Here is a 57,671-nt window from a genome sequence, read left to right on the forward strand (position 1 = left end):
GAGGCGCCCGGAACTGAGGCGCTCCGTACCGGGGCGTCCCTGGCCGATGCGCTCCGTACCGGGGCGTCCCTGGCCGATGCGCCCCGCACCGAGGCGTCTCTGACCGAGGCATCCCGCACCGGAGCGTCTTCGAGCGAGGCATCCCTGTTCGAGGCGCCCGGAACTGAGGCACCCGGAGCCGAGGCACCCGGCGCTGAGGCACCCGGAGCCGCGACGTCCCCGCCCGAGGCGCCCCCGACCAGCCCGCCGCCCGCCGGAATCTCGCTGCCCGGTCAGCGCGTCGGCGAGCGCCCCGCGCACGCGTGGCTGCGGGCGACCGTCGTCCGTGCCGCACTCCGCCCGCCGCGCCGCCTCGCGACCCCGCTCCGGCTGCCCCTCGTCCTCGGCCTGCGGCTCTTCCCCCGGGCCGGGGGCACCGACGAACTCGCCCTCGACCGGACCCTGGCCGAAGCCACCCCCGAGACGCGGGCCGCGCTCGCCCTGCGGACCCTCGAAGGCCTCCCCGCCGACGCGACCGCCCGGCTCCTCGCCTCGGCGGGCGTCGCGGACACCGCCGCCGCCCTCCGCGCCGCCGAACGGATCGGTGCGGCGTCCGGCACCGATGTCGGCGCGCTCCTCCGCAGCGCCGAGTTCGATCCGTGCACCGTTCACACCCGCCCCACCGACCTCCTGCGCCGCCGTCGGCACACCCGGCTCGCCGGCCTCGCCGCCGCGGTGCTGCTCGTCACGGCGGGCGTCGCCGTCGCCGCCGGGGTCCGTTCCGGGACGGAACCGGAACCGGTCGCCTCCCCGTCCGCCCCCGCCCCGGCGTTCGATCCCGCCGCGCTCCCGCGCACGCCCCCCGACCGCTGGGCCGACACCTCGCGCGTCGACCTCACCGCCTGGCCTGCGCGCGGCGCCGGGACCGGGGACACGGCCCTGCTCCGGCGGGCCCTGGACACCTGGGCCCGGGGCGCCGCGGACGGCGTCCGGCCGACCACCACCCCGGGCACGTCCGCCGCACCGCCCGCCGAACCGCCCCGGCTCCTCTACGCCGGCACGGTCGACGGCACGGACGTGGTGCTCCTGCACGACGGGCGCAGGATCGCCCGGTACGCCGAACCCCGCGACGGACACGGGCCCGCGGCCCTCGACCTCGCGCGGGTCGACGACGCCGACGTCACCACCGGCGCCGCCGTGGTCCTCACCCGTACCGCCGGACGGGCCCGGTACCTCCTGGCGCCCTGGATCGCCGAGGCGGCGGTACGGGACCTCGGTGCGCCCGGCACCCCCGCCCGCCCCCTGGTCGTCGCCCCGGACGGCGTGACCGGCCCCGTCCCGTACGACGTTCCGGGCGACCCGGGGCGTGCGCCCGGCGCGTGCGCGGGCGCGATCGCGCTCCAGCTCCGCTCCTCGACCCGGATCGTCGAGGACCACGCCTTCCTCCTCGCGGACCTGGGGGAGTCCGTCCCCGCGCACCTCACGTGGACGCCCCCGCCGGGCGCGGACGTCCCGGCCCGCGCGCCGCGCGAGGCGACCGGCGCGCGCGGGCTCGCGGCCTGGGCGCGTTCGGCCTGCTCCCTGGCGGCGCTGCACGGCGCCGGGATCCGGTCGGTCAACCGCTGGGAGTACGCCGAACAGCCCCTGCCCGAGCGGGCGGGCCGGGCCCGGTGGGTCTGCTCCCGCGCGGACACCTGGGAGGGGAGCGGCCGGGTGACCGTCTCCTTCGAGGCGCCCGGCGGCTCCGCGCCCCGGACCGTGGCGGGGCTCCGGGACACGGCGGCGTGCGGCCGCTTCGGCCAGGACGTCCTCGCGGGCACGTACTGGACGGCCCGGTCGGGCACGCGGTACCTGCTCGCGGCGGGCAGCCGCCGGCTGACCGGCGTCACCGCCGGGGGAGCCGTGACCGCCACCGCGCGCGGCCCGTTCCTGGCGGCCCGGGCCACGGCGGAGGGGCCGGTGCGGCTCACGGGCCGGCTCCTCGACGGCTCGGCGCTCCCGGGGCTCAACACATCCCCGGGGCTCACCAGGTCTCCGGGACTCGCTGGATCCCCGGGGCTCACCGGCTCTCCGGGGCCCACCGCATCCCCGGGGCTCACCGGATCCCCGTAAGCCCCCCGGTCGCCGGCCGCGTCAGGGTTCCAGGACCTCCACGTGGTCGGCGACCGCCACCACCAGGACGCGCGCGCCGGATCCGACGGTCCGCCAGCGGTGGCGCACCCCGCCGGACATCAGCAGGGTGTCCCCGCGTCCGAGCCGGTGGACCCGGCCCTCCGCCTCGACCTCCACCGCGCCGTCCGCGACGTACAGCAACTCGTCGTTGCGGTGCAGGAACTCGCGGTCCGCGTCGTGCTCGCCGGTGAACTCCAGGGCGTGCACCTGGTGGCGGCCCCGGACCACCGGCCGCACCCGCGCGCCGTCCCGCAGACCGCTGTCGTCGCCGGCGCGGACGACGTCCACCGTGCGGGTCTCGTCCGACGCGGCGAACAGCTGGACGGCGGTCGTGTCGAGCGCGTCGGCGATCCGCTGGAGCGACCGCATGCTGGGGCGGGCCCGGTCGTTCTCGATCTGGCTGAGGAAGGGCGAGGAGAGCCCGCTGCGCTCCGCCACCTCGGCCAGGGTGAGGTCGAGGGACCGCCGCCGACGGCGCACGGCCGCCCCCACCCGGGGTGCGCGCCCCTCGTCACCGTCCTGCTTCCCCGCGCCGCCGCGCGGCGCCCTCGCCTCCATCGTCGTCGTCCCCGTCCCTCTCCGCCCGCCCGGCCCCGTGCCCGCCGCGATCTTCGCCGCTCCCGGCACCCTACGCGGCCGTCGTGACGGGATCCGGGCACGGTTTCGCACTCCCGACACACGCCTGTCACACGACGCCTCTAGTTTCAAAGGCAGTTGCTCCAGTCAAAGAAAGTTTGACGACGGAGCCCCGCAGCCGACCCGGAACGCAGGAGCGCCGCCATGCCCACGATCGACCAGAACTCCCGCCGCCGACGACCGACCGGTCTCCTCGCCCTGGACGAGGCCGCCGCCTACGACGGCCACACCCTCTACGCCCCGCTCACCGGCACCGGCGAGGTGTACCTCGTCGACCTGCGCGGCGAGACCGTCCACCGGTGGGACCTGCCGTACCGCCCCGGCCGCCACGCCCGCCTCCTCGCCGACGGCACCCTCGCCTACAACGGCGTCCTGCCCGGCGAGGACGCCCTGTTCCCGATGTGGCACAAGTACCGGGGCGGCGTCATGCTCCACGCCGCCCCCGACGGCACGGTGCTGCGCGAGCACCGCGACCCCCTCCAGCACCACGACGCCCACCACCTCGACGACGGCCGGATCCTCTACACCGCCCTCGAACCCCTCCGGGGCGCCGACGCCGAGGCCGTACGCGGCGGAGTGCCCGGCTCCGAGGCCGACGGCGACACCGTCTGGGCCGACACCGTCCGCGAGGTCGGACCCGACGGCGAACTCCTCTGGTCCTGGCGCGCCTCCGAACACCTCGACCGCGACGCGTACCCGCTGCACGAGGCGTACGCCCGCGAGCACTGGCCCCTGATCAACAGCGTCACCCCGCTCCGCGACGGCAACGTCCTGGCCAGCCTGCGCAGCGTCTCCGCCGTCGTCGTCATCAGCCGCGAGACCGGCGAGATCCTGTGGCGCAGCGCCCCCGGTACCACCAGCCAGCAGCACGCCCCGACCGAACTCGACGACGGCCGGTTCCTCGTCTTCGACAACGGCGTCTTCCGGCCGCACCACGACGTCCCGCACTCCCGCGTCGTCGAGATCGACCGGGAGAGCGGCGAGATCGCCTGGGAGTACCACGACCCGGCCCGCGAGTTCTTCTTCGCCCCGTTCATGGGCTCCGCACAGCGGCTCCCCAACGGCAACACCCTCGTCACCGACTCCCCGTCCGGCCGGCTCTTCGAGGTGACGAAGGACGGCTACCTGTGCTGGGAGTACGTCGTCCCGCACTTCGCCGGATACCGGGAGGACGAGGTCCGCGGCCTCTTCCCGTCCGAGTCCAACGCCGTCTTCCGCGCCTACCGCTACGCGGCCGCCGACATCCCTTGGCTGGGGGCGGGCTCGTGACCCCGACCGCCGCTCCCGCGCGGCCCGACGCGTCCGGCACCGCTCCGGTCGACGCCCGCGTCCCCGCGCGCCGCCTCCTGCCGCTCGCCGCGCAGCACGTCCTCGCGATGATCGCCGCGCCCGTCTCCACCGTCTTCCTCACCGCCGGCACCCTGCGCCTCGCACCCGGCACGACGGCCTCGCTGCTCAGCGCCGTCCTGGTCCTGTGCGGCGTGGGCGCCCTGCTCCAGTCCCTCGGCGTGTGGCGGATCGGCGCCAGGCTGCCGTTCGTCATGCTGCCAGGCGGCGCCGCCACCGCCCTCTTCCTCCAGATCGCGCAGGACCACGGCACGCCCACCGCCGCCGGCTCCGTCCTCCTCGCGGCGGCACTGCTCATCGCCGTCCTCCCGCTCTACGCGCGCGTGGTCCGGCTCTTCCCGCCGCTCGTCATGGGCGTCACCGTCCTGCTCATCGGCATCGCGATGATCCGGGTCGCCGCCCGGCTCGTCACCGGACCCGACGGCGCGGGCGAACCCCGCGCCGTGCTCCTCGCGGGCCTCACCGTCGCCGCCACCGTCGGCGCGTACGTCCTGCTGCGCGGGGTCTGGCGGCAGACCGCGATCCTCACCGGCATGGCGGCCGGCGTCCTGCTCGCCGTCCTCACCGGCCTCGGCACCTTCACGCCCGCGCCCGGCAGCGGCTTCTCGCTGCCCGCCCTCCTGCCGTACGGCACACCGCGGTTCGACGTCCTGGCCGCCCTCCCGCTGCTCGTCTTCAGCCTCACCACCCTGGCCGAGATCACCGGCCAGACCGTGCTGAACAGCGAGACCGTCGGCCGCGTCCCCGACCCCGGCAGGGACGTCCCCCGCGTCGCCCGCGCCGACGCCCTCGTCTCCCTCGTGGGCGGCCTCTTCGGCACGTCCCTGATGGTGACCAGCGCCGAGAACATCGGCATCGGCCGGCTCACCGGGGTCCGCAGCCGCTTCGTCACCGCCGCGGCCGGAGCGCTCCTGATCGTCATCGGCCTGGCGACCCCCGTCTCCCGCGCCCTCGCGGGCATCCCGGAGGCGGTCGTGGGCGGCTCCTCGCTCGTCGTCTACGCGGTGATCGCCGTGATGGGCGTCGAGATGCTCCGCCGCGCCGACCTCTCCGGCGCCGGTACGAGCTCCCTGGCCGCCGCCCTGGCCCTCGCGGCCGGTCTGCTGCCGCTCCTGACCCCGGGCCTGTACGACGGCTTCCCCGGCTGGGCCCGCACGATCCTGGGCAGCGGCGTCGTCGCCGGCACCCTGACGGCCGTCCTCCTGACCGCCCTCCTCGGCCGGTTCGAGGGCCGGTTCGAGGGCCGGTTCGAGCGGCGGGACGGGCCGTCGGGACCGGTTCTCGACAAGACGGGGGGCCCGGAACCCCGTGCCCCCGAATGACGGAACCCGTCCCGGACACGCGCGTGTCGTGCTGCAATCATGGCAAGAAATATGTAACTTCCTGACTCTCTTTGCGCTAGAGTTGCGTTCGTGACGCGACGACTTGCTCTGGTGGCGAAAAAGGTGGGAGTCAGCGAGGCCACGGTCAGCCGAGTTCTCAACGGCAAGCCGGGAGTCTCGGAGGCCACCCGTCAGTCCGTGCTCAGCGCGCTGGACGTCCTCGGCTACGAGCGCCCCACGCAGCTCCGCGGCGAGCGGGCCCGGCTGGTGGGCCTGGTCCTGCCGGAGCTGCAGAACCCCATCTTCCCGGCCTTCGCCGAGGTCATCGGGGGCTCCCTGGCGCAGCAGGGCCTCACGCCGGTGCTCTGCACGCAGACCAAGGGCGGCGTCTCGGAGGCCGATTACGTCGACCTCCTCCTCCAGCAGCAGGTCTCCGGAGTGATCTTCGCCGGAGGGCTCTTCGCGCAGGCCGACGCGCCGCACGAGCACTACCGGCAGCTGGCGGAGCGCAACATCCCCGTCGTCCTCGTCAACGCCCCCATCGAGGAACTCGACTTCCCGTGCGTCTCCTGCGACGACATCGCGGCGGTGGAGCAGGCGTGGCGCCACCTCTCCTCGCTGGGGCACGAGCGCATCGGCCTGGTCCTCGGTCCCGAGGACCACATCCCCTCGCGCCGGAAGCTGACCGCTGCGCGGGCGGCCGCGGCGGCGTCGGGAACGGAGCTGGCCGAGGAGTTCGTGGAGCGCTCGATGTTCTCGCTCGAAGGGGGACAGGCGGCGGCGAGCCGGCTGTGGGACCGGGGGGTGACCGGGGTCATCTGCGCGAGCGACCCGCTGGCCCTGGGCGCCATCAGGGCCGCCCGCAGGCGCGGACTCACCGTCCCCACCGACGTGTCCGTGCTCGGATTCGACGACTCCGCCTTCATGAACTGCACCGAGCCGCCGCTGTCCACGGTGCGGCAGCCGATCGAGGCGATGGGGCGGGCGGCCGTCGACCTGCTGTGCGCCCAGATCCAGGGGACGCAGGCGCACCCCGGCGAGCTGCTCTTCGAGCCGGAGCTCGTGGTGCGGGGCTCGACCGCCCCGCCGTCCGCCACCTGATCCACCCCCCCGCCCGAGGGCCAGACCTGATGGTCTGGCCCTTTTTCGTGCGCCCGGACGCGGAGGGGCCCCGCCGCCCCCCGTCCGCTCCCGTCGTCACCGACTCCTCCCACGGGCCAGTTGTGTCGGCGCCGTTGACAAAGTGGTGACCTGACGGAAACCTGTCACCCGGTCATCGCAAAAGATTGACTGAGCAGCTCAAAAAGCCTTGCCCACACTCGAATGTTCCCTCGTCGGGGATGGAAGGTGCTGTGCGAGGTCCCTGTCGACGTACGCCCGGTGTATACGCCTCCGGCCCGTCGTCCCTCCCCGGTGCTGTTCGGGCCGTCGGCGGGGCGCGTCGCGGCCGGTCGCCCGGGCGAGGAATCAAGAGGACTTCATGCGACTGAGAAACCACGGGCGGCGAGTGATCGTCGGCTCGGTGATGGCGGGGCTGATAGGCGTGGGGACGCTCCCCACCCCCGCCCACGCCGCCGAGGGCCCCAACCTCGCCCTGGGCAGGCCCGCGACCGCGGGCGGCACGAACGGAAGCTACGTCGCCGGCAACGTGACCGACGGAAGCCAGGCCTCCTACTGGGAGGGGCCCACCGGGTCGTTCCCCCAGTGGGTGCAGGTCGACCTGGGGGCCAGTACCGAGGTCGACCGGGTCGCGCTCAAACTGCCGGCCTCCTGGGGCTCCCGCGTCCAGACCCTGAGCGTGCTCGGCAGCACGAACGGCACCTCCTTCACCGCGCTCTCCGGGTCGGGGGCGCGCACCTTCGACCCGGCCGCCGCCAACACGGTCAGCATCCCCGTCACCGCGACCACGGCCCGCTACGTCCGCGTCCAGGTGGCCGCCAACACCGGCTGGAACGCGGCCCAGTTGTCCGAGCTGGAGGTCTTCGGCGAGGACGGCGGCGGCCCGGTCGACCCGCCGCCGACCGGCACCAACCTGGCCCGCAACAAGCCGATCGAGGCCTCGTCGGTCACCCAGTCGTACGTGGCCGCCCACGCCAACGACGGGAACACCGGCACCTACTGGGAGTCGGCCGGCTTCCCCGCGACCCTGACCGCCAGGCTCGGCGCCAACGCCGACCTCGAAGCCGTCCGGATCAAGCTCAACCCCGACCAGGCGTGGGGTCCGCGCACCCAGGCCGTCGAGGTGCTCGGGCGCGAGCAGTCCGCGTCCGGCTTCACGACCCTCAAGGCCCGCGCCGACTACCAGTTCAATCCGTCCTCGGGCGCCAACACGATCACCGTCCCGGTGACCGGCCGGTACGCCGACGTGCAGCTCAGGTTCTTCGCCAACAGCGGCGCCCCCGGTGCCCAGGTCGCCGAGTTCGAGGTGGTGGGCGCCGCCGCCCCGAACCCGGACCTCACCGTCACCGACCTCGCGTGGTCCCCCTCCTCCCCCTCGGAGACGGACCCCGTCGAGGTCGCCGCGACCGTCCGCAACGCCGGGAGCGCCGCCTCGCCGGCCACCTCCGTCGACGTGAGCCTCGAAGGCGCCGTGGCGGGCAGCGCGCAGGTCGGCGCGCTCGCGGCGGGCGCCTCCACGACCGTCAGGATCCCCGTCGGCAGGAAGGCGATGGGCAGCTACACCGTGTCCGCGGTCGTCGACCCGGCCAACGCCGTCGTGGAGCAGGACGACACCAACAACAGCCGGACCGGCTCCTCCAAGCTGGTCGTCGGCCAGGCGCCCGGCCCCGACCTCACGGTCACCGCGATCACCCCGAACCCGTCCTCCCCGGCGGTCGGCGCCCAGGTCTCCTTCACGGCCACGGTGCAGAACCGGGGCACCACCGGCGTCGCCGCCGGCACCGTCACCCGCCTCGCCGCCGGCACCACCACCCTGAACGGGACCACCCCGGCGGTCGCCGCCGGACAGTCGGTCACCGTGCCGCTCTCCGGCACCTGGACCGCCACGAGCGGCGGGGTCACCCTCACCGCCACGGCCGACGCCACCGCGACCGTGGCCGAGACCAACGAGAACAACAACGTCTTCAGCCGCTCCCTGGTCGTCGGCCGCGGCGCCGCCGTGCCCTACACGGAGTACGAGGCGGAGGACGCCCGCTACCAGGGCACCCTGCTCACCGCCGACGCCAAGCGGACCTTCGGCCACACCAACTTCGCCACCGAGTCCTCCGGACGCAAGTCGGTCCGGCTCAACTCCACCGGTGAGTACGTGGAGTTCACCTCGGCCAACGCGGCCAACTCCCTCGTCGTGCGCAACTCGATCCCGGACGCCGCCGCGGGCGGCGGACGGGAGGCCACGCTGAGCCTGTACGCCGACGGGCAGTTCGTGCGGAAGCTGACGCTCTCCTCCAAGCACAGCTGGCTCTACGGCACCACCGACGACCCGGAGGGGCTCAGCAACACCCCGGGGACCGACGCCCGCCGCCTGTTCGACGAGTCCAACGCCCTGCTGTCCCAGTCCTACCCGGCCGGCACCAAGTTCCGGCTCCAGCGGGACGCGGGCGACACCGCCTCCTTCTACGTCATCGACCTGATCGACCTGGAGCAGGTCGCGCCCCCGGCCGCCCAGCCGGCCGGCTGCGTCTCGATCACCAACTACGGCGCGGTGCCCAACGACGGCCTCGACGACACCGACGCGATCCAGCGGGCGGTGACCGCCGACCAGAACGGCCAGATCTCCTGCGTGTGGATCCCGGCGGGCCAGTGGCGCCAGGAGCAGAAGATCCTGACCGACGACCCGCTGAACCGCGGGATCTACAACACCGTCGGCATCCGCGACGTGACCATCCGCGGCGCCGGCATGTGGCACTCGCAGCTCTACACCCTCACCCCGCCGCACCAGGCGGGCGGCATCAACCACCCGCACGAGGGCAACTTCGGCTTCGACATCGACCACAACACGCAGATCTCCGACATCGCGATCTTCGGCTCCGGCACCATCCGCGGCAACAACGCCAACGAGGAGGGCGGCGTCGGCCTCAACGGCCGCTTCGGCAAGAACACCAAGATCACCAACGTCTGGATCGAGCACGCCAACGTCGGCGTCTGGGCCGGCCGCGACTACACCAACATCCCCGAGCTGTGGGGGCCGGGCGACGGCGTCGAGTTCTCGGGCATGCGGATCCGCAACACCTACGCCGACGGCATCAACTTCGCCAACGGCACCCGCAACTCCACCGTCTTCAACTCGTCCTTCCGCAACAACGGCGACGACGCGCTGGCCGTCTGGGCCAGCAAGTACGTCAAGGACACCTCGGTGGACATCGGCTCCAACAACCACTTCCGCAACAACACGATCCAGCTGCCCTGGCGGGCCAACGGCATCGCGGTCTACGGCGGATTCGGCAACACCATCGAGAACAACATCGTCGCCGACACCATGAACTACCCCGGCATCATGCTGGCGACCGACCACGACCCGCTGCCCTTCTCCGGGCAGACCCTCATCTCCAACAACGCCCTGTACCGCACGGGCGGCGCGTTCTGGAACGAGGACCAGGAGTTCGGCGCCATCACCCTGTTCGCGCAGGGCCAGCCCATCCCGGGCGTCACCATCAAGGACACGGACATCGTCGACTCCACGTACGACGGCATCCAGTTCAAGACCGGCGGCGGCGAGATGCCGAACGTGAAGATCAGCAACGTCCGCATCGACAAGTCGAACAACGGCTCCGGCATCCTCGCGATGAGCGGCGCCCGCGGCAGCGCCACCCTGTCGAACGTGACGATCACCAACTCGGCCGAGGGCAACATCCTGGTCGAGCCCGGCTCCCAGTTCGTCATCACCAACCCGTAACGCCGTCGGCGGCGCCCGGGGCGCCGTGACGAGGGGGTCCGGCCACGGCGGTGGCCGGACCCCACCGGACCCCGCCGATCCCCACCGGACCTTCGCCGGTCCGGCAACCCCGTCACCTCCGGTGAGCGGGGTCTTCGGCGTGCCCGCGCCCGGCCTGACCGACTTTCTGCAATCGGTTCGCTTCACGGCGTAGACGAGGTGCCGATTCTCTGCAACTCTTCCACCGCTCGCAGCAAATAGCCGACAAGTGCGAGCCGTACGGGATTCCGACGAGCCGCGCCGCGCAGCCCACGGGCACGGGGCCGAGATCGAGGACACATGAGATTGCAGAACCGGCGGACACGGGGCATGAGCGCCGTGATCGCGACGAGCCTCCTTGCACTGGGCGGTCCCCTCGTGACCGCCCAGGCCGCCGGGGGACCCAACATCGCGCTGGGCGATCCCGCGGCGGCCGGCAGCGCGCTGCCGGAGTACGGCGCCGCGAACGTCACCGACGGCAACCAGGGCACGTACTGGCAGAGCTCCGGATCGAGCCTGCCGCAGTGGGTGCAGACCGACCTCGGCGCGAGCACCCGCGTCGACGAGGTCGTCCTGAAGCTCCCGGCGGGCTGGGAGAGCCGCAACCAGACGCTGTCCGTCCAGGGCAGCGCCGACGGCACCAGCTTCTCCACCCTGAAGAGCTCGGCCACCTACACCTTCAGCCCGGGCGCCGGGAACACCGTCACGGTGACCTTCCCGGCCGCCCAGACCCGCTTCGTACGCGTCGACATCACCGCCAACACCGGCTGGTCGGCCGCCCAGTTGTCCGAGCTGGAGGTGCACGCCGCCGACGGCACCTCCGCCAACCTCGCCGCGGGCAGGACCCTGACCGCGAGCAGCCACACCGAGGTGTACGCGGCGGGCAACGCCAACGACGGCAACAAGGCCACCTACTGGGAGAGCCGCAACAACGAGCTGCCCCAGTGGCTGCGGGCCGACCTCGGGTCCTCGGTGCGCGTCGACCGCGTCGTGCTGCGGCTGCCCGACAACTGGGGCGCGCGCAGCCAGACCCTGAAGGTCCAGGGCAGCGCGAACGGCACGGACTTCACCGACCTCACGGCGTCGAAGGCGTACGAGTTCGCCCCCTCCGGCCAGAACTCCGTGACGATCCCGTTCGGCGAGACGACGGCGCGGTACGTCCGGGTCCTGGTCACGGCGAACAGCGTGCAGCCGGCCGCGCAGATATCGGAGCTGGAGGTCTACGGTCCGAGCACCGGCGACACCCAGGCACCCACGGCCCCGGCGAACCTGGCGTTCACCGAGCCCGCGTCCGGCCAGGTGAGGCTGACCTGGAGCGCCTCCTCGGACAACACCGCGGTGACCGGCTACGACGTCTACGCCAACGGCACCCTGCTCAGCAGCGTCGCCGGGAACGTCACCACCTTCACCGACAACCGTCCGGCCGGCCAGACGGTGACGTACCACGTCCGGGCCAAGGACGCGGCCGGCAACCAGTCCGCGAACAGCAACACCGTCACCCGGCAGGGCGACACCGGCGACACGCAGGCGCCCACGGCCCCGGCGAACCTGGCGTTCACGGAGGCGACCTCCGGCCAGGTGAAGCTGACCTGGGGCGCCTCCTCGGACAACACGGGCGTCACCGGGTACGACGTCTACGCCAACAACGCGCTCCTGACGAGCGTGGCGGGCAACGTCACCACGTACACGGACAGCCGTCCGGCCAACCAGACGGTGACATACCACGTCCGGGCCAAGGACGCGGCCGGCAACCAGTCCGCGAACAGCAACGCCGTCACCCGCAACGGCAGCGGCCCCACGGGCTCCAACCTGGCCGTCGGCAAGGCGATCAGCGCCTCCTCCACGGTCCACGGCTTCGTCGCGGCGAACGCCAACGACAACAACACGAGCACCTACTGGGAGGGCGCGGGCGGCAGCTACCCGAACACCCTCACCGTCAAGCTCGGCTCCAACGCCGACCTCGACCGGCTGGTCCTGAAGCTCGACCCGGCCACCGCCTGGGCCACCCGCAACCAGACCGTCGAGGTCCTCGGACGCGAGCAGAGCGCCTCGGGCTTCACGAGCCTGGTCGCCGCGAAGAGCTACACCTTCGACCCGGCAGGCGGGAACACCGTCACCGTCCCGGTCACCGCCCGCGTCGCCGACGTCCAGCTCAAGTTCACCGCCAACACCGGTTCCTCGGCGGGTCAGCTCGCCGAGTTCCAGGTGATCGGCGTCCCGGCGCCCAACCCCGACCTGGAGGTGACCGGCCTGACCACCACGCCGGCCGCACCCGTCGAGTCGGACCAGATCACGGTCGCCGCCACCGTCCGCAACAGCGGCCCGGCCGCCGCCCCGGCCAGCGCCGTCGCGCTGCGCCTCGGCGGCACCAAGGTCGCCACCGCCCAGGTCGGCGCCCTCGCGGCCGGAGCGCAGACCACCGTCAGCGCCTCGATCGGGGCGCGCGAGGCGGGCTCGTACGAGCTGAGCGCGGTCGCCGACGAGGCGAACGCGGTCATCGAGCAGAACGAGTCCAACAACACCCACACCAGCCCCACCCCGCTCGTGGTCAAGGCGGTCACCAGCCCCGACGTGGTCACCGCCTCGGTGACGACCACCCCGTCCAGCCCGTCCGCCGGTGACGCCGTCTCCTTCCGGGCGACGGTGCGCAACCAGGGCAACCAGGCCACCTCGGCGGGCAGCCACGGCGTCACCCTGAACCTGCTCGACCAGCAGGGCGCCACGATCAAGACCCTCACCGGGTCCTACAGCGGCAGTCTCGCCGCCGGGGCCTCGACCGTGGTGACCCTCGGCCCGTGGACGGCGGCCAACGGCTCGTACACGGTGCGGACGGTCCTCGCCGACGACGCCGGTGAACTCCCGGTCAAGCGCGCCAACAACACCGCCACCCAGCCGCTCTTCGTCGGACGCGGCGCCAACATGCCGTACACCACCTACGAGGCGGAGGACGGCACCACGGGCGGCGGCGCCACCGTCGTCGGACCCAACCGCACCGTCGGCGACATCGCGGGCGAGGCCTCCGGCCGCAGGGCCGTCGACCTGGACGCGACGGGGGAGTACGTCGAGTTCACCACCCGCGCCGCCACCAACACCCTGGTCACCCGCTTCTCCATCCCGGACGCCCCGGGCGGCGGCGGCATCGACTCCACGATCAACGTCTACGTCGACGGCGTCTTCAAGAAGGCGCTCCCGCTGACCTCGAAGTACGCCTGGCTGTACGGCTCCGAGACCGCGCCCGGCAACTCCCCGGGCTCCGGGGGACCGCGGCACATCTACGACGAGGCGCACCTGCTCCTCGGCGAGACGGTCCCGGCGGGCAGCAGGATCCGGCTCCAGAAGGACGCGGCCAACACCGCCGCCCACTACGCGATCGACTTCGTCGACCTGGAGCAGGTCGCCCCGGTCGCGAACCCGGACCCGGCCGCGTACACCGTCCCGGCCGGATTCACCCACCAGGACGTCCAGAACGCCCTCGACAAGGTCCGCATGGACACCACCGGCACCCTCGTCGGCGTGTACCTGCCGCCGGGCGACTACCAGACGTCCAGCAAGTTCCAGGTGTACGGCAAGGCCGTCAAGGTGGTCGGCGCCGGGCCCTGGTACACGAAGTTCCACGCGCCGGCGACCCAGGACAACACCGACGTCGGCTTCCGCGCCGAGGCGGCGGCCAAGGGCTCGCTGTTCAAGGGCTTCGCCTACTTCGGCAACTACACCTCGCGGATCGACGGCCCCGGCAAGGTCTTCGACTTCGCGAACGTCACCGACATCGTGATCGACGACATCTGGAACGAGCACATGGTGTGCCTGTACTGGGGCGCCAACGCGGACCGGATCACGATCAGGAACTCCCGGATCCGCAACCTGTTCGCCGACGGCATCAACATGACCAACGGCTCCACGGACAACCACGTCGTCAACAACGACGCCCGGGCCACCGGTGACGACAGCTTCGCCCTGTTCTCCGCGATCGACGCCGGCGGCGCCGACATGAAGAACAACGTCTACGAGAACCTCACCAGCACGCTCACCTGGCGCGCCGCGGGCCTCGCCGTCTACGGCGGCTACGCCAACACCTTCCGCAACATCCACATCGCCGACACCCTGGTCTACTCCGGCGTGACCATCTCCTCGCTGGACTTCGGCTACCCGATGAACGGCTTCGGGACCGAGCCGACGACCTTCGAGAACATCTCGATCGTCCGGGCGGGCGGCCACTTCTGGGGCAACCAGACCTTCCCCGGCATGTGGCTCTTCTCCGCCTCCAAGGTCTTCCAGGGCATCCGGGTCAACCACGTCGACATCGTCGATCCCACCTACAGCGGGATCATGTTCCAGACGAACTACGTGGGCGGACAGCCGCAGTTCCCGATCAAGGACACCGTCCTCACGGACGTCTCGATCACCGGGGCCCGCAAGAGCGGCGACGCCTGGGACGCCAAGTCCGGCTTCGGCGTCTGGGCCAACGAGATGCCGGAGTCGGGGCAGGGCCCCGCCGTCGGCGAAGTGACCTTCAACGGCCTGCGGACGAGCGGCAACGCCGTCGACGTCCGCAACACCACCTCCACCTTCAAGATCAACCTCAACCCGTGATCCCCCCGCCTCCCGCCGCCTCCCGGAGGTGACGGAGGCCGGCCCGGGTCCCGAACGGGGCCCGGGCCGGCCGCGGTGCCCCGGGACGCCTCGGCGCGCCCTCGTCCGCCCGCGTCTCCTGTCGGCCAGGTGCGTGTCGGTCACGTTTCGATTACGCCTCACTGTCGCGCAATTGCGAAATCAGCGCGAGATATTGCGTTCACTTGTTGGTGGTGGTTGAGTGTGCCGCACCCCGCCAAGCCGTCGGCGGCGGGGCGACCTCCACATCCACGCACCGCTCCTCCTCGTCATGCCCGAAGGGGTCCACTCATGAGAAGTGCCCGGTTCCGCCGCAGCCGTCGTGCCGTCGCGATCACCCTCGTCTCCGCCCTGTCGCTGACCGCGCTCGCCGCCTGCGGCACGAGCAGCAGCGGTGACGACAACGGCGGGTCCCAGCAGAACGGCTCGTCCGACCCGACGACGCCGCTGGACCCGAAGACCAAGGTGACGCTCACGATCGACTGCATGCCGCCCACGGCGAAGGCGGCCGAGCTGAAGGAGTGGAAGGAGGACGTCGCCGCCTTCAACAAGACGTACCCGAACGTCACCATCGAGGGCCGCTCCACCCCCGGCCAGTGCCTGGAGCCCCCGCGCTTCACCGCGATGCTCAAGGCCAAGTCGCAGCCGGACGTGTTCTACACGTACTTCACCGACCTGCCGCAGGTCCTCGACAACGACGGCGCCGCCGACATCACCGCGTACGTCAACGACAAGACCGTCCCGGCCCTGAAGGACATCGACCCGAACGTCCTCGGCTCGCTCAAGCAGGACGGCAAGCTCTACGGCCTGCCCACCAGCAACTACACCATGGGCCTGCTGATCAACCGCAAGCTCTTCAAGGACGCCGGCCTGAACCCCGACGCCCCGCCGCGCACCTGGGACGAGGTCCGCGCCGCCGCCAAGAAGATCGCCGCCCTCGGCAACGGCGTCGCCGGCTTCGGCGAGTACAGCGCGGGCAACACCGGCGGCTGGCACTTCACCGCCCAGATGTACAGCCTCGGCGGCGACGTCGTCGACGCGAGCGGCAAGAAGGCCGCCTTCAACACCGACCTCGGCAAGCAGGTCGCGAAGAACCTCCACGCCATGCGCTGGGAGGACGACTCCATGGGCAAGACCCAACTGCTCAAGTGGGGCGACCTCCAGAAGCAGATCGCCACCGACAAGCTCGGCATGTTCCTCGCCGCGCCCGACGACATCGCCTACATGGTCCAGCAACTCGGCGCCACATACGAGAACTTCGGCATGGGCCCGATCCCCGGGGGCAGGAACACGCTCGCCGGCGGCAACAACTACATGATCAAGAAGGGCATATCCGGCGACAAGATCAAGGCCGCGATCGCCTGGCTCACCTTCAAGAACCTCACCGTCGGCAAGGGCCAGTTCGACTGGGCCCGCACCAAGGCCGACGGCCTCCCGGTCGGCATCCCGCAGCCCAACTTCTGGCTGAACGACTCCAAGGCCAAGGACGACGCCGCCCGCGTGCAGCACGCCACCATGCCGGTCGAGAACTTCAAGACCTTCATGGACAACCCGGTCGCGGGCAAGAACGAGCCGCCGAAGGCCCAGGAGGTCTACAAGGTCCTCGACAACGTCATGTCCGGCATCCTCACCAACAAGGACGCCGACGTCGACAAGCTCCTCTCCACCGCCGAGGCGCAGGTCAACCAGGTCCTCGCCCACCAGTGAGCGGGTCCGGGCGGGGCGGGCGGGCGCCCGCCCCGCCCACGGGCCGGCCCCCGCCGGCCGGCCCGCCCGTACGCCCGACGCCGTCGGGCCCCGAAACCGGCAGACAGCACCGAGGAGAGACGATGTCGGCCCCCAGTCTGACCCCGAGCAAGGCGGGCACCTCCCGCCCCTCCCCGCCACGAGAGGCGGCCCCCGCACCGGCCGGCGCCCGGTTCACCCGAGGCCTCCGGCGCAACCTGACCGCCCACGGCTTCCTCATCGGCGCGGTGCTGTGCTTCGGCGTCTTCTCCTGGTACCCGATGGTCCGGGAGTTCTTCCTCGCCTTCCAGAAGACCGAGGACGGCCGCACGACCTGGGTCGGCCTCGACAACCTGACCACGGTCGTCAACGACCCGGCCTTCTGGCAGGCATGGGGCAACACCGCCCTGTTCACCGTGCTCGCGCTGGTCCTCGGCTTCGCCGTGCCCTTCCTCGTCGCGGTGGTCATCAACGAGCTCCAGCACGGCCGGGGCTACCTCCGGCTCCTCGTCTACCTGCCCGTCATGCTGCCGCCGGTCGCCTCGGTCCTCCTCTTCAAGTACCTCTACGACCCCGGCTACGGGCTCCTCAACGAACTGTTCACCTCGGTCGGACTGCCCGAGCAGCAGTGGCTCCAGGACCCGGACATCTCGATGCTCGCCGTCGTCATCGCCTCCACCTGGATGAACATGGGCGGCGCGACCCTCATCTACCTCGCCTCGCTCCAGTCCATCCCCGGCGAGCTGTACGAGGCCGCCGAACTCGACGGCGCCGGACTGCTGCGCAAGATCTGGCACGTCACCATCCCGCAGACCCGCCTCATCCTGTCGCTGATGGCCCTCATGCAGGTCATCGCCACGATGCAGGTCTTCGTGGAGCCCTTCCTGCTCACCGGCGGCGCGGGCCCCGAGGGATCGACCACGACCGTCGTCTACCTCATCTACCAGTACGCCTTCAACTTCAACGACTACGGTGCCGCGGCGGCGCTCGGCCTGCTCCTGCTCGTCCTGCTCGCCGGCTTCTCGGCGGTGTACGTCAGGCTCAGCCGCGCCGAGGACGAATAGGACCGGAGACCCGCCATGTCCACACGCACGCTCATCTCGCCCGCCGTCCTCGCCCGGCCCCGCGGCAAGGTCCTCTACCGGATCGTCCTCGTCGCCGTCCTCCTCCTGTTCACCCTGGTCTTCCTCGGCCCCCTCTACTGGCTCGTGTCCAGCGGCTTCAAGGACGCCCAGGAGGTCATCCAGACCCCGCCCACCCTGGTCCCGGGCACCTTCGAGCCCGGGAACTACACACGGGCCTGGGAGGTCATGGACCTCGCCACGCTCCTCCTCAACACCCTCTACTACGCCTTCGGCGCCCTCGCCTTCCAGCTCGTCCTGGACGTCGCCGCCGCCTACTCCCTCTCCAAGCTGCGGCCCCTGTTCGGCAAGGCGATCCTCGGCATGATGCTCGCCACGCTGATGATCCCGGCGACCGTCCTCGTCGTCCCCCAGTACCTGACCGTGCTCGACGTACCGCTCGTCGAGCGCAACCTGCTCAACACGCCGTGGGCGATCTGGCTGCCGGCCGTCACCAACGCCTTCAACATCTTCCTGCTGAAGCGGTTCTTCGACTCCATCCCCAAGGAACTGCTCGACGCCGCCTCGATGGACGGGGCCTCGCCCCTGCGGATCCTGTGGTCGATCGTGCTGCCGATCTCCCGCCCCATCCTCGGCGTCGTGTCGATCTTCGCGGTCGTGGGGGTGTGGAAGGACTTCCTCTGGCCCATGCTCACCCTGCCCGACCCGTCCAAGCAGACCCTCAACGTCGGCATCTACTCGCTCTCCAACGGCGTCCCGGTGAACGTGCTGATCGCCGCGCTCACCATCGCCTCCCTTCCCACGCTGCTGATCTTCCTGGTCTTCCAGCGGAACATCATGAGCGGCCTCACCGCCGGCGGCCTCAAGGGCTGAACAGGCCCGAGCCCCGCCCCGTCACGAGCCCGCACCCCATAAGCCTTCGCCGCCGGCCCCCTTGCCGCCCCGCTGTCAGGGCCGGCGGCGAAGAACCACCCTGCCCGAAAGGACCGCCCCGTGGCAGCCCCTCATCCGCCCCGCACCGACGACTGGTGGCGCGACGCCGTCATCTACCAGGTCTACCCGCGCAGCTTCGCCGACGGCGACGGCGACGGCACCGGAGACCTCGCGGGCGTCCGGGCGAGACTGCCCCACCTCGCCGAACTCGGCGTCGACGCCCTCTGGTTCACCCCCTGGTACGCCTCCCCGATGGTGGACGGCGGCTACGACGTCGCCGACTACCGGGCCATCGACCCGGCCTTCGGCACCCTCGACGAGGCCGAGAAGCTCATCGCCGAAGCGGCCGAACTGGGCCTGCGCGTCATCGTCGACATCGTCCCCAACCACGTCTCCGACCAGCACGTCTGGTTCCGGGAGGCCCTCGCCGCCGGCCCCGGCAGTCCCGAGCGGGAACGCTTCCACTTCCGCCCCGGCCGCGGCGAGCACGGCGAACTCCCGCCCAACGACTGGCCCTCGCAGTTCTCCGGGAACACCTGGACCCGGGTCCCTGACGGCGAGTGGTACCTCCACCTCTTCACCCCGGAACAGCCCGACCTCAACTGGGCCCACCCCGACGTCCGCCGCGAACACGAGGACATCCTGCGCTTCTGGTTCGCGCGCGGCGTCGCCGGCGTCCGCATCGACTCCGCAGCCCTCCTCACCAAGGACCCCGACCTCCGCGACTTCACCGAGGGCGTCGACCCGCACCCGTACATCGACCTCGACGAGATCCACGACGTCTACCGCTCCTGGCGCGCCGTCGCCGACGAGTACGGCGGCGTCTTCGTCGGCGAGGTCTGGCTGCCCGACGCCGAGCGCTTCGCCCGCTACCTGCGCCCCGACGAACTGCACACCGCCTTCAACTTCAACTTCCTCGCCTGCCCCTGGGACCCGGACCGGCTGCGCCGCACCATCGACGACACCCTCGCCGAGCACGCCCCCGTCAACGCCCCCGCCACCTGGGTGCTCTGCAACCACGACGTGACGCGCACCGCGACCCGCTACGGCCGCGAGGACACCGGGTTCGACTTCGCCGAGAAGCGCTTCGGCACCCCCACCGACCTGGAGCTGGGCACCCGCCGGGCCCGCGCCGCCGCCCTGCTCACCCTGGCCCTGCCCGGCTCCGTCTACCTCTACCAGGGCGAGGAACTCGGACTGCCCGAGGCCGACGTCCCGCTGGACCGCATCCAGGACCCCATGCACTTCCGCTCCGGCGGCACCGACCCCGGCCGCGACGGCTGCCGCGTCCCCCTCCCGTGGGAGGCCGAGGCCCCCGCGTACGGCTTCGGCACGCACGCCGGTACGGAGCCGTGGCTGCCGCAGCCGGCCGACTGGGGCCGCCACGCCGTCGACCGGCAGGCCGCCGACCCGGGCTCGATGCTCGCCCTCTACCGCACGGCACTGGGAGTGCGCAGGGCCGAGACCGCGCTCGGGGACGGCCCCATGCGCTGGCTGCCGTCGCCCGAGGGGGTCCTGGCCTTCGCCCGCGCGGAGGACCTCCAGTGCGTGGTGAACCTCTCCGGCGCCCCCGTGGACCTCCCGCCGCACGCCGAGGTCCTGCTGTCCAGCGAGCCGCTGCCGGCGGACGGCTCCCTCTCCACGGACACCGCCGTCTGGCTGCGCACCTGACCGCGCCGCCCACGGCGGGACGCCCGGTGCGCGCCCCCGGCCACGGGGCCGCGCACCGGGCCCGCCGCCCCCACGGCCCGGGCCCCGCGTCCGGGCGACGCCCGCACCACCTCCGACGGAAGTGAGCCCGACATGAGTCCGAGCCGATCCGGACGCGGCGCACGAGGCGGCCGGAGAGCCGCCCTGGCGACCGCCGCCCTCGCCCTGGGCGCGAGCCTGCTCCTCGACGGCGTGGCCACGGCGGGGACCGGGGGCCGGGCCCCGGCCGCCCGGGGCCCCGTGGTCACCCGGGCCGCCCTCGCCCCCGACCTCGTCGCCGGCCGCGGCGCCACCGTGGCCTTCGACGAGCAGGAGGCGGAGAACGCCGCCACCGACGGCACGGTCATCGGGCCGGACCGCACCCCGTACACGCTTCCCTCCGAGGCGTCGGGGCGCTCCGCCGTGCGGCTGACCGCCGGGCAGCACGTCGAGTTCGTCCTGCCGCGGAACGCCAACGCCCTCACCGTCCGCTACAGCATCCCCGACGCGCCCGGGGGCGGCGGCATCACCGCCCCGCTCGACGTCACCGTCGACGGACGCCACCGCACGACGATGACGCTGACCTCCCAGTACTCCTGGCTCTACAACCAGTACCCCTTCAGCAACGACCCGCGCGCCGGCCTCCTCCACCCCGACTGGTGGATCACCGAGTGCGCCTGCGTCCCGGCCGCCACCACACCGGCCCCGGAGATCACCAAGCCCTTCCGGCCCACCCACTTCTACGACGAGCAGCGCCTCCTCCTCGGCCGTACGTACCGGGCCGGCGACCGGGTCCGCCTCACCGTCCCGGCCGGCAGCCCCGCCGCCTGGACCGTGATCGACCTCCTCGACACCGAACTGGTCGCCCCGCCCCACGTGGAACGCGGCGGCGTGAACGTCCTGGCCTTCGGCGCCGACCCCACCGGCCGCCGCGACGCGGCCCCCGCCGTCGAGCGCGCCATCGCCTTCGCCCGGCGCGTCGACCGGCCCGTGTACCTCCCGCCGGGCACCTTCCGGGTCGACCGGCACGTCGTCGTCGACGACGTCACGATCGTCGGCGCCGGCAACTGGCACACGATCCTCAAGGGCCGCCGGGTCACCCTCGCCGAGCCCGCGCCCGACGGCTCCCGCCACACCGGCGTCGGCCTCTACGGCAGGAGCGCCGCCGAGGGCGGCAGCCGCGACGTGCACCTGCGCGGCTTCGCGATCGAGGGCGACGTCCGCGAGCGGATCGACACCGACCAGGTCAACGCGATCGGCGGCGCCATGAGCGACTCCACGATCGACGGCCTCCACCTGCACCACACCAAGGTCGGCCTGTGGTTCGACGGCCCGATGGCGAACGTGAAGGTCACGAACAACGTGATCACCGACCAGATCGCCGACGCCCTCAACCTCCACACCGGCGTCACCGACTCGCTCGTCCACAACAACTTCGTCCGCAACACCGGCGACGACGGCCTGGCCATGTGGTCGGACACGACCGCCGACGCCCGCAACACCTTCTCCCGCAACACCGTCCAGTCCCCGACCCTCGCCAACGGCATCGCGATCTACGGCGGCGAGGACAACACCGTCAGCGGCAACCTCGTGGCCGACCCCGTACGGGAGGGCAGCGGCCTGCACGCCGGTTCCCGCTTCGGCGCCGAACCCTTCACCGGCACCCTCCGCTTCACCGGCAACACCACGGTCCGCGCCGGCACCCTCGACCTCAACTGGAAGATCGGCCTCGGCGCCATCTGGTTCTACGCCCTGGACCGCAGCATCGACGCCGACGTCCGCGTCACCGGCGACCACTACCTCGACTCCACCCACAACGCGATCATGCTGGTCGGCGAGTACGGGGTGAAGGACCGGGTCGACGTCCCGGCCGTCCACTTCAAGGACGTCCGCGTCGACGGCACCGGCAACTCCGTGGTCAGCGCCCGGGTGAAGGGCTCCGCCACCTTCGAGAACGTCGACGCCCGCAACGTCGGGGCCGTCGGCGTCAACAACTGCGGCTCCTTCGACTTCCCCGCCACCGGATCGGAGTTCGCCCTGACCGACCTCGGCGGCAACGACGGCGGCTGGCTCGCCCCGTGGATGCTGCCGAACACCCTCACCTGCGACGACCGCCCTCCGGTCGTCGCGCCGCCGGCGCCGTCCCGCTGGTGACACGACCGCGGCGGGCGCGGCAGCCGCGCGGCCGGGAACCCGGAACGCGGAGCGGGCCCCGGAGTCCGGCACCGCACGGGGCCGCGAGGAAGCCGCGTCCTCCACGCGGCCCTGACCGGCGACGACCGTCCCCGTGGCGACTCCTGCCCGGTCGCGGTGCTTGAATGGACCGTCGGTCCCGGTCTTGCAAGGAGAAACGCTGTGCCCCTGGTGTCTGTCGTGATGCCCGTGTACAACTCGGCGGCCACCCTCGGCGCAGCCGTCCGATCGGTGCTCACGCAGACCCACACCGATGTGGAGCTGCTGATCACCGACGACCGGTCCTCCGACGACTCCATGGACCTGCTCCGTGCGCTCGCCGAGCGGGACGAGCGCGTCCTGCCGGAGTCGGCGCCCGAGCGGGGCGGCGCGGGCCGGGCCCGCAACCTCGCGATCGAGCGGGCCCGCGGGGACTACGTCGCCTTTCTCGACAGCGACGACATGTGGCTCCCGGAGAAGCTCGAGAAGCAGCTCGCCTTCGCCGCGGAGGGCACGGCGCCCCTGACGTTCACCTCGTACTTCAAGATGGACGCCGACCACGCCGGCGAGAGCACCGAATGGGTCCCGAACGGCCGGGTGGTCCGTGCGCGGGAGCACGTGGACTACCGCGCGATGCTGGTCCGGGACCACATCGGTGCGCTCACCGCCATGTACGACCGCAAGGTCCTGGGCACGAGGCTGATGCCGGAGATGCTCAAGCGCCAGGACTACGCCCTCTGGCTGTCGATCATGCGGGACGGCGCCGACGCCCGGGGCCTGGCGGAGCCGCTCGCGGTCTACAGGGCCCATCAGGCGGGATCGCTCTCCTCCAACAAGCTGTCGCTGGTGCAGTACAACTGGGCCTTGTACCGCGAGCACGAACACCTGTCGGTACCGCGGGCGACGCGGGCGCTGGCCGGCGCCGTGTGGCAGTCGCTGCGCAACGCGCGCATCTAGACCCGGGAAGCCCGGTGCGCGACCGTTCCTCGCTGCGTGCCGGAGGCCGGCGGCAGGGGCGCGGTGCCGTCGGTCGGCGATCTTCCCTGCCGCGCCGCCACGAGGGTTTCCATGAAGTGCACGGTCGAAGAGATGGGTGGCCTGGGAAAGTGTTGGAAGAGGTCGTAGCGACCCGCTATGTCACGCCCCTGCGTGAAGGCGGCTCGCTCCCCGGGATCGTCGAGGCCGACGACCTCGGCACGTACGTCATGAAGTTGTCTAGACGGTGGCGCTGACCTGCGTTGATGCGGGCGAAGTCACCCCTGACCTGCGCGGATGATTCTTTCAGCTTCTTTCGGGGTCGGTCCGCGTTAGGCGGTTGGTTCTCCCCACACGCTCCCCAGGGCCCTCGGTACTCCCCAGATTCTCCCCAGGAAGTGCCGCTGGGCGGGCCGCGGTGGCACGGCGTCAGCTTGCCTGAGGCGCGCCGTCAAGGGCATGCTGAGTGACCGTCTGTACGGCAGCGCAGAAGCTTGGCGCCGAGAGGAAGAGCGCAAGGCGTCCAGAGCGTGTCTCTTTGATCAGTGGGTCAGTTGATCGGATGTGTCCGTCCGGTTGGTGATCACTGATGCGATGTTGGGCCGGATCGAGCCGCTGATGCCGGCCGATCCGGTCCGCTGTCGGGAGTGGGCCGATCACCGCTGAACCCTGGAGGCCATCAGGTGGCAGGGGCGATAGCCCGGCGGGGGTGTCCTTCGGGAAATATTCTCGGCCCTCCGTGACGTTCTCGCTTGGCAATAGCTGAGTGGGGGGGGCTGGTCCTGAAACTGTTCGACACGGCAAACGGCGTGACCGAGGTCACGCCGCATCTGGCCGAGGCCGAAGCTGATGTGCAGGTGCTCGTCGAGAGCGCGATGGAGCCCATGCTCGGCGTCCGCTTCCTGGCCACCGAGTACAGCACCGGCCCCGTCCACGGCGGGCGCATCGACTCCCTCGGCCTCGACGAGAACGGCTCGCCCGTGATCGTCGAGTACAAGCGGGCGACCGATCCGGGAGTGCTGTCGCAGGGCCTGTTCTACGTGGCCTGGTTGATGGACCACCGGGAGGAGTTCGAGGCCCTGGTCCGTGAGCGGCTCGGGCCGGCGGCAGCCGCCGGCGTCCTGTGGAGCACGCCCCGGCTGATCTGCGTGGCCGGCGGCTTCACGCGCTACGACCTGCACGCGGTGCGCGAGCACCGCCGGTCCATCGACCTCGTGCGCTACACCATGCTCGGCGAGCACCACATCGCACTGGAGACGGTCGCGTCGGTCGCTGCCCAGGGCGGCGGGACGCGGCGGCAGAGCCTGCGCGGCGGGCGGGGAGCGTCACCGCGCCGGTGGATCGACGCCATGGCGGAGCTGGCGGCCGTGGTCGACGAGGTGCTGCTCGGTCTGGGCGAGGGCGTGACGAAGGTCGAGCGCAAGCAGTACGACGCCTACCAGCGGCTGCGGAACTTCGCCTGCGTCACCGGACGGCAGGACAAGCTGCTGGTGTACCTCAAGGTCGTGCCGGCCACGGTGGAACTCGTGCCGGGCTTCACCCGGGACGTGACCGGGCTGGGCCATCACGGCACGGGCGACCTGGAGGTCCAGCTGCGCTCCGAGAAGGACGTGGAGCGGGCACTGGAGCTGTTCCGGCTGTCGTACGCCGCGGCGTAGCGCTTGGCCGGGCGGGGATCTCGGTGGTGGAGGTGCCTTTCGACGGAGTGGCGGGGGAGTGGCGGTGGTGTCGTCCATCCTCCGCAGGATCCCCGGTTTCGGAAACCGGGGATCCTCGCCTATATTGCGCCCGCGCCGAGGCCGGGAGGGGTCACCAGCCGGAAGGCTTGGTGGGTCCCAGGGCGCGGGTGACGGTGATCTCGATGACGACCCGGTTGGGGTTCACGCGCGGGGTCTTGTACCGCTCGGTGTAGCGGCGCTCGGCGTCGGCGACGGCGGCGGGGTCATCCTTGATGACGGCGGTGCCTTCGAGGGTGGACCAGCGCCGGCCTTCGGCCTGGCTCACGTTGACGCGGGCTTCGGCCCCGGCAGTCAGGGCGGCGCGGATGTTGCGGACCTTCTTGTTGCCGCCGTCGGTGATGACGCGGGCGATCCGCGTCGCGGGGTCGTAGGTGACGCCGACCGGGGTGGTGTGCGGGGAGCCGTCGGGTCGGAGGGTGGTCAGGAAGCAGGTCCGGCGCTCCTGCCAGAAAAGGTCCCCGTCGGTGGGCAGGGGGGTGGTGTCCAACGTCGGTCTCCTCGGTGCGATGGCTCGGACGCCGGAACAGGCGCCGTGCAGGTCGCTTCGACCGTAACGCGCAGCTGTCCGCATCAGGGGCAGGTGCTGCGGCCGAGCGAGGTCGGGGAAGGAAACGAGGGCGGCTGCGAGGTGGACGAGGGACGCGAAGCCGGGACAGCCCACGGACCTACTGATCCCGATCCTCGGCCGAGGACGGCTTCCGGTGCCGGCCGCTCCCCTTGCCCATGGCTGCCGGTCCCACTCCGCGGGCTTCTCCTGCACGGGCGGCGGCGGATACAACAGGGCCTTTGCGGCGGCCAAGTCCTCGACGACGCCGACCACCGCCCACTCGGTGCCGGTCCACTCTTCGATCGCTCTCGGGGCGTCGGGGTCTACGTGGGCCCCACGATGAGGGCTGTCGCCGAGCGGCACCGCGCGCCGCCTGCCCTTCGAGGCGGCCCGGCGTGCATCACGCCGACGAGCCCACTCCTCCAGCGGTTCGTCATCCTGCATCCGGGCATCGTGGCCGAGGAACGGTCCGGGCCGCCACCCAGTCACCCGCGCGGGTGAGGACCGAAGGCAGAACCCCTCCCGGAGGGAGGCATCCCGCGGGCAGGATGACGTGATCTGTCCCGCCCGGTCTGGTCGGCCGGGACGAAGGGCAACAGCGAGGTCCGCCGCACGCGTTCCCGCGATCCGTAAGGTAAACGGACGCCCGGCGGCCACTCATCGAGCGGAGGAAGGTCTGATGGCAGGCATCGAAATGAGCGCTGGAGCAGGCAAGTTGGTGAGAGACCGGATCCCGCAGATCATCCGGGACGAGGGAGCCGAACCGGTCACTTACGTCGCAGGCCCCCGGGAGTACCGGGCCCGGCTGCGGGAAAAGCTGCGAGAGGAGGTCGCGGAGCTCCTGGACGCGGACGAAGAGTCGGCACCCGGCGAGCTGGCCGACGTGGCGGAGGTGCTGCTCGCGCTCGCTGCTGATCTCGGCCTCAGTTCGGAGCAGTTGGAGGCGATCCGCCTTGCGAAGGCAGGCGAGCGAGGCGGCTTCGCCGGACGGATCGTCTGGATGGGCAACCGCTGATACAAGAGGCCGGGCACCGACGCCCCGCTGCAGGTGGCATGGCGCCGGCCAGGGAAGACCGTCCCCTGGTCAATCTTTCCCCAGGAACTCTCGTGCCCCGCGGAGTCGGGTGCCCAGGCGCTGCTGAGTGGCACGGCTGTCGAGGCGTACGTCGAGGGCGCCGGGCAGGTTGCTGGCCGCCCGGCGGCCGGCGGGGAGAAGGGCGGGGTCGAGCCCATCCCGGCGGGCGACGAGGACGCCGAGGGTGAAGCGGCTGACGGCGTCGGGGCCGGCCAGGTGGAAGACACCGGTCGCGTCGTTCAGCGCAAGCTCCCACACGGCTGCTGCGAGGTCGGCGACGTGGACGGGGCAGCGGATGTCGTCCGTGAACAGCGCTCCTTCTCGCGTGCCGGCGGCGAGTTCGTGGACGATGCGCTCGTGGGCGGATCCACCGTCGCCGATGATCAGCGAGGTGCGGACGACGGCCGCGCCGGGGTGGAGGAGACGGACGGCCGTCTCGGCGGCGGCCTTCGCGGCCCCGTACGGCGTGACGGGGTCGGGCAGGGCTGTCTCGTCGTAGTGCACGTCAGCACCGGAGAAGATCGCGTCGCTGTCACGGCGAGGCGGAGGGAGCTGTCGGCGGTGACCGCCCAGTCGGCGTCACCGCTGGACGCGTTGATCACCGCGGTAGGGGTCACGGCGTCGAGGACTTCGTCGAGGCGACGCGCATCGCGCAGGTCCAGCTGGTGCCACGTGGCCCTGGCGGCGTCGCCGGGGCGGGAGCTGAACGTCGCGGCTGTGGCCTGGCCCGCAGCGTGAGCCTGTCGCACCAGCTCGGCTCCGAGGAACCTGCTGGCGCCGATGATCAGCACCGTCATGCAGGCGCCGTATGTGGAATCCGCCCGCGTCGCAGAAAGGCATGGAATTCACTCGAAAGGGTGGCGCCGCTACGGGGTGGCGTGAACAGGCTTTCATGCTTTCACGCAGCATTTCGGAGCCGGCCCCTGTCGCCCAGGCCCTCTCGTTGTCTTATTCCTTCCCGCTTCTGGCCGAAATGCCTTCATAGAGCGGCTGGAAGGGATTCGGGATGGGGAGTTCCCTGCTCCGTTTTCACGATCTTCAAAGGTTTCTGCTGGTCAGATGCTTCGGCTAGTGTCCTGCCAGGAACGGAAAAGGGGTTCCGAGATCGATTGGCGTCTGCCTCGGAACCCCTCTGTCCGTGCCGGACCAGGCACGACCTAAGGAGAAGTCGATGATCCAGCACGTCCGCCGAAAGCTCGCGAACGTCCTTCCGGCGGAGCCAGAGGTTAGCATTCCAAATGCTAGCTTCCTTCAAACTGCCGTGGAGAGCGTCCTTCACCTGCGCCTGCGCTTCGGCGCAGCCCTGATGGCCGGCGTGGTCATCACCTCCCTGGTAAATCCGGAGTCGATCCCCACGCAGGCCCTGCTGACCATTTCGGCCGGGCTCTGCGCCGATCGCAGCGGCCTCGTCTTCCTCAAGATCCGCCGCACTCGCTGACCTGCCCCAGCCGGCCGCCCGACCCAGGGGCGGCCGGCGCCTCATGTCGCCGAGATAGCCCCGCAGCTTCCTGCGGCTTCGCGCCACGTCTGCCGCCGACAAGGGAACGAGTCGACCCCATGCGCTTACGGTCCGACCCGCTCGCAGTGAAGCCGTACGAGCCGAGCGCCGGAAGGCGACGCTCCGAGGTTCCGCCTGGCGTGGATGCTGCATACGATGCCTTCTGCCGCGAACACCAGCCTGTCTACGAGTGCTTCGCCGCAGCCGTCACCGGAAGTACCGCCCTGGGCCGGACCGCAGCACGGGCGATGCTCGACCAGCTCAGAGGTAGATGGATGGCCGCGCTTCGGAGCTCATCCCCAACCTCCTACGCATGGATGGTCCTGGCGGACGCGCTCGCGCCTTATCGAACAGCAGTCGTTCGAGCACTGTACGAGGACCTGCGCCCTCGGGAAGCCGACACTCTGATCCTGCGCCACCGTCTCGGGTACTCCGCAGCGGAGGCCGGCCGCGCTATGGGGCTTTCGCCCGACGCCTTCGAGCTGCTGCGACGCACCGCTCTGTCGAACCTTGCTCCTTCGCGTGCCGATCGGCATATGCCTCCGTCGGATGCGGTCTGACCTGCGGCGGCGTACGCCGGAGCACTTCGTGCCCGATGTCCGGCAGTTCTGCTGCGAACATGTTTCGCTCGTTGGTGGCTGTGGGTAGCACCGGAGCGGACTGCCCTCATAGCATGTGATCTCTACCTTCGAGAGGCCGCCGGAACCGTGGGGAGACGTGTGGCCAGGAGCGTGGGGAGCTTCTCATTCTTGATTTCAGCAAGCCCAGCGTCGCGAGAATGTATGACCATCTTCTTGGTGGGACTGACAACTATCAAGTAGACCGCGACGCTTGCGAAGAACTTCTGAAAATGGCCCCGAGTACGCGTGATCTTGCGCTGGTGAACAGGGCCTTCCTTGTCAGGTCGGTTCGCTACCTCGCCCGCGAGCAAGGGGTACGTCGATTCCTCGACCACGGTTCAGGTTTGCCGACCAGCCCGAACGTTCATGAGGTCGCCCAGGCCGTCGACCCGGCGTGCGAAGTCGTCTACATCGACAACGATCCCGTCGTTTCGGCACACGGCCGGATGAGTCTGGCGGAAGATCCCACGACGACCGCGGTCCTGGAGATGGACATGCGCCAGACCGACGACATCTTCGATTCGCCCCAGGTGCAAAGACTCTTAAGAGGGGATCGTCCCGTTGCGGCCCTGTTCGTCTCCGTGCTGCACTGCATCCGGGACACGGATGACCCGTGGGGGCTCGTCCGGGGCGTCGCCGAACGTCTGCCGGCAGGGAGCTACATGGTCATCTCCCAGCTCGCCAGCGACGATCCCGAACTCCGCTCCGAGATCACGAACTTCATGGACGACGTCACAGGTGGGAACTGGGGGGAAGTCCGCTCTCTCGGCGGCGTGAAACGCTTCTTCGACGGTCTGGAACTGCTCGAAGTGGAGGAGCAGGAACCCGTCGAGGTGTCCCGCTGGCGTCCCGACAGCGACCTGGCCCCTCGCCAACGCACCAAGGAGTGGATCGAGTACGGCGGCGTCGCCCGCATCAAGTAGATGGACGTGTCAGTCCTCAAGCTGGTCGATGTACTTCTTGATGAGGCGCATGGCGTCCTCCTTGCCGCCGGCGGCGACCCACAGCGCCTCCAGCGACTGCTGGTACGCCTCGACCTTGGCCGGCTCGGTCTCCAGCTCCCCGTTGCGGTTCCTGTTCTCCAGGTAGACGACCTTGTCCAGTTCGTTGCCATGCGGCTTCAGCAGTGTCATCGCGTTATGGAGGCCCGAGACCGGCGCCGATGCCGGCAGGACGCGCAGCCGTATGCGGCGACGGTTCTCCGCCAGGTTGTACAGCGTTCGGAGCTGCTCGCGGTGGACAGCTTTGCCGCCTCGCTGGGTGAGCAGGGCTGCCTCGCCGATGATCGCCTCGAAGACCGGGAAATCCCTCTCGTCAGGTTCCAGCAGGAGCTGACGCCGCATCCGGAACTCCAGCCGCTCCCGGATCTCCAGCTCGTACTGCTTCCGCAGCCCAGGATCATGCTGGGTCCGAGCGAACTCCTCCATGAGCGCAGTGGCGTACCCGCGGGTTTGCAGCATCCCGGGCACGCTGGACTCCTGATACACCATGATGACCTTGGCACGCGCCTCCATCGCGGACAACGCGCGAAACGCCTCCGAAGAGCCCGAGGGCGGGGCCCAGCCCGGCATCTCCTTGGCCCGCGCCAAGCAGTCGAGAGCCTCGGTGATGTCCTTTTCCGGCGCGCCGTAGTGCCGAAGAAGGGCTTCCACGCGGTCGGGCCTCAACTCGCCACGGACGTTCTCCAGCCGGCTCAGCATCGGGACCGAGCTGATGGCGGGCACCGCACCGACCACGTCCTCCTGGAGCCGGTCGCCACGGTGATGCCGAAGCATGTCGGCGACGGCCCGCTCAAGGGGATGAACGGGCCGCTGCCGCTTCGAGCCATCAGGGGGCGGAACCGGGTTGAGGTGGCGGGGCAAATTGGGCCTCCGAGGACGTGGATGGCACTTCGCCGCCCATGTAATCAGAGGATGTCGAGCCGGCCGGCGGTCCCGCAAGCCACGGCCGAAAACTTTCAGACAGTCATGGCGTCGAATTCACCCTTCGATGCTCCGTTGACGAACGCGGCCAGCTCGGACCTGGTGAAGATCAAGGCCGGTCCCTCCGGGTCGCGAGAATTGCGCATCGCAATGCTTTCACCAACCTCGGCAAGCTCCACGCACTCATTCAGCCCGTCGCTCGCCCGCGCCTTGACCCATCGGGCGTCCTGCAGCTGTCCAGCCCCGATTCCGTTCAGGAGTTCTACCACTTTCATGCCTCTCTTCGCTGCCTGGCCAGCACTGACAGCCCCTGCCCCTGCGCTGGCGATCCCGACTTTCACTCCGGCGTGAAAATTTCACGTCTTCGTGAGAGTGCACGAAATGCTAGCCCCCCCGAGACGCCCCTCGCCGTCCCTCAAAAGAGCGTTCTCGATGGCCATGAAAGCAGATGTATGCTAATCGTATTAAAGGGTTTGAGGGTGGTTGGAGAATGGCTGGACTCGCTCGGTCTGACCTGTTCCTTTTCTGAAGTCGGATAAATGGCGGCGCGAAACGCTAGAGTGGAGCTTTTGCGCTGCCCGGCTGTACTCGGTTACCGGCCGCGACCGCGCTGGGCGGACACGGCCGGAGGAAGCCCGCGGGCGGTCGCCGGAGACGGCCTCGGGCTCGGCCGTGTGGGGGACGGGAACAGGTCGGCGGCGGTGCCGGCGAGCTGGGTCAGAAGAGGGTAGGGAACGCCGGCGGAGAGGCGGATAGTCCACGCCGCCCGGTCGAGGTCCTCCCCGCCGTACAGCGTCCATCGGTCTTCCACGGCGTGCGGGGTGGACTCGAAGGTGATGGTCCCGTCTGGTGCCGTCCAGGTGGTGCGGGCGGGGTGGCTCGCCGGGCGCCAGGCGGCGTCGCGGAGGACGGCGTCCAGGTCGTCGGCGATCGTGAAGGGCGGGGCGTCGAGGTACTGGAGCATCGTGTGGATGAGGGGAACGGGGGTGCCGGCGGTGACGGTGGCGTGCCAGAGCCGCTCGCCGACCGGGCCGTCGTACTCCGCGATGGTCCAGGCGACGTCGGTGCGGTGCCGGGCCTCGTGATCGAACTGGGTACGCGCGGTCAGGGATTCGTGGGAGGCGATGGTCGTCTCGTCGAAGGGGCGGTACCTCTCCCACTGGCGCTCCTCGTCGAACAGGGCGGCGAGGAAGTCTTCGTGCTCGCCGGGCTCCGCGACCGGAGGCGCGGGCGCGGGCGTGGAGGTCTCCTCAACGGCGGACAGGGTCTCGCCCGCGAGGAGTCGACGGATGGACTGTTCGAGGTCGGTGAGCGGGGCGGGGCCGGGGCGGACGGCTACGGAGTAGAGCCGGTGGAACTCGGAGACGGCCTCCGCCTCAGTGTTGAACGCGATGTCGGTCTTCTGCCGGAGGTGGTTCTCGCCGTGGAGGTGGACGTGGCGCCGGACGCCTGTGGTGTAGGAGCCGACGGCGACGGTCGCGTGGCCGTCGTGGGCGTGCAGGTGGATGACGAGACGGCCGTCGGCGATGTCGTCGTGGAGGCGCTGGGCCTCGGCGCCGACCTCGCGGATCTCCTCGCGGGTGCACCAGGGCATGGGGTAGTTCGCCCAGGTCCACTCGGTGTCGATCTCCTCCTGGAGGGCGGGGTCGATCTCGGTGGTGAACCCGAGCTGCCGGAGCCGTTCGGCCGTCTTGTCGGCGTAGTGGGGCTCTTCGCGGTCGATGCGGGCCAGGACCATGGTCGTCGAGCTGGTGCTGCGGAAGCCGGCGTCGTGGAGGTGGGAGCGGGCGGCGTCGGCCGTGGGGCCCGTCGCGGTGGCGAGGACGGCGGGGTGGTGGTCGGGGTGGAGGGAGAAGCGGACGTGGGCGTACGGCATCGGAGTCCTTCGCGGGGTCAGGGGGTCCGGCCGGCTGCGACGGGGCGTGCCGGCGGCGAGACGGCGGGGGCACGGCGGGCCACGGGGTCGGCACGGGCGGCGCGGGCGGGCTGGGTGAGGGGAGGGTGGGTGGCGTGCTGCCAGCGGGTGCGGATGGCGCCGATGTCGGCGAGGGTCCGGCGGGCGCCGGCGACGAGCTGGACGGGCGTGTTCGCCGGGTTGCCGGTGTATGCCTTGATGCGTCGGCCGGTCTGGTCGGTGGTGGCCAGGAGCGAGCGGGTGAGGACGCGTTGGCCCCAGTGTTCGACGGAGCCGACGGGCTCGGCGAGGAGACGGAGCACGTCGCTCGGCTCGCTTCCGTCGTGCAGCAGGCCGCGTTGCTGGGCTTCCCACAGGACGGTGACGGGGTCGACGGGCTCGTGCCGCCGGGCGAGCGTGGTGAGGCACTGCCACAGGCTGGCGTGCAGGGGCTGGGTGAAGTCCTCGGCCAGCAGCCACCGCACGGACTCGATGTCGGCGGGGTGGGCGGTGGCGGTGGCGAGCAGCAACTGCTCTTCCTCCGCTGCTTCGGCGTGATCGGGCACGGTGGCCGGCGGGGCCGCCGGCGTGCGGGGGAGCACGCCGGAGCGGGGCGGGAAGCGTGTGGCGATGTCGTCCACCACGGCGGCGAGCGCGTCGGCCTGGGCGAGGACCGTCTGGACGGGGTCGGGGAGGGAGGGGTCGTGGACTGTCTGGACGAGGAGGTCGGCGGCGGCCTGAAGGCGGCGGCGGGCGTGATCGGCCTCGACCATCCGCGCGTAGGCCGCCGCGTGCCGGGGCCAGGGACAGACCTGGATGAGGGTGTGCAGGTAGGAGGCGCTCAGGCCGCGCGCCTCCTTCCGGGCCGCGGCGAGCACTTGGTTGAGCCACGCGGTGGTCTTCCTGTGTTCGTCGGGGTCGGGCGGCGGCAGGGTGCTGATCGCGGTGAACAGGGCGGCGTGCGGGGCGGTGCTCCAGGAGTCGGCGGAGATGCCGGTCACGTCGCCGAGGAGGCGTGGGTCGAAGAGGAGCGCGCCGAGGAGGGCCTGTTCGGCGTGGAACACCGGGCGCGGCGCCGGGATTGTGCTGGGGTCGTCCTCGTCGGGATCGGGGCTGTGGGACATCAGGCGGCCAGGGTGAAGTCGTCGGGGGTGAGGGTGCGGTCGAGGTGCGGGGCGAGTAGGTGCGCCGCGAGCCGCGGGGGGACCGCGTTGCCGATCTGCGCGAACTGGGCGCCCTTGGTGCCCTGCCAGGGATAGTCGGCAGGGAAGGACTGCAGGATTCCGGCTTCGGTGGCGGTGATCCGGATCGGCGCCGGCGCCGGTACGTCCTCGGCCCCCGTCTGGGCGACCCAGGTGCATTCGTTGGCGCGGTGCCCGAAGAACAGCGTCCCGGCCGGCTCCTCGATGGACCGGACGGTGGCGTTGGCCTGGTTGTTGCTGCGCAAGGACCACGTCCAGCGGCCGGTGTGGGCGGGGGCCGGTCCGGCGGCGGCGCTGTCGCCGCAGACGCCGTGCCGGGTGGACCAGCCCGTCCCGCGGGCATGGGGCTTGAGGACGATGCCCTCGACGGCCGTCGGAGCCGTCCAGGTTCCGCGCGCCCGGGCGTCGGCCAGGGTCTTGCGGGCGCCGGACGGCCAGGGCTCGGGTCCGCCGCCGGGCCCGCCGCCGGCGCAGACGGTCGGCACGGGCCGGTCGGTCGCCCCCCAGCCCAGCGCCTCGGCCATCGACACCCACCGAGCCCGGCCCGGCCCGAACAGGCTCTCCGGCTCGGCGACTTCGGCGTGGGTCGGCGGCGGGGGCTCGGCGGTTCGGACACGGGACGCGATCAGGATCGCCCGCCTGCGGGTCTGAGCGACCCCGTAGTCGGCGGCGTTGAGGATGCCGCACCACACGGAGAACCCCCAACCGCGCAGGACCTGCGCGTACTGTTTCCAGAGCGACAGAACGTCGGGGACCTCCTCCATCGCGATCCACTCCGGCTCGCCGGCGGCGTGCAGGGCGTGGAGGTAGCGCATGGGCTCGGCGGCGAGCAGGGAACGGGGGTCCCGGCACGCGGTCAGCAGCTTCTCGCGGGTATCAAGGCCGGCGGCGAGGTCGGCGACCGCCTGGTGGACGAGATCCTGGTCGAGGAGGCCGAGCCGCTTGCCCGCCCTCGACCATGCCTGGCACGGGGGCGAGGCGATGAACCCCCGGACCCGGCCGGCGAAGATCCGCGCCGGGTACATCGCCACGTCCGTGCGGATCGTCAGCAGACCGGCCGCCGCCCGCGTCCGGCACGCCCACGCGTCCCACTCCAGCCCGACGTCCCGGATCCCGGCCTGGGCCAGAGGCACGCTCCAGCCGCCGGGCCCGTTGTGTCGGCAGACGCGGTGTCCCACGCAGGTCATGTCGCTTTACGCGAGCGCCGGGCGCCCCCGTTGTGTCGCGTTGTAGCGAGGCATGCTGTCCCTTTGTCTAGCACAACTACGTGACTGACATCACGTCGGCGTGGGGGTTCCACGTCGGCTGGAACGATAGGTGAGGGTATCGGTTCGGGCATAGGAGCCTTCCGTACAGGGGGCATTTACGGGTGAGTCCGACCAGGGGCAATGTGACGCTTTGAAGATCGTTTCCCGTTCGTGAGGTGATCGTTCCCCACCATCGCTTTGGCTGGGGATGATGGTGCAGTGACGCAAAACAAGGACGACCGCGTGAAGGTCCATTTCCGGCTGGAGGTGGACGAGGACGGCTGGCCGCCAGCGAGCGTGGAGAGCTTGTGGGCGGTGGATCTGGGCGACGGGACCGTGCGTCTGGACAACACCCCTTGGTTCGTACGTGGGGTTGCCAGCGACGACATCATCCGGGTGGAAACCGACGATGAAGGCGTCCGCTGGGCCGGTGAGACCCTGCGAGCCTCGGGAAACTGCACGATTCGCTTGATCGTCCTGAAGGACGGCGGATCGGGTGCTGCCCGGCAGACCGTGCTGGAGACGTTTCACCGCCTCGGCACGACGGGCGAGGGGATCGAGCAGTTCCGGATGGTGGCTCTCGATGTACCACCGAGCGCGGACCTGCCTCGGATCCGGAAGCTCTTGGAACATGGCGAGGCCAAGGGGTGGTGGCATTGGGAGGAAGGGGCCGTCACCGGCGCCTGGCGGGCCACGGCAGCAGCGTGAGCGCCGTGGTCATGGAGCGAGGCAAGGAGGACTAGGGATGACCATCTTTTGCTGTGTCAACTGCGGGCAGTCCTTGACGAGCGAGGTGGTGCCAGGGGAGCCGTTGAGGGGGTCTGAGCGGCCGGCGACCCACGAGGCGGTCTCTCCCCGGATGGACGCCGGGACCTTCAAGGTCAATTTCGATGCGAGTCTGCTGATCTTGCACCCGGATGACGTTCCGGGGACTACACCACACCCGGATCCTCGCCGTCTCTCCGGTTGCTGCGGAGTTGCCGGCCAGGACGGCCCCAACCTCGTGTGCAGCGGCTGTGGTGTCGAAGTGGCAACCAAGGAGTCGGACTGCTGGACCGACAACTTCGTGGCGTTGATCGCCGCTGCAACGGACGCGCCCGCCTCTGAGTGAACTCAAGGTGGCCGATGTACGTTGCGCCGAGAGGCTCATTGGTGCGGACGGAGAGCGAGCACGGCAGGCAATGCCGACGGGCTCCCCCGCCGTGTTCGGACACGTCGACAGGCGTCAGGTTCAGCTGCACGATCCGTACGGGGCTGTTCCAGGGCGGGTGGCGGGTAGGCGCCGGATGTTGCCGAGGGCTGCGGCTTGTTCCCGTAGACGTACGATCTCGTCGTGCTGTGCGGCCAAGCGTGAGACGGCGAGTTCCTTGAACGCGGTGAGCTCCGCTACGGTCTCGTCCCGCTGAGCCAGGCGTTCCTTGAGCTCGGTGACCTTGGTCTTGAGCCGCTCGATTTGCGCGATCCGCGGGTCGACGACTTCGCCGGCCTGCTGCAGAGTGAGAAGGCGTCGCTCGAACTCTTCGGCGAGGTGCTGGTAGGGGCCGGGGCGGGTGGTGCCGTCCCGGTTCTTCTTCGGGTAGAACGCGGTGCGTGTCACGCCGGCTTCGGCGGCCAGTGTCTTGATGTCGCAGCTGCCGCCGGGCGGGAGGTCACCCTTCAGGAGCCGATCCATGGCGGCCCGGACGGCCTGCTCGTTGCGGGCGCGGGTTTCTGTGCTGATGCGTGCCATGAGGTGGGGTTTCTCCTTACGTGGTGGTGGCGTCGATTGTGGCCAGGACCTTTACGTCCCGATCCAAGTCGGCCTGCAGTCGGGCCCTTTCGGTCTTGTGGTTGCGGCCGATCGATTCGATGAAGACCTGCTTGTTCCGTACGCTCTCGGCCCACACCGGGCGGTGGCAGGGATGGTGGGTGGCTTGTGGGCAGCGGGCGGAATCGCACATGCCCGCCAGCGGCTTCGTCGCGTTCGGGGTGCCGGCCAGTTTCAGGCACAGCGCCTTGGAGGGGTCGATGAACCAGCAGTAGTTCGCCACCCCCAGGTGCAGGACGCCGGCGATCTCGGCGAGGAGGGCTCTGACCTCCTGGTCGCTGCCGACGACGGTGGGGTCCTCTGCGGCGGCGCGGGCCAGCTTCCCGTCGACGCTGGCGAAGAAGCTGATCAGGTCACGGGCGCCGGGACCTGCCGGCATTTCACCCTGCTGGTAGCGGCGGTACTCGGCCAGCACGAGGTCCTTGTTGCGTTCTGCCTCCTCGGCGTTGACCTCCGCGAGGAATTTGGCCTGTGCACCACCCGGACGGGCCGCATATCCTTCCGTTGTCACCACAGACAAGTGCTTGAGCTGCACCTTTGCGGCGAGCAGGCCACCGGGGCGGTAGGCGATCTCCAAGGCGAGTGTGCGCCTGAGCATCCTCGTCGTCAGTTGGCCCTCCGGGATCGGAGCCAGCCCCAGCGCCTGTCCCGCAGAGCCATTGACCCACTGGCGGAACAGCGTGAAGCGGTCGTTGTCGAGCGGCGAGGTGAGCAGGGGATCACCGATCTCGGCGCCCGGGCCCAGGAGCTGCTCGGCGACCTCTGCCGCCCGATATGCCTCCCAGATCACGACCCACTCGTCAGGCACACCGCCCAGCGGCTTTCCCTTGACCACCCGGCTCGCCAGCTTGTACCTCTTCAGCCCAGGGCCGGCCTCGATCGGGGGCACACGGCACCCCACATTCATCTCGCGCAGTTCGCTCTGGCGCATACCGGAAAGCGCCACGATGACCACGTGCGAGGCGGTCTTCACCACGCCGGTGAGCGCCCGCAGGCCGCGCTCGGAGAGCGGTTCTGACCAGGGCGCCTCGCCTTGGCCGCCGGCTCGCTCCACCATGTCGGCCCCGCGGCAGAACGGTTCCTCGATCCCGACGGCTTCCACCGCCTCCTCCAGGACGTTGCGCACCGCCCTCAACGTGGAAGGGCTGATCTCCCTCCGGCCGGCTTCCGCGGCGAGGGCGTAGAGGTTGACCTGGCCCAACGGGTCGTCTTTGCTGATCCACTTCCTGGTCTTGGCCCAGTTGACGTTTCGGTCGAAGGGACGCTGCTCTTCGACATGGCGGCGGATGACCGCCTCGAGTTCGCCCAGGTCCATACGTGCTGCGGGCAGCGCTGCCCGGTGGGCGACATAGCGCCGCTTGGCGTCAAGTTCGCGGAGCAGGGGCGGGGCCAGGATCTGGACGAGGTAGAGGGCTGCACCCAGGAGCGGCTGGAACGTCGGATCCGCGACCGGAGGCGTCTTGTTGGCGTTGCCGCTGAGCTTGCTGGTGGCCTGTCCGGGAAACGGCCGCAGCCCAAAGTGGTAGCGGTCGGTGGTGAACAGCTCGCCGTAACGGGCCAGGCCGATGATCGTCAGCTCGACCGCTCTGCGGACGCTGGGGCGGTCGTGTGTCTTCTTGCCGTTGGGACGGTGGGTGGCGCGGTACTGCGCGAAGGACGTGCAGTGATGTTCAGTGACTTCGCCAAGCTCGGTGACCCCCTGGGCGGTCAGCCAGTTCAGCCAACGGACCAGTTCCAGCAGCTCGGCGTAGAGGCTGTTGACGACGCGGACCGTCCGGTTGGCGTACGGCAGCGTCCGTACGGCTTCGTGCCCGGGGGCCATCTGCGCGGCGATGTACTCCTTGGCCACCGTCTTCCATCGCTCATTGATGATCCCCGAGAAGTCCAGGCGCCGTGCGCACTTCGACACGTAGGCGGGGATGCCGATGACCTGGGTGAAGACCCAGACGTCGTCCTCGAAGACCGAGCGGGCCGCCCCGATGGGGAGGACGAAGCCGGCCAGGCCGCAGATGTCAGCCCCGGCGAAGGGCGACGGCGCGGTTCCGGGCAGCGGGACCCCGGCATGGGCGATGGTGCTCACAGGGTGCTCTCCTCGGGCAGGAGCGGTATCTCGGCGTCGGTGTCCGTGACGTGGGCAGCAGCCGCAGCGAGCTGCGTGGGGTCGTACTTGACCAGGACTTCCTCGATGCGCTGGGCGTAGTGGCCGAAGACGGCCATGAACTGCGCGGCGGGCATCTGCTGCCACTGCCGGGCGAAGAACGCCTTCATGCGCAGGAGGTTCGCCGCGTGCCGCGGCGTGAACAGAGCGAGTGGACACAGAAGGCACACCCAGGGGCGAGCCGGGCACGGCTTTCCCTTCGGGCCGTGCATGCCGGCGGTCGGATCGATGCAGGACGCCACGAACACATCGCGCTGGCCGCCCACGAGCTCGGCGATCGCCCGATCGTCCAGCTCCAGCTCGCTGACCAGCTGTGGGAACTGGCCGGCCAGGTCTGCGACTTGTTCGTCCGACAGAACCATGGGCCGTTGGCCCCGCCGGAGGAGATCGCCCTGGGCCTGCTCGACGATGTCCTCCAGGGCGCTCCTCTGGGCCTCGGTCATCGCGGACAGGTAGTGGTCGCCTTCTACTGCCGGGGTGTGGTTGGGGTCGATCGTCGAGCGCCGGCTGCCGATCCAGGAAGATCGGTCCCGGTGGGACTCGAACGTCGTGCGGATCCGATGGCGGTGCACAACCACCGGTGCCCCGTTGGCGTCGACCACCCCCGCATCACGAGACCAGTCGACGATGGTGGACTTGTAGGGGCGTCCATATCTCCACGGCCCCAGGCCCTCGTCGCCCGCGCGACGCGAGGTGTAGGCGATCCACAGCCACAGCCTGTTGCGCAGCTGCGGCGGACAATGTGACCTCGCCAGGTCGGCATAGTCGAGCCAGCGCTCCAGCACCCGTACGGCCTTGCTCGGCAGCGTGATGCTCTCCTCGGACGTGCGGCCCTTGACATAGCGGACCAACACCGCGGCGTCGCCGGCCCAGTCAAGGCCGTCGATACCCAGATCGGCGATGCCGTCCGGCACGATGCCGCTATACACGCCGAACAACACCTGGTAAGCGATGACGACGCGAGCGCTGGGGAAGAGCGCTTCTCGTGCTTCCCCGAAGAAGCGCTGGTTACCATCACCGATTCGGTAGCGCATCTGGTTGTACGACAGGCCGACACGCTCACCCAACGACCTCGGCGTTGCAGGACCGTGGTGCACCATCAGCCAGAAGATGTTCTCTCTCGTCCAGCCATGCACGTACGGGTCCTGGCCGGCCTCCGCCGTTGCTCGGGCCGCCCGGTACGCGGCCCATGACTCCTTGGCGATCGTTCGGGCTGCACGAATCAGCCCTGCCCAGGCGACCTCGTCGTACGGCGGCAGCGGCTCACTGTTTGGATGCCGGTTGTACAGACGCCCTCGGACGAGCTCCCGGACGTCCGGGGCCAGTACGGAGGTCTCGGCGTCCAGCGCGGCGAGCATGCGGCGGCTCTCCGACTCCCGCCGATTTCCCGCCTCCCACCACAGCGCTGCGAGTCCGGCGCGGGTCAGCCCTGCTACCCCGCCCCGATGACCACGACTTTCCAGCTCGCCGACGAACCAGTCGATGGTCCCCTTGTACTTCTCCGCAGTCCGGTGCGAGTCGCCCTGGCCGTGCGGATGCATCAGATAGACCAGGCCCGTCAGCAACTCGCGGACGAGTACGGGGTTGACCGAGTCGTCGATATTCAGGGTCGACGTGGTGCCGCGGGTGAACGTGCAGAACAGCCGCAGCGGGTTCTCCAGGATCTCCGCGGGCATCAGATATCGTCCTCATCGAAGTCGTCGAACTCGGCATCGGCCTCGTGTTCAGCCTCGGCGAGCAGACCGTGGTCATGGCCCGCCCGCTCATATGCCTCGCGGTAGATCCGGGTCGTATCCAGGCGGCGGAGGTACACCTCCGTGGTAAGAGTGCTGGTATGACCGAGGAGGTCACGCAGGATCATCACCGGGTCGTTCTTGCGCAGGTAGAGCGCAAGGGCCGCGTCCGCGTCGGTGTCCTTGACGAGCTTCGCGAGCTGGGCGTAGTAGCCGCCGATCAACATTTCGAGCGTCCTGATCGCGAACGTATGACGGCACCGGTGCGGGGACGTATGCGGGAAACGCGGATCGAATCGATCCCTGATCCGCTCCGACGTTCGCTTGAAGACCGTCGGCCAGTCGCGAAACGGACTCCCGTCACTCTGCACGGCCAGCAGCATCGATCCGCCATCCGGCCGGACCAGACACCGACGTTCTCGCGGCGTCAACTCGGCCCACAGCACGCGCTCACCATCAACTCGGCCACCGATCTCGTCTCCCTCGGTCACCACCAGGGGCGACCCCCACTTGGTCGGCGGAATCCATGACGAGCGAGCCACCGCAACAGCACGCTGCAACCGCAAGTACTGGTGCAGCCGGGCGAGCGGGTCGTATGTCGTCCAGGTGGCGCGGAACTTCCGGCCCTTCGTGACCCCGGCCGGAACCGGCACCCAGATCGGCAGCTCGGTCCGGCGGGGCGGCAGCGGCGGAACCTCGCACTCCAACATGTACGTGAACTCCTGCCGCCGCAGCCCGCTGGACAACACATAGCCACCCACCGCCGCGTTGCGAGCCGTCGTCCGACCCCGGTAGAGACTGTCCTCGGCGCCATCCGGGCGCAGACCGCCCAGCCCCTTCAAGAACGTGTCCTCGAAGTCCTTCTCGAAGTACTTGATCGTCACGTGCGGCTTCGGCGTCCGCCGCTTGGACAGGTTCACCGACTGCAGTCGCACCTGGTCGCCATAAGCAGTGACGGCCTGCTTGTAGGTGAACGGCACCGCGGTCGTGAGCTCTTCGCCCTCGGCCCACCCATAGAACAGCGACAGGATGCTCATGTGCTGGTTCCAGGTGGATGCGGCGAACCGTTCCTTCAGCGGGCCACACGCACGGTGCACCGCGTAGGCACTCAGACCCCGCCGCAACTGGCGACGGCTGTCGAAGAGTTGGATGCCTCGGCTGGTCAGGAAGAGGGTCCAGTCCCGCACAACCCGAACGTAGGTTTCCCAGGAGTTCGGGGCCGGGCATCCGTTTGTCGGGAGTTCCTGTGACCACCGGTTGATCACGGTCGTGACGCGAGGGCCGGCCGAGTCCTCGAAGAGGAGGTCGTCATCGAGCAGGATCGGCATCCGGTCCGGGATGACCGGTTGACTCGATAGTCCCCAGGACTCCCAGGTGGCAGAGGAGAAGAACGTCATCAGCATGGCGGGGACCGTACCTATGCGACTCAAGCGACTGCAAAGCGTAAACGTGCTGGTCGTTGGGTCGCTGGGCCGTAATGAGACGCTGCAGTTCTGCTCACAGAAGGGCCGGCGAACAGGTCGAGCACCAGCCCCGTCGGCGGGATCACGACGCGAGCCCGAAGTCGTCCTGCTCGGCGTCGCCGCGGCAGCTCCAGGGGGAGCAGCCGTTCACCACGCCCAGTTCGGCGGCGTCGGCCTCGGCTTCTGCTGCGGCGTCGAGGGCGGCACGCTCGGCCCTGGTGACGTGGTCGATCGGGGCCTCGGCGAGGGGCACGCGCGAGCGGTGCAGGAACGCCTGGCCCAGCAGGGCGTTGCCGGTGGCGTTGGCGCGGGCGTTGCCCTTCCTGATCGCGGCGTCGAACTCGACGACGTCCGCCCATTCGTCGGGCGAGGTGTCACGAATTTGCCGCCACTGGACATTGCCGTGGAAAGGGCAGCCGAGGCAGCTCGATTTCGGGGTGTCCGCGAGTCCGAGGGAGGTGAGATAGCGGATGCAGTCGGAGCGCGTCCAGTCCATGTCGATCAGTGGATGCCGGTTACGCATGTACTTCACGTCCGCGTCCTTGGCGCGATGGAATTCATCGGTGGATATCCCGATCCACTGCTCGACGAAAACACCCTTCGGGACCCGCGTCGGATGCGGGTAGCCGAGGAGCTTGCGGACTTCCTTCTTGATGGGCTTGACCTTGTATTCCCCGCTGCACTGGCGTCGGGTCATCCCAGGTCGTCCGTCCTGGTTGAGGATGTAGAGGGGCATCGAAGCGAAACGGTGGTCGGGGTCCAGGGCGTCGTCGCGGATGTTTCCGGAGGAGACCCGGAGGATGGATATTCCGGCCGGTGCGGCGATTTCCCGTTCGAGGCGGTCGAGGTGTGCGTAGACGCTCCGGGGCTCCCATCCGGTATCGGCGAAGATTGCGTAATCGACTTTCGGGAGAATTCCTTCTGCGGACAGGGCGAGCAGGGCGCTGGACTGGACGCCGGCGCCAAGAGAAAGGGCACGGAACTGGGGGGAGGTGGAAATTTGGAAAATCCTTGGATGAGGGGGCGGGCCGGAGAAGCGGCTCCTGGAGGTGGGAGCGGGCTCGGCGAGGAAGGGGAGGGGACGGGCCGACTACCGCGGTGTCGTCAGCGGCGCTTCGCCGCGTGGGCGACAGCGGGAGACGGAGCCGGTGAGGGGCTGACGGCAGCGGTGATCGGTCGGCGAGGGCGTTCTCGCTAGGCGTGGAGGTGTCGGGGCTCTTGGAGGCTGCTCACCGTCTCGGTGCGGCCGGGGCGGACGTCTTGGCGACCGCTGCCGGCGTTGACGGCGCGGGTGCGCGGCGGCGGGCGAGGAGGCGGTGGCCTCGGCCGGTGACGGTCGCTTGCCGGCCGTCGGCGATGTGGATCAGTTCGTGCTGGAGCAGCGCGGTGAGGGTGGTTGGGTGGACGATGTGGTCGTTGCCGGTATGCAGGCGCGCTTGTCCCTGGTCGTCCGGATGCAGTTCGGCGCCGCTGCGGGCGATGGAGTGAAGGGCCGTCCACTGGGTGGAGGTGAGCCTCGGGAGCCGCTCGCTCTTCGCGGCCTGGACACCTCGGTGGATGTCATTGGTGATCTTCAGGCAGGCGCCGGCGAGGAGGCGGAGCTCGTCGGCGACGTCTGTCAGTACGCCCGACACGTCGGTCTCTTCCTGTTCCTCCCGGATCATGTCGGCGAAGCGGGACTCGGACCGCTGCCCGAGGCCGTCGAGGGGGTCGGCGGCCAGCGCTGAGGCCAGGGTCGCGGAGGCCGAGGTGGAAAAGGAGATGGCGACGGCGAGTTCGACCAGAGTGAGCCGGCTGTCGGGGAGGGCGGGAAAGGCGCTGTCGGCAAGCCCACCGGCGACTTCGGCGAGTTCGGTCGTCAGGGCCTGAGACGAGGTGATCAGGCGAAGCGTGCGTCGGTAGTCGGGGGCGGCATCCTGCAGCGCGGCGACCTGGTGGCTGATCACCGCGTACTTGGTCGACAGGGTGTGCAGGGCATCGCCCAGGTGGGAGACATCGGCGAAGGTGGAAATGGTGGTTCCTCGGTAGGTGACCGGACGAAGGATGATCCCGGCAGGGGTCAGAGGCTCGTGGTGTGCGCGGTCCGGCGGGTGGGCCGGGCGGCCGGGGCAGACGCCGGCGGGAAGGAAGCCGGCGCGGTGAGCATGGCGGCAAGGGCGCGGTGCCCGTCTGCTGTGGGGATGCAGCGGGACCAGAACCAGTGGAGCGGGGAGACTTCGCGGGTGGTGAGGCCGCGTGCTTCCAGGGAGCGGATCGTGGCGATGGCCACCGGGCGGCTGTCGCCGTGCAGGTGCACCGTCTTGTCGTCGCTCACGGCGACATGGCCGAGGGCGATGGCACGCAGGCCGGCGTGCTGAGCAGGTGACAGGCCCGTCGGCTGCTTCGAGGGGGAGGAGCCCCGCTGCCGTAGGTCGGCGGCGAGCGCTTCTGCGGCGGCGAGGCAGTCCTGTGCTCCGAAGGCCATGAAGTCGCGGCCGGCGGCGACGGCGTCCCGGGCCAGCCTCCGGGCTTCCATCGCCCACGGAGAGGCCAGCTCCTCCAGGCTCGTGATCCTGCGAATCGGGGCGAGGGCGTCGGCGGCGTTGACCAGAGCCTCGCTGGAGTCGGTGGCGAGCATGGCGAGCTGCCGCAGCCGCGCCTGGACCGACCTGAAGGTCCTGCCCTGATGGAGCGGCAGGCCGGCGAGCTTCTCCTGCAGGGCCAGGGCCTGCCCGGCCAGGGACAGCGCCGTGGCGGCTCGGACGGTGACCTCGGGAGCCCCCTTGGGGGTGGTGAGGGCCGGCGAGGCCAGCAGGTCGTGCTGGAGGACGTGCGCCGTTCCGAAAGAGAGGAGCTGCTCGATGAAGGAGACGTACGGGCCGTGGGCCCCGGTGTACCCCGCATGGGCTTCCTGCGGGGGAGTCATCGGGGGGTTCTCATTGCGGAAGCGACGAGCCTGGTCGGCGGAAGGATGGGCACCGAAGCCGTTTCGGCGGCAGGGTGCTTCGGCCGGCCGAGGGTGGCTGCCAGGACGAGCCTTCCCATCGGGGTGGGCAGGACGCGGATCTCCTCGGCCCAGGAAGAGCAGGGCACGGGCTCGATGAGCCCCTGCTGGTCGAGGGCGCGGATCGCGCTCGGGTGGACGGCGGTCTTGTCCATTCCGGCCCAGGGCTGGCCGTTCTCGTCGATCGAGACAGCTCCGATGGCGATGAGCTTGAGGGCCTTGAACTGGTCGGCGGTCATCTGATGGTTGGCCTCGGGGATGGCGTAGCGGCTCCGGTAGCGCTCCATCTCGGTGGCGACGTGCTCGGTGCAGGAGAGGAGGTCGGAGGCCGCGGTGGCGAGCAGATCCCGGGCCGCGTGAACGTGAGTCAGCCTGGTGTCTGCGGTGGCCATCGAGGTGGAGTCGGTGCTCTCGGCAGCGCGCCGCAGGGCTTCGGCCGCCGCCTTTGTCACGACCTGGAGCTGGGCCAGCCGGGAGGCGACGGTGTGGTCGGTGTGGTCGATGAGAGACATCGGCAGGCCCAGGTGGGCCGCACCGACATCCGCGGCATCCTCGGCGAGCGAGGTGACTGCTGTGACCTGCTGGACGATCCGCCTGGTCGCCTGCGGAGAAGCGAGAGAGCGGTCGTCGAGCACGTCGAAGCACTGTGCGACCTTCGTCGCGAGGGTCAGCATCTGCAGGCACACCACGAAATGAGGGGCCTGAAGGAGGGGGCCGGACAAGGGACTGCCTTTGGATCGGGGGGCGGGGGCGGGGCTCAGCGGACGGAGGTCCGGCTTGCCCGGGTGGCGAGTGCGGGCGGGCGGGAGAAGGCGGGGGGACGGCCGAGCCAGGAGGCGAGAGCGATGCGGCCGGTCTCGGTGAGGTGAAGGCGGGCGGACCGCGCCCCGGGCGCGGGGTGGTATGCCTCGCGGCGGACCCAGCCGCGCGACTCCAGGGACCGGACCGTGGCCATCGAAAACGACGCGCCCCTCATCCACGCCCACTCCCGGCCACCGGAGACCTCGACGCTCAGACGTCCGGTCGCGATGGCGCTCAGAGCCTTGCGCTGCGTGGGCGACATCGCCTGCGGTTTGCCGTCGATCAGCTTCTGGGCGCGTAGCGCACCCGCGAAATCTGTGGCGGCACGAAGGGCGTCGGAGGCGCCCAGTGACGTCAGCAGGGTGGCTTCCTGTAGGTGGTGTCCAGCTTCGAGGAGGGTGTCGAGGACCCGGCCGCGCGGGTAGGGCCGATCGGCGCGCTCCTGGGGCGACACCTGGACGAGGTAGGCGTGAACCAGCCGTAGGTGCTCGCCTGCGAGGGCCGCCTGGGTGCCCAGGAGCCGGATACGGCTGTACGCGTCCTCCACAGCAGGGGTCACGTAGAGCTGGACCTTGCCGATCTCGGTCCTCACCGCCTTCGTGGCATCGGCGAGGTCGTCGGCGCGCCCTGCGCGTGCCAGGGCTTCCGACGGAGCGGCCGGCCTGTGGAACGCCAGGGGATACAGGTGGTCGCGGAAGGAGGTGACTTTCTCCGCCAGCAGCAGGACGTGGGCGGGGGCAAGCTCGGCCGGCAGAGAGGGGCGGGACTCAGAAGGGCTTGTCATCGCCGGCGCCCCTCCCTGTTGGTGGGCAGATCTCCGAGGGCGTGGACGACGTGTGGGCCCAGGGGGGATTTGCCGTCGAGTGGCGTCAGCCGGGCGTGGCTGCGGGCGAGGTACGGGATGTCGTCGAAGGCGCGCTCGACCGGGTCGGGCGTGGTGAGGAAGGAGAGGAACTGGGCGGCGAGCTGCTCGGGAAGGTCGCCTTCGGCCCGGACGGACCAGTGGGTGCCGAAGCCGTCGTACACGGAGTGCTCGATCTGCCAGGAGGCGCCCTGTTCGTAGCGCAGGGTGCAGTGCCCGTCGGGGGAGGTGAACGAGGTCCCTCTCGTGGTCCATCCGCTCAGGTCGGCGATCTCGGCGACCGAGTGGCGGGTGAGGGGGACCCGGTCCGCATGCCGTGTGTCGCCCAAGAGCTGGGGCAGGGCCTGGGTGATCGCGGCCAGGGGTTCGAGCGGGGTGAGATGGGTGGCGGTGATCTTCCAGAGCGGGTCGGGGTGCTGGATCGTCCACCATGTCCCGTTGGGGCTGGAGGGGGAGAAGTCCAGCAGCAGGTCGTGCCCTGGGCTGTCCATGCTGACGTGGCCGGACGCCGGATCGTGAGTGTGCTTCCATCCGAACAGGTGGATCAGGGGCCCGAGGACATCCGCGAGCCGGTCGCCCGCGCCGGCCAGATGCCGAGGTGACACCAGGAAGCGGTCCGTGGCTCTACTCTGCACGGCTACCTGCTTCGCTTGACGGAGACATCGGTCTGCATTGGCATCGGAGGTCCAGCAGGGGGTTGGGGAACTCCATGGGGGAGTGTTCCTTTCGGGGAGAGGCAGGCGGCGGGCCGGGCTAGCGCCGTGCGCCTGCCGGCCGGGGGGCGCCCGTGCGTGCCGCGATGGGGGCCGGGACGGCGGTGGGGAGGGACGGAACGGGGCGGGCCTCCAGCAGGGTCCGGATGCCGCTGGCGGTGAGCCGCGCGCCGTACCGTTCGGTCGTGCCCTGCAGCGGGGTGAGGTCGACCAGCTTCTTGTCGACGAGCGCATCGATGGTCGTGGCCCGCAGGTGAGCACCCAGGGGCGTGGCGACCTCCCGGATGCCCGAGTACGAGGTGCGGACGACCGCGTCGCCGCGGGCGAAGACCGCGAGGCCCTTGCGCTGGGCCTCGCTCACCGTGACGGCCGTGCTGCCCGTCACGGTCTGGTCGCGGGCCGCACGCTCCTGGGCGTAGAGGACGCCGTCGTGACGCAGGAGAGCGGCGCCGACGTCCTGAACGGCTACAGGGGTTCTCGCCAGCGCGGCCTTCGCCTGCACGAGCAGGTCCTCGGACGCTGCCGTGTCGCCGTGTGCGAGGGCGGAGATGGTGTTCGCTACGTGTCCGGCGGCATGGGTGGTCGCCTCCGCGAGGCGGCGCAGAAGAGCGACGGCGTGGAGTCCGTCCGTGGTGGTGGGGGCGTCGCTCAGCGCAGTTTGGGCCAGGAGCTTGCCGGCCAAGAACGAGGTCTGGTGTATCCAGCCGGTGGCTCGGACCGTGTCCGCGAGCCGCTCGGTCGCGGAGCCACGCTGACGCCGGAGCTCGTCGAGTCTGTCCATGCTGACCAGCAGAAGCTTGGTGAGAGAGTCGAGGTCTTCGGGGCTCGGGACCGAGCTGTGGGAGGAGCCCAATGGTGTTCCCTGGGGTCGGTGGGTGAGTTCGGCGGCAGGCCGCGGGACCTGGCCGGTGGGGAAGGGCATTACGAGCGCCGGGCACGGGCTGTCGGAACTGCGGGGGCGGTCGGCACCTTCGCGGCCATCGGCGCGGGCTCGGCGGTGGCCCGGTCGATGAGGGGCTGGTCCTCGGCCCGGGCGGCGGTGGAGGCCAGCCGTCGTGAGAGGTGCTGGGCGAGCCCGCGGTACGCGTTGGCAGCGCGAGCGAGTTCCTCGACCGCCTCGGACAGGTAGCCGCGGCTGGTGCCTGCCGTCCGGTCGCCGTCCTCGTAGAGGAGGGCGTCGGTGCGCCCGGTGATGCCGTACGTGCACAGGGAGGCAGCGACGGAGATCCGCAGAGTGGCCTCTGAGAGACGGGCAAGAGCCTCGGGCCCCTGCTTCATGACGGCGTACTGACTGGTCGAGAGGGTGTCGAGCTGTTGCAGGCACCTGATGGACAGCTGGTGGATACGTGCGGCGATGGGAGCGATCTCTCGGGCGGGCCGGGTGATGTCGCCGTCCCGCACGCCGTCGATCTCGGCGCGCAGGTCTTCTACTTCGCCCGGTACGAGCCCGAGGAGCCGGGTTTGCTCGGCGAGGTCGATGGTCTTCACTGGTCTCCGCGGCAGGGGTGGGAATGGCTACGCGGCCTGGTCGAAGTCGCTCTGGGCGGGATGCTGTTTGGCGACGGCGCGGGCGGTGATGGCCTTCGAGGCGCGGGCGGAGGCGGCGGCGAGGTCGTCGGCGCCGGGCTCGGCGTACCAGGGGCGCAGGTCGAGCATGGCGACGCGCATGCCGGTGGCCAGGCACAACGCGGAGCCCTTGGGGAGAGCGCGGATCGCGTCGGCCGGCAGGATGCGCTCCTGCCGCATCGACACCGAGGTCGACTTCCCGGAGTCGGAGTGCGAGGTCGAGACGGTCTCGACGTCGTGGTCGCCGACCATCCGCGAGAGCTTGTCCGCGAAATCCGGGTCGTCGATCCCGGAGCCGATGATCTTCACGGTGGCCGCGCTCCACATGGCGTCCATGCCCGCGTCCCCCCACACTTTCTGGCCCTGGCGGTAGGACTGGAGGATGGTGATCGGGATGATCCCGCGGGATCCCAAGTGGCTGTACAGATCGGGCAAGTCACTGATCTTGCACACGTTGGCGGCCTCGTCGAGGATCGCGAGCATCGGCGGGTCGAGCCGGCCGCCGACGCGCTCGGCCTGGGCGGTCGCGGCCCGCATCACGCTGTCGGCACACGCCGCGATCAGCGCGCTCGCGCCGCCTCCGCCGTCCTTCGACAGCAGGAACAGGCTGTCGCTGGAGGTCACGAAGGCAGCCGGCCGGAACTCGGGGACGTCTTCCTGCGGGGTGACCCAAGCGGCGATTTCGGCGTTGAGCAGGGCGGAGGCGTACTGCCTGGCCGTCTCATAGATGCCGTCCCGGGTCTCCGGCGGCCCCTCCACCGTGCCCTTCAACTGGGAGGCGACCGCGGTGAACTTGTGGTCGCGCAGGATGTCGAGCGGGCGCCGGTCGGCGGGGAAGGCCAGCCACTGCATCACGTCGGTGATCGGCCGCTCGTCCAGCGCGGCGGCCAGGAAGAGCTGCGACAGGATGTTGCTGCCGGCCTTGGACCAGAAGTCGCCCTGCTGGCTCGCGTCCACGCTTGCGGCGAGGAAGTGCCCGGCCAGCCGGTTGGCGCCGTCGAGGGTCTTCGCGTCGGCGAGGGGGTTCCACCACATCTCGCGGGCGGCGTGGGCGATCTGCTGCGGGTCCATCGACCACACCCGCCCCACGGCGGCACGGGCGTCGAAGGTTGCCGTAAAGGCGTCGCCTGCCGCCTTGTTGGAGGTGAGCAGGACCGGTCCGGGCGCGGCGAGGATCGAGGGGATCGCGAGGCTGGTGGTCTTGCCGGAGCGCGGGGCCATGATCGCGACGGCGACGTCCTCGAAGCCCATGCGGACCTCGTGGCGGGTCCCGGCGAGGTTGCCGACGAGGATGCCGGCGTCGCGGGGTTCGATGTGCTTGGCGTGCTTCAGGCTCGGCCGCAGGGAGCGGGCCTTGGCCTCGACGGCTTTGGCGAGCAGCGGCTGGATGTCGCGCACCGTCGCCATCCCGTCGACGGTCTTCTTCCCGCCGCCGGACCGGTTCTTGTACCGGAGCCACAGGACGCCCGCGCCGGCGGCGAGGGCCAGCGTCAGCAGGACAGGGACGATACGGGTGGCGACGAGCAGGGACGTTTCTCCTGCTGCGGGCCAGAGCTGGTCGGGATGGAGGAGCGCGTCAGCCGGACGGTAGGACACCCACGGGGTGGTCCCGGACAACCGGGCGGCGACGTTCCCGGCCAGCCAGGCGAAGTTGGCGAGGGGGAAGCCGATGGCGAAGACGGCGATGCCGATCTTCAGGGCTATGTCATAGCCGTCGGAGCTGGAGGAAGAGGGACTGGGCAAGGGGCAGTGGTTCCTTGGCGGTGCCGGGGAGGGTCGGTGTTGAGGTGGTCAGTGGGTACGGCGCGGCGTCGACCGGGGTGGCTGCGGCGCCGGTGACGGCTTGCTGCTCCGGCGGGCGGCCAGGCGCTGCACGCGGGCGGGCAGCGCGGAGGCGACGGTCTCGGGCGTCGCCTGCTGCCAGTGAAGGGTCAGACGCTGCCTGCTGAGGCCGAGGGTCTGCTCGTGCGTTCTCGGCAGGGGCTCTGCGACGGCCAGTCTCTGGGTGAAGGCCGCCACGACGCTGGCGGGGGCGCGGCCGTCGAAGCGCGCCTGCCAGACCGTGTGGTCCTGGTCGAGGGCGGCGGTGATGAACCAGCTGGTCATGCCGGAGAAGGTGATCCGCTCGCCCGTCACGATGTTGTCGGGGGAGCGGAACTCGCCGGAGGGCGCCGTCTCCCACCCGGCCTGGCGCAGCGGCTGAGTGGGATCGGCGACGGCCCGCTCGTTGTAGGCAGGGTCGGTCAGGGTGTCGGTGACCGCGGCGATCAGCTCGACGGGGGTCCGCGCGCCGAAGGATGCATACCAACTGGTGGCAGCGCTGCCGCCGTTGTGGATGATCCGCCACCACTGGTCGCCGGGCGCGGGCTCGAGTCGCAGGAGCGTTTTCTGGTCCGGACTGGAGAGGAGGACCCGGGGCAGCAGGGGCTCGTGTCCGTGGCTCCAGCCAGCGGCCTCGTGTAGGGGAATGGTCACCCAGGCCGCGTCGCCGGGGCCGGCGAGGTAGCGGGGTGAGATGAGCGCCTGGTCGATCATGTCGGTCACCGAAGCCTCCGCCCCGCCGGGGCGAGACCTTCTCCAGCAGATGGACACGGCGGCGGTGAGGTGACCGCGCGCCGGGCGGCGAGCTGCTCGACCCGCTCGGTCAGGGCCCGGGCGACGTGCTCGGCCGGGCACCGCTCCCACTCCAGGGTGATCCCGCGGCGCGGGAAGCCCTTCATCTGCTCGGCGGAGCGCCGTGCCGCTTCCGGGGAGGCGAGGGCCGTGAAGAGCGAGGCCAGGATGACGGGGGGTGTGCCTGCGGACAGGTAGGCACTCCACAGAGGGTCGTCTTCGTCGAGTCTGGCGGTGATGTGCCAGGAGCGGCTGCCGCCGAGGGAGTTCCGGCTGCCGCGGACGTGTCCCTCTGGGGAAAGGAAGGCCCCCCGGCCGGGGTCAGTGGCCCAGCCGGCCTGCCGCAGGGGCTCGTAGGGGTCGACCGTCTGCCGCAGGCGGTAGCCCGGGTGGGTCAGGGCGTCGGTGACAGCGGCGATCAGCTCGACGGGCGTAGACCCGTCGAAGGCCGCCTGCCAGTTCGTCCCGGTGCGGCCGTCGCGGTCCGACACATGCCACCACGGCCCCTCCAAGACCGGCTCCAGGCGGAGTTGGCTCTTGTGGCGCGGTCCGGTCAGCACGACATGCGGGACGAGGGGCTGGTTCAGCGCCATCCAGCCGGACGCCGTGGTCAGAGGCACGGTGACCCAGGCGGAGTCGCCGGGGCCGGCGAGGTAGACGGGCGACACCAGCGCCTGGTCGACCAGCTCAAGCCGGCTCATCAGCGCCTCACCGCCGACCGGCCAGCGGCGGGCTGCTGGGTGGGGTTCGCGACGGCGATGGGCGCTGGCACGGGGGCTTTGAGGGCGACGAAGTGCAGGTCGAGGAGGGCGTGCCCCTGGGTGGCCCAGGTGTCCAGGTAGCCCCAGGCTTCAGCGTTCCGCTCTGCCAGCGCGTCGATGAACTCTTCGTGGGCCGGCCGGGAGGTGCGCATGGCCTCGCGGGTCTGAGCCCACTCGGTACGCAGAGCCTCCAGGCGGTCGTATGCCTGGGCGAGCTCGGACAGCTGCCACGGCCAGCGGGGCTCGATGTCGCCGGCGGCGATGTGCTGGAGCTGGAACCGCGCCGTGGCGAGTAGGTAGCGCGCCGAGCGGCGGACGGGCTCGAAAGCGCGCCAGGTCTGTGTGTCTCGCTGGACCTTGCGCCAGCCGTACGACTCGTCGTCGTGCGGCCAGCCGTCGGTGTCGGTGTGTTCGTCGGAGTAGGAGTCCCAGGAGGCGAGGATCATCTCGCTCTGCACCAGGAACACCGCCAGCGCCTGGAGTGCGGCGGCGTGCTGGTCGGCGCGATAGGGGAATGGGGAGGTCAGGGTGGTTCCTTCGGTCGGGGGGGGTGCTCACCGGGTCCGGCGGGGGAGGGGACTGCCCGGGCGCTGCGGGGAGGGCGGTAGCTCGCGGTTGGTGCTCAGGGGGAAGAGCCGGTCGACCCGGGCCCACAGCGTTGCCTCCGCCTGCTGGGCCGGGACGCGTTCGCGCTGGATGCGGACGCTGTATCGCAGGGCGGGGGCCATGGTCCGTTCGTGGCGCAGGACCGGGTCGGGGGAGACGAGGTCGGCGAGGAACGCGGCGACCACGTGCGGCGGGGTGTGCTCGGTGAAGTGCGCTTCCCAGACGGCCACTTGCTGGTGCGAGATCCGCCAGGGTTCCATGCCGGCGGTGACCTTGATGTGCCACGAGCCGTTGGCGAGACGGCCGATGTGGACGTGCCCGTCGGGGGAGTCGAAGTGCCGTTGGTGGCGCGAGGGCCAGCCGGCCTGTTCGAGGACCGTGACGGGATCGAGGAGGTCTTCGGGCGCGGGCCCGGCGGCGTAGGCGATGGTCGCCGCCGTGATGATCTCAGCCGGTGTGCGGGCCCCGAACGACATCGTCCAGGACTCCTCCTCGCCGGCCCCGAGGTGCCGCAGGATCCACCAGGGCTGGTCGGGGTCGGGCGACAGGTGCAGCTCCGCCTTGCGGTCGCGGGGGATGACCCGCACCACCGGGCTGAGGGGGAGGTGCGCGATCTGCCACCGGTAGACCTGCTGGAGGGGCGCGGTGACCCAGCGGGGGTCACCGCCTCCGGCGAGGTACCGGGGCGAGACCTGAGCGAGTGTGGGCTGCCGGGCGGCCTCGGTCACGGGCGGCCCGGGGCGGGGACGTCGACGGCGAGGGCGATGTGGCCGTTGGTGGCGCTGCGGCGGGCGACGGCGAGACCGATGGTGTCGGCGTACGTCGCGATCAGGCCCACGCGGGAGGAGTCCAGGTCGCCCTCGGGCGGGAGGAGGACCTCATCGCCCTCCTCCATCAGCCAGGCCGGGCCGTGGACCCAGCCGGCCGTCTCGGCGAAGCCGGAGGCGATGCTCCGCTGGACGAGCGTGCCGGACGCCGGGGCGTACAGGACCTGGATCGCGACGGCCTGCTGGCGGGTGGGCGTCAGGTCGGGGGCGGCGCCGACGGCGATGTCGGCGGCGATACGGGCGAGCGGCAGGCCGAGGGCCTGCTCGACGGCCCAGCCGATCCAGTCGCCGCCGATCCGCCCGTTGACCTCAATCACGCGCGGGCCCGTGGGGGTAAGGCGGATCTCCACGTGCTGGATGCCCCCGGTCACGCCGGTCGCCCGCACCGCGGCCTTGGCGATCGGGGCGACGGTCTCCAGGAGCGGGTCGCCGGCCGTGAGGGTGTGGCCGGTCTCCTCGAAGAGCGGCTCGCTGCCGAGTTCCTTGCGGGTGACAGCGACCGGTGTGGTCACGCCCTGGTAGGTGACGCACTCGACGCTCACCTCCGGGCCGGACAGGTACTCCTCAATGAGGACGCTGCGGTTGTCGCCGCCGTGCTGCTGCACGCCGCGGGTCGCGAACGCGTACGACTCGGCGAGGTCCTCGCGGGTCTCGGCCTTGATGACGCCGATGCTGCCGCCCACGGCCGCCGGCTTGACCACGACGGGGAAGCCGATCGCCTCGGCGACCGCGAGGGCCTCGTCGAGGGACGCGGCGACGACGGAGCGGGCGGACGGCACGCCGTGACGGGCGAACGCGGCGCGGCTGGCGGCCTTGTCCCGGCAGGTGCGGACCGACTCCGTGGTCGTGACCGCCAGGCCGAGACGTTCGGCGAGCTGGGCGACCGCGGTCAGGTGGGACTCGTTCCAGGTCAGCACGCCCGCGACCGGCCGACGCGTGGTGATGGCTTCGGCGGCACTGAGCAGCGCGTCCACGTCGTCGAAGTCCGGCACCGTCTCGTGATCGACGACGTACTGCTCCTCCCAGGTGAGCGGGCCGGTGGTGAGGACGGCGACGTCGTAGGCGTCGGCGACCTGGCGCAGGCAGTAGCCGCGGTACACGTCATCACCGGGGGCGACGACCAGGACGAGCGGGCGCTGAGACACGAAGGGCTCCAAGAAAGTGAGGTGCGGAAGAGGGAGAGGGAGAAGGGGAGTTCAGCGGCGGCGGGCGGGCGATGCCGGGGTGGCGGCGTGCGGCGTGCGGGTGGTGAGGCGGATGCCGGTCTGCCCGGCCCGCACGGTGGCCGCGTGGATCTCCAGGACGGCACGCCCGTGGGTGAGCCAGTCGACCAGGGCGTCGGACGCGAGCTTGTTGCGTGCGGCGGCTGCTGCGACGAGGTCCTCGGGGCTCGTGGACGGATCGGCCACCACCCGCTCGTACTCGGTGTGGGCGGTGTCGACCCGTTCGAGGGCCCCGCGCAGATGGGCGAGCTGCCAGCTCCAGCGGGCCTGGCCGGACTTGCCGGCGAGGCGGCCGGCGGACGTCTCGGCCATGTCCAGCAGGGCGGCGGCTTGCCCTCGCAGGGGAGAGAAGCGGCGCCAGAGGGAGGCGTTCTTCTCAGCCTGCCGGGCGTCGTAGGTGTCCTGGTCGTACGGCCAGCCGTCGAGGTCGGTGTTTTCGTCGTCGAACCGCTCCCACGCGGCCATCACGGCATCGCCTTGCAGCAGGAAGGTGGAGAGCCGGGTGATCGGCGGTGTGCGGTCCGGGGACAGGGGGACGGAAGGAGAAGGGTGGGGCACGAGGGGGCTTTCGAAGGTCAACGAAGGGAGACGGAAGCGGGGGCGGAGGGCACGGCCGGTGCGGGCAGGGAGACCGCCGGGCGGGTGCGGCGATGGGCCCGGACCCGCCGGCCGAAGGCGTCGACGCGGGCGAAGTGCGCTTCGACCACCTGCTCGGGCGACAGGCCGCTCGGTTCCTGCAGGGCGCCGTGGCTCTCCGGGTCGTACATGCCGCGGACGACAGGGGTGGTGGTGACGAGCTGCTCGGCGAGGCCGTCCAGCAGGTACTCCGGGATCGCGCCGCTGATCCACATGCGCCAGGCCGGCGCCCCGCCGTATTCCGGGAGGACTTCGATCCTCCAGGCCATCTGCTCCGGGGTCCCCTCGTAGACCTGGACGACTTCGGTCCGTATCTGATGAGGGCCGGGGGAACGGGCTTCGCGGGTGTCGTTGGGCCGCCGCTCGACGGACCATCCCGCGTTCTCCATCCGCGCCCACGGGCCGATGCTGCTGCGTGGGGTGCCGGCGACGAGGCGGTCGGTGAATCCGGCGACGATCTCGGCGGGCACCATCTGTCCGAAGGACGCGCACCAGCTCCAGTCGGCGGATTCGATCTGCCAGTAGGAAGGGGAGAGCGGGTCGAGGGTGACCCGGTGACGGGTCTGGGCGGGACCGGTCAGAACGGTGCGGGGGTCACCGGGGGCGGAGGCGACGCTCCATCCGGCGGCGAGCAGCGCGTGGGTGACGTGCCGGGGATCGCCGGGACCGGCAAGGTGCCGGGGCTCGGTGAGGAACGGGATCTTCGAGAGGTGGTCGCGGCTGTAGGAGGCCCGCTGGGCGGAACTCAGAGCCACGCGACCACCTGCGCGAACTCGACGGCGTCGACCTCAGCCGAATTCGGGGCGGCAAGACGTGAGAGCGAAGAAGGCACGGGGGTCCTGGGGTCAGTGGGGGACGTGCTGGCGGTTCTTCGTGCGGGGCCGGACGGCACGGACGGAGGTACGTGCCCAGGTGGCTGCACGGGCAGCGGTGATGCGCGCCTGCTGCCAGCCCCTGAGCTGTTCGGGAAGTACGGACACGGAGGTGACCCGGATGCGCTTGCTCGGCGGCACGTGCCCGCGCGGTCGCATCACCGGCTCCGGGGAGGCCAGAGCCTCGGTCAGGCCCTGCAGCAGGTGCAGCGGGGTCGTCGGGGTGGCCTGCAGGTTCCACACCGCGCCGTGCTCGTTGCGGGCACCCATCCACCAGTGCTGATCAGGGCCGGTACCGACGTACTGGACGAAGGCGTCCCGGGTGGGGCTGACGGCGGTGTACTCCTGGCCGGTGTCGGTGGACCAATCGTGCTCGGACAGCGGCGCCCACACGTTGGGGGCATGGGCGGAGCGTTCCCTGGTCAGCGCGTCGGTGAGGCCGGCGACGATCTCCACCGGTGTCTGCGCGGTGAGCGTGACCTGCCAGGCTGACTGGTGTCCTTGGGCGGTGCCGTGGATCTGCCAGCCGCCGGGGGGCTGGTAGGCGACACGGACGGCCCCGTCGGGGGAGTCGAAGACGAGGGCGGCGGACGACCGGGGGGTGGTGTCCTTCCAGCCGGAGGCGCGCAGGTATTCGGTGATGTGTCTCAGGTCCCCGCCGCCGGCCAGGTACCGGGGCTCGATGAGGTAGTGCTGCTGGGCGGTCTGCTGGTCGCCCCAGCCGGACCACTTCTGTCGCTGTGTGCTCACCGGTGCCGCCCCCGGGCGACGAACGCGGTGGCCTTCGGCGGAG

Annotated in this window: 48 protein-coding genes and 3 pseudogenes (2 of these 51 only partly in view); 20 read left to right on the forward strand and 31 right to left on the reverse strand. The window is 70.7% G+C overall.

Annotation, left to right across the window (positions count from 1 at the left end):
- Positions 1 to 2,091: the 3' portion of a hypothetical protein gene (locus ACIP5O_RS10640; RefSeq protein WP_401291118.1), read on the forward strand. 315 nt of this gene lie to the left of the window's left edge; the window shows 2,091 of its 2,406 coding nt (coding positions 316-2,406); its start codon lies beyond the left edge, outside the window; its stop codon occupies positions 2,089 to 2,091.
- Between the two features lie 21 nt (positions 2,092 to 2,112).
- Here the strand turns inward: ACIP5O_RS10640 and ACIP5O_RS10645 are convergent, their stop codons facing one another.
- Positions 2,113 to 2,709 (reverse strand): helix-turn-helix domain-containing protein, encoded by a 597-nt coding sequence (locus tag ACIP5O_RS10645; protein ID WP_401291120.1) that lies wholly within the window; start codon positions 2,707 to 2,709, stop codon positions 2,113 to 2,115.
- Between the two features lie 222 nt (positions 2,710 to 2,931).
- On the opposite strand from ACIP5O_RS10645, the gene ACIP5O_RS10650 reads away from it, so the two are divergent.
- The 14 genes and pseudogenes from ACIP5O_RS10650 to ACIP5O_RS10715 all read left to right on the forward strand — a co-directional run bounded on the left by ACIP5O_RS10650 (position 2,932) and on the right by ACIP5O_RS10715 (position 25,168).
- A complete protein-coding gene (locus tag ACIP5O_RS10650) occupies positions 2,932 to 4,056 on the forward strand; it encodes an aryl-sulfate sulfotransferase (RefSeq protein ID WP_401291123.1) in 1,125 nt (374 codons plus the stop codon).
- Positions 4,053 to 5,456: a uracil-xanthine permease family protein gene (locus tag ACIP5O_RS10655; protein ID WP_401291125.1), complete on the forward strand. Its 1,404-nt coding sequence runs from the start codon at positions 4,053 to 4,055 to the stop codon at positions 5,454 to 5,456. The genes ACIP5O_RS10650 and ACIP5O_RS10655 overlap by 4 nt, the downstream gene beginning before the upstream one ends.
- A 90-nt stretch (positions 5,457 to 5,546) precedes the next feature.
- On the forward strand, positions 5,547 to 6,557 hold the full coding sequence (locus ACIP5O_RS10660) for a LacI family DNA-binding transcriptional regulator (RefSeq protein WP_365547593.1): 1,011 nt from the start codon (positions 5,547 to 5,549) through the stop codon (positions 6,555 to 6,557).
- 379 nt (positions 6,558 to 6,936) lie between these two features.
- A complete protein-coding gene (locus tag ACIP5O_RS10665) occupies positions 6,937 to 10,308 on the forward strand; it encodes a CARDB domain-containing protein (protein WP_401291128.1) in 3,372 nt (1,123 codons plus the stop codon).
- 348 nt (positions 10,309 to 10,656) lie between these two features.
- Positions 10,657 to 14,916, forward strand: coding sequence for a discoidin domain-containing protein (locus ACIP5O_RS10670; RefSeq protein ID WP_401291130.1), 4,260 nt, complete (start codon positions 10,657 to 10,659; stop codon positions 14,914 to 14,916).
- Between the two features lie 309 nt (positions 14,917 to 15,225).
- The gene (locus ACIP5O_RS10675; RefSeq protein ID WP_401291133.1) at positions 15,226 to 16,641 is read left to right on the forward strand and encodes an ABC transporter substrate-binding protein; all 1,416 of its coding nucleotides are present in this window, start codon (positions 15,226 to 15,228) and stop codon (positions 16,639 to 16,641) included.
- 122 nt (positions 16,642 to 16,763) lie between these two features.
- Positions 16,764 to 17,723, forward strand: coding sequence for a carbohydrate ABC transporter permease (locus ACIP5O_RS10680; RefSeq protein WP_401291136.1), 960 nt, complete (start codon positions 16,764 to 16,766; stop codon positions 17,721 to 17,723).
- Between the two features lie 15 nt (positions 17,724 to 17,738).
- Positions 17,739 to 18,614: a carbohydrate ABC transporter permease gene (locus tag ACIP5O_RS10685; protein ID WP_401291138.1), complete on the forward strand. Its 876-nt coding sequence runs from the start codon at positions 17,739 to 17,741 to the stop codon at positions 18,612 to 18,614.
- A gap of 120 nt (positions 18,615 to 18,734) precedes the next feature.
- On the forward strand, positions 18,735 to 20,345 hold the full coding sequence (locus tag ACIP5O_RS10690; protein ID WP_401291141.1) for a glycoside hydrolase family 13 protein: 1,611 nt from the start codon (positions 18,735 to 18,737) through the stop codon (positions 20,343 to 20,345).
- Between the two features lie 132 nt (positions 20,346 to 20,477).
- Positions 20,478 to 22,517, forward strand: coding sequence for a glycosyl hydrolase family 28-related protein (locus tag ACIP5O_RS10695; protein ID WP_401291143.1), 2,040 nt, complete (start codon positions 20,478 to 20,480; stop codon positions 22,515 to 22,517).
- Positions 22,518 to 22,718: 201 nt separating this feature from the next.
- Positions 22,719 to 23,492, forward strand: a complete 774-nt coding sequence (locus tag ACIP5O_RS10700; RefSeq protein ID WP_401291145.1) for a glycosyltransferase family 2 protein — start codon at positions 22,719 to 22,721, stop codon at positions 23,490 to 23,492.
- A 152-nt stretch (positions 23,493 to 23,644) separates the two neighbouring features.
- Positions 23,645 to 23,767: a hypothetical protein gene (locus ACIP5O_RS10705; protein ID WP_401291977.1), complete on the forward strand. Its 123-nt coding sequence runs from the start codon at positions 23,645 to 23,647 to the stop codon at positions 23,765 to 23,767.
- A gap of 307 nt (positions 23,768 to 24,074) precedes the next feature.
- Positions 24,075 to 24,173, forward strand: a pseudogene (locus ACIP5O_RS10710) (IS5/IS1182 family transposase); the annotation flags it as partial.
- A 146-nt stretch (positions 24,174 to 24,319) separates the two neighbouring features.
- Complete coding sequence (locus ACIP5O_RS10715) at positions 24,320 to 25,168, forward strand: transporter (protein WP_401291149.1); 849 nt, start codon at positions 24,320 to 24,322, stop codon at positions 25,166 to 25,168.
- Between the two features lie 151 nt (positions 25,169 to 25,319).
- Here ACIP5O_RS10715 and ACIP5O_RS10720 read toward each other — a convergent pair whose 3' ends face one another.
- Entirely contained in the window at positions 25,320 to 25,736 is a 417-nt protein-coding gene (locus tag ACIP5O_RS10720; protein ID WP_401291917.1) for a TIGR03618 family F420-dependent PPOX class oxidoreductase, read from the reverse strand.
- Between the two features lie 276 nt (positions 25,737 to 26,012).
- Positions 26,013 to 26,240: pseudogene (locus ACIP5O_RS10725) on the reverse strand (DUF6087 family protein); the annotation flags it as partial.
- Positions 26,241 to 26,475: 235 nt separating this feature from the next.
- Here ACIP5O_RS10725 and ACIP5O_RS10730 point away from each other — a divergent pair.
- Positions 26,476 to 26,811, forward strand: a complete 336-nt coding sequence (locus tag ACIP5O_RS10730; RefSeq protein ID WP_401291151.1) for a nucleoside triphosphate pyrophosphohydrolase — start codon at positions 26,476 to 26,478, stop codon at positions 26,809 to 26,811.
- Between the two features lie 69 nt (positions 26,812 to 26,880).
- On the opposite strand, the pseudogene ACIP5O_RS10735 reads toward ACIP5O_RS10730, so the two are convergent.
- Positions 26,881 to 27,668: pseudogene (locus tag ACIP5O_RS10735) on the reverse strand (sugar nucleotide-binding protein).
- Between the two features lie 374 nt (positions 27,669 to 28,042).
- Here ACIP5O_RS10735 and ACIP5O_RS10740 point away from each other — a divergent pair.
- Positions 28,043 to 28,309: a hypothetical protein gene (locus ACIP5O_RS10740; protein WP_401291153.1), complete on the forward strand. Its 267-nt coding sequence runs from the start codon at positions 28,043 to 28,045 to the stop codon at positions 28,307 to 28,309.
- Between the two features lie 805 nt (positions 28,310 to 29,114).
- On the forward strand, positions 29,115 to 29,912 hold the full coding sequence (locus tag ACIP5O_RS10745) for an SAM-dependent methyltransferase (RefSeq protein WP_401291920.1): 798 nt from the start codon (positions 29,115 to 29,117) through the stop codon (positions 29,910 to 29,912).
- Between the two features lie 9 nt (positions 29,913 to 29,921).
- On the opposite strand, the gene ACIP5O_RS10750 is transcribed toward ACIP5O_RS10745, so the two are convergent.
- From ACIP5O_RS10750 to ACIP5O_RS10770, 5 genes are all read right to left on the reverse strand, one after another.
- Positions 29,922 to 30,725, reverse strand: a complete 804-nt coding sequence (locus tag ACIP5O_RS10750; RefSeq protein ID WP_401291156.1) for a DUF5753 domain-containing protein — start codon at positions 30,723 to 30,725, stop codon at positions 29,922 to 29,924.
- A gap of 221 nt (positions 30,726 to 30,946) precedes the next feature.
- On the reverse strand, positions 30,947 to 31,186 hold the full coding sequence (locus ACIP5O_RS10755) for a DUF397 domain-containing protein (protein ID WP_401291159.1): 240 nt from the start codon (positions 31,184 to 31,186) through the stop codon (positions 30,947 to 30,949).
- A 317-nt stretch (positions 31,187 to 31,503) separates the two neighbouring features.
- On the reverse strand, positions 31,504 to 32,787 hold the full coding sequence (locus ACIP5O_RS10760; protein WP_401291161.1) for a DUF317 domain-containing protein: 1,284 nt from the start codon (positions 32,785 to 32,787) through the stop codon (positions 31,504 to 31,506).
- 17 nt (positions 32,788 to 32,804) lie between these two features.
- A complete protein-coding gene (locus ACIP5O_RS10765; protein WP_401291164.1) occupies positions 32,805 to 33,929 on the reverse strand; it encodes a DnaB-like helicase N-terminal domain-containing protein in 1,125 nt (374 codons plus the stop codon).
- Positions 33,929 to 35,194 (reverse strand): DNA cytosine methyltransferase, encoded by a 1,266-nt coding sequence (locus ACIP5O_RS10770; protein WP_401291167.1) that lies wholly within the window; start codon positions 35,192 to 35,194, stop codon positions 33,929 to 33,931. Before ACIP5O_RS10770 ends, ACIP5O_RS10765 begins: the two co-directional genes overlap by 1 nt.
- A 279-nt stretch (positions 35,195 to 35,473) precedes the next feature.
- On the opposite strand from ACIP5O_RS10770, the gene ACIP5O_RS10775 reads away from it, so the two are divergent.
- Together ACIP5O_RS10775 and ACIP5O_RS10780 are read left to right on the forward strand one after the other, a co-directional pair.
- On the forward strand, positions 35,474 to 35,962 hold the full coding sequence (locus ACIP5O_RS10775; RefSeq protein WP_401291169.1) for a DUF4265 domain-containing protein: 489 nt from the start codon (positions 35,474 to 35,476) through the stop codon (positions 35,960 to 35,962).
- 37 nt (positions 35,963 to 35,999) lie between these two features.
- Complete coding sequence (locus ACIP5O_RS10780; RefSeq protein ID WP_401291171.1) at positions 36,000 to 36,365, forward strand: hypothetical protein; 366 nt, start codon at positions 36,000 to 36,002, stop codon at positions 36,363 to 36,365.
- Positions 36,366 to 36,485: 120 nt separating this feature from the next.
- Here ACIP5O_RS10780 and ACIP5O_RS10785 read toward each other — a convergent pair whose 3' ends face one another.
- The 22 genes from ACIP5O_RS10785 to ACIP5O_RS10890 all read right to left on the reverse strand — a co-directional run.
- Positions 36,486 to 36,983 carry a hypothetical protein gene (locus ACIP5O_RS10785; RefSeq protein ID WP_401291173.1) on the reverse strand — a complete coding sequence of 166 codons (498 nt, stop codon included), beginning with the start codon at positions 36,981 to 36,983 and terminating at the stop codon, positions 36,486 to 36,488.
- A gap of 16 nt (positions 36,984 to 36,999) precedes the next feature.
- Positions 37,000 to 39,141: a site-specific integrase gene (locus ACIP5O_RS10790; RefSeq protein ID WP_401291176.1), complete on the reverse strand. Its 2,142-nt coding sequence runs from the start codon at positions 39,139 to 39,141 to the stop codon at positions 37,000 to 37,002.
- Entirely contained in the window at positions 39,138 to 40,895 is a 1,758-nt protein-coding gene (locus ACIP5O_RS10795) for a hypothetical protein (protein WP_401291179.1), read from the reverse strand. The genes ACIP5O_RS10790 and ACIP5O_RS10795 overlap by 4 nt, the downstream gene beginning before the upstream one ends.
- The gene (locus tag ACIP5O_RS10800) at positions 40,895 to 42,355 is read right to left on the reverse strand and encodes a site-specific integrase (RefSeq protein WP_401291181.1); all 1,461 of its coding nucleotides are present in this window, start codon (positions 42,353 to 42,355) and stop codon (positions 40,895 to 40,897) included. Before ACIP5O_RS10800 ends, ACIP5O_RS10795 begins: the two co-directional genes overlap by 1 nt.
- A gap of 142 nt (positions 42,356 to 42,497) precedes the next feature.
- Positions 42,498 to 43,355 (reverse strand): hypothetical protein, encoded by an 858-nt coding sequence (locus ACIP5O_RS10805; RefSeq protein WP_401291923.1) that lies wholly within the window; start codon positions 43,353 to 43,355, stop codon positions 42,498 to 42,500.
- Between the two features lie 289 nt (positions 43,356 to 43,644).
- Positions 43,645 to 44,361 carry a hypothetical protein gene (locus tag ACIP5O_RS10810; RefSeq protein WP_401291183.1) on the reverse strand — a complete coding sequence of 239 codons (717 nt, stop codon included), beginning with the start codon at positions 44,359 to 44,361 and terminating at the stop codon, positions 43,645 to 43,647.
- 113 nt (positions 44,362 to 44,474) lie between these two features.
- Positions 44,475 to 45,320 (reverse strand): hypothetical protein, encoded by an 846-nt coding sequence (locus tag ACIP5O_RS10815; protein WP_401291185.1) that lies wholly within the window; start codon positions 45,318 to 45,320, stop codon positions 44,475 to 44,477.
- A complete protein-coding gene (locus ACIP5O_RS10820) occupies positions 45,317 to 46,120 on the reverse strand; it encodes a hypothetical protein (RefSeq protein WP_401291187.1) in 804 nt (267 codons plus the stop codon). The genes ACIP5O_RS10815 and ACIP5O_RS10820 overlap by 4 nt, the downstream gene beginning before the upstream one ends.
- A gap of 35 nt (positions 46,121 to 46,155) precedes the next feature.
- Positions 46,156 to 46,983 (reverse strand): hypothetical protein, encoded by an 828-nt coding sequence (locus ACIP5O_RS10825; protein WP_401291190.1) that lies wholly within the window; start codon positions 46,981 to 46,983, stop codon positions 46,156 to 46,158.
- Positions 46,980 to 47,696, reverse strand: coding sequence for a DUF317 domain-containing protein (locus ACIP5O_RS10830; protein WP_401291193.1), 717 nt, complete (start codon positions 47,694 to 47,696; stop codon positions 46,980 to 46,982). Before ACIP5O_RS10830 ends, ACIP5O_RS10825 begins: the two co-directional genes overlap by 4 nt.
- Positions 47,697 to 47,814: 118 nt before the next feature.
- Entirely contained in the window at positions 47,815 to 48,555 is a 741-nt protein-coding gene (locus tag ACIP5O_RS10835; protein ID WP_401291196.1) for a hypothetical protein, read from the reverse strand.
- A gap of 140 nt (positions 48,556 to 48,695) precedes the next feature.
- Positions 48,696 to 49,262 (reverse strand): hypothetical protein, encoded by a 567-nt coding sequence (locus ACIP5O_RS10840; protein WP_401291198.1) that lies wholly within the window; start codon positions 49,260 to 49,262, stop codon positions 48,696 to 48,698.
- A gap of 27 nt (positions 49,263 to 49,289) precedes the next feature.
- A complete protein-coding gene (locus ACIP5O_RS10845; RefSeq protein ID WP_401291201.1) occupies positions 49,290 to 51,083 on the reverse strand; it encodes a type IV secretory system conjugative DNA transfer family protein in 1,794 nt (597 codons plus the stop codon).
- 48 nt (positions 51,084 to 51,131) lie between these two features.
- On the reverse strand, positions 51,132 to 51,875 hold the full coding sequence (locus ACIP5O_RS10850; RefSeq protein ID WP_401291926.1) for a DUF317 domain-containing protein: 744 nt from the start codon (positions 51,873 to 51,875) through the stop codon (positions 51,132 to 51,134).
- Between the two features lie 5 nt (positions 51,876 to 51,880).
- On the reverse strand, positions 51,881 to 52,654 hold the full coding sequence (locus tag ACIP5O_RS10855) for a DUF317 domain-containing protein (RefSeq protein WP_401291203.1): 774 nt from the start codon (positions 52,652 to 52,654) through the stop codon (positions 51,881 to 51,883).
- Complete coding sequence (locus ACIP5O_RS10860; protein ID WP_401291206.1) at positions 52,654 to 53,181, reverse strand: hypothetical protein; 528 nt, start codon at positions 53,179 to 53,181, stop codon at positions 52,654 to 52,656. The genes ACIP5O_RS10855 and ACIP5O_RS10860 overlap by 1 nt, the downstream gene beginning before the upstream one ends.
- Positions 53,182 to 53,268: 87 nt before the next feature.
- Positions 53,269 to 54,048 carry a DUF317 domain-containing protein gene (locus ACIP5O_RS10865; RefSeq protein ID WP_401291209.1) on the reverse strand — a complete coding sequence of 260 codons (780 nt, stop codon included), beginning with the start codon at positions 54,046 to 54,048 and terminating at the stop codon, positions 53,269 to 53,271.
- A complete protein-coding gene (locus tag ACIP5O_RS10870; protein WP_401291211.1) occupies positions 54,045 to 55,292 on the reverse strand; it encodes an acetyl-CoA carboxylase biotin carboxylase subunit family protein in 1,248 nt (415 codons plus the stop codon). The genes ACIP5O_RS10865 and ACIP5O_RS10870 overlap by 4 nt, the downstream gene beginning before the upstream one ends.
- Positions 55,293 to 55,343: 51 nt before the next feature.
- Positions 55,344 to 55,928, reverse strand: coding sequence for a hypothetical protein (locus ACIP5O_RS10875; protein ID WP_401291213.1), 585 nt, complete (start codon positions 55,926 to 55,928; stop codon positions 55,344 to 55,346).
- Between the two features lie 17 nt (positions 55,929 to 55,945).
- The gene (locus tag ACIP5O_RS10880; protein ID WP_401291215.1) at positions 55,946 to 56,761 is read right to left on the reverse strand and encodes a DUF317 domain-containing protein; all 816 of its coding nucleotides are present in this window, start codon (positions 56,759 to 56,761) and stop codon (positions 55,946 to 55,948) included.
- A 90-nt stretch (positions 56,762 to 56,851) separates the two neighbouring features.
- Positions 56,852 to 57,628 carry a DUF317 domain-containing protein gene (locus ACIP5O_RS10885; protein ID WP_401291218.1) on the reverse strand — a complete coding sequence of 259 codons (777 nt, stop codon included), beginning with the start codon at positions 57,626 to 57,628 and terminating at the stop codon, positions 56,852 to 56,854.
- A protein-coding gene (locus ACIP5O_RS10890) for a hypothetical protein (protein WP_401291220.1) crosses the window boundary here: on the reverse strand, positions 57,625 to 57,671 show its 3' end. Its footprint extends 337 nt past the window's final position; 47 of the gene's 384 nt are visible here — the last part of the coding sequence; the start codon falls outside the window, past its right edge; the stop codon is at positions 57,625 to 57,627. The genes ACIP5O_RS10885 and ACIP5O_RS10890 overlap by 4 nt, the downstream gene beginning before the upstream one ends.

This window comes from Streptomyces sp. NPDC088915 (assembly GCF_044749825.1).
GTDB lineage: Bacteria > Actinomycetota > Actinomycetes > Streptomycetales > Streptomycetaceae > Streptomyces.

Excerpts from the sequence above, each read along its gene's own strand:
- ACIP5O_RS10645 (WP_401291120.1), bottom strand. The coding sequence starts at position 2,709 with ATGGAGGCGAGGGCGCCGCGCGGCGGCGCGGGGAAGCAGGACGGTGAC.
- ACIP5O_RS10650 (WP_401291123.1), top strand. The coding sequence starts at position 2,932 with ATGCCCACGATCGACCAGAACTCCCGCCGCCGACGACCGACCGGTCTC.
- ACIP5O_RS10665 (WP_401291128.1), top strand. The coding sequence starts at position 6,937 with ATGCGACTGAGAAACCACGGGCGGCGAGTGATCGTCGGCTCGGTGATG.
- ACIP5O_RS10670 (WP_401291130.1), top strand. The coding sequence starts at position 10,657 with ATGAGCGCCGTGATCGCGACGAGCCTCCTTGCACTGGGCGGTCCCCTC.
- ACIP5O_RS10675 (WP_401291133.1), top strand. The coding sequence starts at position 15,226 with ATGAGAAGTGCCCGGTTCCGCCGCAGCCGTCGTGCCGTCGCGATCACC.
- ACIP5O_RS10680 (WP_401291136.1), top strand. The coding sequence starts at position 16,764 with ATGTCGGCCCCCAGTCTGACCCCGAGCAAGGCGGGCACCTCCCGCCCC.
- ACIP5O_RS10685 (WP_401291138.1), top strand. The coding sequence starts at position 17,739 with ATGTCCACACGCACGCTCATCTCGCCCGCCGTCCTCGCCCGGCCCCGC.
- ACIP5O_RS10695 (WP_401291143.1), top strand. The coding sequence starts at position 20,478 with ATGAGTCCGAGCCGATCCGGACGCGGCGCACGAGGCGGCCGGAGAGCC.
- ACIP5O_RS10730 (WP_401291151.1), top strand. The coding sequence starts at position 26,476 with ATGGCAGGCATCGAAATGAGCGCTGGAGCAGGCAAGTTGGTGAGAGAC.
- ACIP5O_RS10740 (WP_401291153.1), top strand. The coding sequence starts at position 28,043 with ATGATCCAGCACGTCCGCCGAAAGCTCGCGAACGTCCTTCCGGCGGAG.
- ACIP5O_RS10755 (WP_401291159.1), bottom strand. The coding sequence starts at position 31,186 with ATGAAAGTGGTAGAACTCCTGAACGGAATCGGGGCTGGACAGCTGCAG.
- ACIP5O_RS10760 (WP_401291161.1), bottom strand. The coding sequence starts at position 32,787 with ATGCCGTACGCCCACGTCCGCTTCTCCCTCCACCCCGACCACCACCCC.
- ACIP5O_RS10765 (WP_401291164.1), bottom strand. The coding sequence starts at position 33,929 with ATGTCCCACAGCCCCGATCCCGACGAGGACGACCCCAGCACAATCCCG.
- ACIP5O_RS10770 (WP_401291167.1), bottom strand. The coding sequence starts at position 35,194 with ATGACCTGCGTGGGACACCGCGTCTGCCGACACAACGGGCCCGGCGGC.
- ACIP5O_RS10780 (WP_401291171.1), top strand. The coding sequence starts at position 36,000 with ATGACCATCTTTTGCTGTGTCAACTGCGGGCAGTCCTTGACGAGCGAG.
- ACIP5O_RS10785 (WP_401291173.1), bottom strand. The coding sequence starts at position 36,983 with ATGGCACGCATCAGCACAGAAACCCGCGCCCGCAACGAGCAGGCCGTC.
- ACIP5O_RS10795 (WP_401291179.1), bottom strand. The coding sequence starts at position 40,895 with ATGCCCGCGGAGATCCTGGAGAACCCGCTGCGGCTGTTCTGCACGTTC.
- ACIP5O_RS10800 (WP_401291181.1), bottom strand. The coding sequence starts at position 42,355 with ATGCTGATGACGTTCTTCTCCTCTGCCACCTGGGAGTCCTGGGGACTA.
- ACIP5O_RS10815 (WP_401291185.1), bottom strand. The coding sequence starts at position 45,320 with ATGACTCCCCCGCAGGAAGCCCATGCGGGGTACACCGGGGCCCACGGC.
- ACIP5O_RS10825 (WP_401291190.1), bottom strand. The coding sequence starts at position 46,983 with ATGACAAGCCCTTCTGAGTCCCGCCCCTCTCTGCCGGCCGAGCTTGCC.
- ACIP5O_RS10835 (WP_401291196.1), bottom strand. The coding sequence starts at position 48,555 with ATGGACAGACTCGACGAGCTCCGGCGTCAGCGTGGCTCCGCGACCGAG.
- ACIP5O_RS10850 (WP_401291926.1), bottom strand. The coding sequence starts at position 51,875 with ATGATCGACCAGGCGCTCATCTCACCCCGCTACCTCGCCGGCCCCGGC.
- ACIP5O_RS10855 (WP_401291203.1), bottom strand. The coding sequence starts at position 52,654 with ATGAGCCGGCTTGAGCTGGTCGACCAGGCGCTGGTGTCGCCCGTCTAC.